The 57671-nt window shown below is 58.6% G+C and carries 44 protein-coding genes, 1 pseudogene and 1 riboswitch (1 of these 46 cut by a window edge); of the genes and pseudogenes, 17 read left to right on the top strand and 28 right to left on the bottom strand.

The annotated features are described in order from the left end of the window. From RBB75_RS19700 to RBB75_RS19655, 10 genes are all read right to left on the bottom strand, one after another. On the bottom strand, positions 1–973 hold the 5' portion of the coding sequence (locus RBB75_RS19700) for a glycosyltransferase (protein WP_353069052.1). Its footprint begins 203 nt before the window's first position; the window shows 973 of its 1176 coding nt (coding positions 1–973); it begins with the start codon at positions 971–973; the stop codon falls past the left edge of the window. Positions 974–1046: 73 nt separating this feature from the next. After that, the gene (locus RBB75_RS19695) at positions 1047–2297 is read right to left on the bottom strand and encodes a glycosyltransferase family 4 protein (RefSeq protein ID WP_353069051.1); all 1251 of its coding nucleotides are present in this window, start codon (positions 2295–2297) and stop codon (positions 1047–1049) included. A 14-nt stretch (positions 2298–2311) separates the two neighbouring features. Then, positions 2312–3532, bottom strand: a complete 1221-nt coding sequence (locus RBB75_RS19690) for a glycosyltransferase family 4 protein (protein ID WP_257030948.1) — start codon at positions 3530–3532, stop codon at positions 2312–2314. Between the two features lie 73 nt (positions 3533–3605). Then, a complete protein-coding gene (locus RBB75_RS19685; protein ID WP_179638307.1) occupies positions 3606–4664 on the bottom strand; it encodes a polysaccharide biosynthesis/export family protein in 1059 nt (352 codons plus the stop codon). Further along, positions 4661–6919: a GumC family protein gene (locus RBB75_RS19680; RefSeq protein WP_179638306.1), complete on the bottom strand. Its 2259-nt coding sequence runs from the start codon at positions 6917–6919 to the stop codon at positions 4661–4663. Before RBB75_RS19680 ends, RBB75_RS19685 begins: the two co-directional genes overlap by 4 nt. 341 nt (positions 6920–7260) lie before the next feature. Next, the gene (locus RBB75_RS19675) at positions 7261–8997 is read right to left on the bottom strand and encodes a capsule assembly Wzi family protein (protein ID WP_353069050.1); all 1737 of its coding nucleotides are present in this window, start codon (positions 8995–8997) and stop codon (positions 7261–7263) included. A gap of 454 nt (positions 8998–9451) precedes the next feature. Further along, positions 9452–10321, bottom strand: a complete 870-nt coding sequence (locus tag RBB75_RS19670) for a thiamine pyrophosphate-dependent enzyme (protein ID WP_353069049.1) — start codon at positions 10319–10321, stop codon at positions 9452–9454. Between the two features lie 83 nt (positions 10322–10404). Then, positions 10405–13080: a pyruvate dehydrogenase (acetyl-transferring), homodimeric type gene (gene aceE / locus RBB75_RS19665; RefSeq protein ID WP_353069048.1), complete on the bottom strand. Its 2676-nt coding sequence runs from the start codon at positions 13078–13080 to the stop codon at positions 10405–10407. Between the two features lie 247 nt (positions 13081–13327). Further along, entirely contained in the window at positions 13328–14566 is a 1239-nt protein-coding gene (gene argJ / locus RBB75_RS19660; protein WP_353069047.1) for a bifunctional glutamate N-acetyltransferase/amino-acid acetyltransferase ArgJ, read from the bottom strand. 163 nt (positions 14567–14729) lie between these two features. Continuing rightward, positions 14730–15800, bottom strand: coding sequence for a Gfo/Idh/MocA family oxidoreductase (locus RBB75_RS19655; RefSeq protein ID WP_353069046.1), 1071 nt, complete (start codon positions 15798–15800; stop codon positions 14730–14732). A gap of 313 nt (positions 15801–16113) precedes the next feature. Between RBB75_RS19655 and RBB75_RS19650 the strand changes: the two genes are divergently transcribed. The 5 genes and pseudogenes from RBB75_RS19650 (at position 16114) to RBB75_RS21120 (ending at position 20808) form a co-directional block, all read left to right on the top strand. Further along, on the top strand, positions 16114–17637 hold the full coding sequence (locus RBB75_RS19650) for a TolC family protein (RefSeq protein ID WP_353069045.1): 1524 nt from the start codon (positions 16114–16116) through the stop codon (positions 17635–17637). 2 nt (positions 17638–17639) lie between these two features. Further along, the gene (locus RBB75_RS19645) at positions 17640–18959 is read left to right on the top strand and encodes an HlyD family secretion protein (RefSeq protein WP_353069043.1); all 1320 of its coding nucleotides are present in this window, start codon (positions 17640–17642) and stop codon (positions 18957–18959) included. Positions 18960–19027: 68 nt separating this feature from the next. Continuing rightward, a complete protein-coding gene (locus RBB75_RS19640; protein WP_353069042.1) occupies positions 19028–19624 on the top strand; it encodes a Dps family protein in 597 nt (198 codons plus the stop codon). Positions 19625–19785: 161 nt separating this feature from the next. Further along, positions 19786–20238, top strand: a pseudogene (locus RBB75_RS21125) (DedA family protein); the annotation flags it as partial. 186 nt (positions 20239–20424) lie between these two features. Further along, entirely contained in the window at positions 20425–20808 is a 384-nt protein-coding gene (locus RBB75_RS21120) for a rhodanese-like domain-containing protein (protein ID WP_434557158.1), read from the top strand. A 113-nt stretch (positions 20809–20921) separates the two neighbouring features. Here RBB75_RS21120 and RBB75_RS19630 read toward each other — a convergent pair whose 3' ends face one another. Continuing rightward, positions 20922–21644: an energy transducer TonB gene (locus tag RBB75_RS19630; RefSeq protein WP_353069041.1), complete on the bottom strand. Its 723-nt coding sequence runs from the start codon at positions 21642–21644 to the stop codon at positions 20922–20924. Positions 21645–21994: 350 nt separating this feature from the next. On the opposite strand from RBB75_RS19630, the gene RBB75_RS19625 reads away from it, so the two are divergent. Then, the gene (locus RBB75_RS19625; RefSeq protein WP_353069040.1) at positions 21995–23584 is read left to right on the top strand and encodes a UbiD family decarboxylase; all 1590 of its coding nucleotides are present in this window, start codon (positions 21995–21997) and stop codon (positions 23582–23584) included. Positions 23585–23610: 26 nt separating this feature from the next. Here RBB75_RS19625 and RBB75_RS19620 read toward each other — a convergent pair whose 3' ends face one another. Together RBB75_RS19620 and RBB75_RS19615 are read right to left on the bottom strand one after the other, a co-directional pair. Beyond that, positions 23611–24879 (bottom strand): metallophosphoesterase family protein, encoded by a 1269-nt coding sequence (locus RBB75_RS19620; protein WP_353069039.1) that lies wholly within the window; start codon positions 24877–24879, stop codon positions 23611–23613. Positions 24880–25008: 129 nt separating this feature from the next. Continuing rightward, entirely contained in the window at positions 25009–25560 is a 552-nt protein-coding gene (locus RBB75_RS19615) for a hypothetical protein (protein ID WP_353069038.1), read from the bottom strand. A 39-nt stretch (positions 25561–25599) separates the two neighbouring features. On the opposite strand from RBB75_RS19615, the gene nuoI reads away from it, so the two are divergent. From nuoI to RBB75_RS19595, 4 genes are all read left to right on the top strand, one after another. Next, entirely contained in the window at positions 25600–26103 is a 504-nt protein-coding gene (nuoI, locus tag RBB75_RS19610) for an NADH-quinone oxidoreductase subunit NuoI (RefSeq protein WP_179638293.1), read from the top strand. A gap of 123 nt (positions 26104–26226) precedes the next feature. Then, positions 26227–27345, top strand: coding sequence for a homocysteine S-methyltransferase family protein (locus RBB75_RS19605; protein ID WP_353069036.1), 1119 nt, complete (start codon positions 26227–26229; stop codon positions 27343–27345). Beyond that, positions 27342–30065, top strand: coding sequence for a methionine synthase (gene metH / locus RBB75_RS19600; RefSeq protein WP_353069035.1), 2724 nt, complete (start codon positions 27342–27344; stop codon positions 30063–30065). Before RBB75_RS19605 ends, metH begins: the two co-directional genes overlap by 4 nt. 203 nt (positions 30066–30268) lie before the next feature. Further along, positions 30269–30661: a hypothetical protein gene (locus RBB75_RS19595; protein ID WP_179638290.1), complete on the top strand. Its 393-nt coding sequence runs from the start codon at positions 30269–30271 to the stop codon at positions 30659–30661. On the opposite strand, the gene RBB75_RS19590 is transcribed toward RBB75_RS19595, so the two are convergent. Further along, complete coding sequence (locus RBB75_RS19590) at positions 30658–30960, bottom strand: hypothetical protein (RefSeq protein ID WP_179638289.1); 303 nt, start codon at positions 30958–30960, stop codon at positions 30658–30660. The two genes, RBB75_RS19595 and RBB75_RS19590, sit on opposite strands and share 4 nt — an antisense overlap. A gap of 164 nt (positions 30961–31124) precedes the next feature. After that, a riboswitch (SAM riboswitch) is annotated at positions 31125–31245 on the top strand. Between the two features lie 123 nt (positions 31246–31368). On the opposite strand from RBB75_RS19590, the gene thrC reads away from it, so the two are divergent. The 3 genes from thrC to RBB75_RS19575 all read left to right on the top strand — a co-directional run bounded on the left by thrC (position 31369) and on the right by RBB75_RS19575 (position 33243). Further along, on the top strand, positions 31369–32649 hold the full coding sequence (gene thrC, locus RBB75_RS19585; protein WP_179638288.1) for a threonine synthase: 1281 nt from the start codon (positions 31369–31371) through the stop codon (positions 32647–32649). Beyond that, positions 32649–32930, top strand: coding sequence for a MoaD/ThiS family protein (locus tag RBB75_RS19580; protein WP_179638287.1), 282 nt, complete (start codon positions 32649–32651; stop codon positions 32928–32930). Before thrC ends, RBB75_RS19580 begins: the two co-directional genes overlap by 1 nt. A gap of 163 nt (positions 32931–33093) precedes the next feature. Beyond that, the gene (locus RBB75_RS19575; RefSeq protein WP_179638286.1) at positions 33094–33243 is read left to right on the top strand and encodes a lmo0937 family membrane protein; all 150 of its coding nucleotides are present in this window, start codon (positions 33094–33096) and stop codon (positions 33241–33243) included. Between the two features lie 76 nt (positions 33244–33319). Here RBB75_RS19575 and lon read toward each other — a convergent pair whose 3' ends face one another. From lon to RBB75_RS19550, 5 genes are all read right to left on the bottom strand, one after another. Then, positions 33320–35746, bottom strand: a complete 2427-nt coding sequence (gene lon, locus RBB75_RS19570) for an endopeptidase La (protein WP_179638285.1) — start codon at positions 35744–35746, stop codon at positions 33320–33322. 230 nt (positions 35747–35976) lie between these two features. Continuing rightward, complete coding sequence (clpX, locus tag RBB75_RS19565; protein WP_179638284.1) at positions 35977–37263, bottom strand: ATP-dependent Clp protease ATP-binding subunit ClpX; 1287 nt, start codon at positions 37261–37263, stop codon at positions 35977–35979. A 164-nt stretch (positions 37264–37427) separates the two neighbouring features. Further along, positions 37428–38018, bottom strand: coding sequence for an ATP-dependent Clp endopeptidase proteolytic subunit ClpP (clpP, locus tag RBB75_RS19560; RefSeq protein ID WP_158792738.1), 591 nt, complete (start codon positions 38016–38018; stop codon positions 37428–37430). A gap of 55 nt (positions 38019–38073) precedes the next feature. Next, positions 38074–39516, bottom strand: coding sequence for a trigger factor (gene tig, locus RBB75_RS19555; RefSeq protein WP_353069033.1), 1443 nt, complete (start codon positions 39514–39516; stop codon positions 38074–38076). A 191-nt stretch (positions 39517–39707) separates the two neighbouring features. Then, entirely contained in the window at positions 39708–41015 is a 1308-nt protein-coding gene (locus RBB75_RS19550; RefSeq protein ID WP_353070419.1) for an aldose 1-epimerase, read from the bottom strand. A 123-nt stretch (positions 41016–41138) separates the two neighbouring features. Between RBB75_RS19550 and RBB75_RS19545 the strand changes: the two genes are divergently transcribed. Both RBB75_RS19545 and RBB75_RS19540 read left to right on the top strand, forming a co-directional pair. Next, positions 41139–41855: a uracil-DNA glycosylase gene (locus tag RBB75_RS19545; RefSeq protein ID WP_353069032.1), complete on the top strand. Its 717-nt coding sequence runs from the start codon at positions 41139–41141 to the stop codon at positions 41853–41855. 292 nt (positions 41856–42147) lie between these two features. Further along, positions 42148–42444: a YtxH domain-containing protein gene (locus RBB75_RS19540; RefSeq protein WP_179638281.1), complete on the top strand. Its 297-nt coding sequence runs from the start codon at positions 42148–42150 to the stop codon at positions 42442–42444. 339 nt (positions 42445–42783) lie between these two features. Here RBB75_RS19540 and RBB75_RS19535 read toward each other — a convergent pair whose 3' ends face one another. The 6 genes from RBB75_RS19535 to RBB75_RS19510 all read right to left on the bottom strand — a co-directional run bounded on the left by RBB75_RS19535 (position 42784) and on the right by RBB75_RS19510 (position 51371). Further along, positions 42784–45252 (bottom strand): ATP-dependent Clp protease ATP-binding subunit, encoded by a 2469-nt coding sequence (locus RBB75_RS19535; RefSeq protein WP_353069031.1) that lies wholly within the window; start codon positions 45250–45252, stop codon positions 42784–42786. A gap of 443 nt (positions 45253–45695) precedes the next feature. Further along, complete coding sequence (locus tag RBB75_RS19530) at positions 45696–46493, bottom strand: ABC transporter ATP-binding protein (RefSeq protein ID WP_353069030.1); 798 nt, start codon at positions 46491–46493, stop codon at positions 45696–45698. Between the two features lie 157 nt (positions 46494–46650). Continuing rightward, positions 46651–47133: a carboxymuconolactone decarboxylase family protein gene (locus RBB75_RS19525; protein WP_179638279.1), complete on the bottom strand. Its 483-nt coding sequence runs from the start codon at positions 47131–47133 to the stop codon at positions 46651–46653. Continuing rightward, positions 47126–48394 carry an FtsX-like permease family protein gene (locus RBB75_RS19520; protein ID WP_179638278.1) on the bottom strand — a complete coding sequence of 423 codons (1269 nt, stop codon included), beginning with the start codon at positions 48392–48394 and terminating at the stop codon, positions 47126–47128. Before RBB75_RS19520 ends, RBB75_RS19525 begins: the two co-directional genes overlap by 8 nt. A gap of 131 nt (positions 48395–48525) precedes the next feature. Continuing rightward, positions 48526–49173: a trimeric intracellular cation channel family protein gene (locus tag RBB75_RS19515; protein WP_179638277.1), complete on the bottom strand. Its 648-nt coding sequence runs from the start codon at positions 49171–49173 to the stop codon at positions 48526–48528. Continuing rightward, positions 49173–51371, bottom strand: coding sequence for a hypothetical protein (locus tag RBB75_RS19510; protein WP_353069029.1), 2199 nt, complete (start codon positions 51369–51371; stop codon positions 49173–49175). The genes RBB75_RS19515 and RBB75_RS19510 overlap by 1 nt, the downstream gene beginning before the upstream one ends. 113 nt (positions 51372–51484) lie before the next feature. On the opposite strand from RBB75_RS19510, the gene RBB75_RS19505 reads away from it, so the two are divergent. Next, the gene (locus tag RBB75_RS19505) at positions 51485–52168 is read left to right on the top strand and encodes an MOSC domain-containing protein (RefSeq protein WP_179638276.1); all 684 of its coding nucleotides are present in this window, start codon (positions 51485–51487) and stop codon (positions 52166–52168) included. 24 nt (positions 52169–52192) lie between these two features. Here RBB75_RS19505 and RBB75_RS19500 read toward each other — a convergent pair whose 3' ends face one another. Both RBB75_RS19500 and RBB75_RS19495 read right to left on the bottom strand, forming a co-directional pair. After that, positions 52193–53200 (bottom strand): NAD(P)-dependent alcohol dehydrogenase, encoded by a 1008-nt coding sequence (locus RBB75_RS19500; RefSeq protein ID WP_353069028.1) that lies wholly within the window; start codon positions 53198–53200, stop codon positions 52193–52195. 180 nt (positions 53201–53380) lie between these two features. Next, positions 53381–55243, bottom strand: a complete 1863-nt coding sequence (locus tag RBB75_RS19495) for a SpoIVB peptidase S55 (protein ID WP_353069027.1) — start codon at positions 55241–55243, stop codon at positions 53381–53383. A gap of 189 nt (positions 55244–55432) precedes the next feature. Here RBB75_RS19495 and RBB75_RS19490 point away from each other — a divergent pair, with 189 nt between their 5' ends. Continuing rightward, on the top strand, positions 55433–56590 hold the full coding sequence (locus RBB75_RS19490; protein ID WP_353069026.1) for a VWA domain-containing protein: 1158 nt from the start codon (positions 55433–55435) through the stop codon (positions 56588–56590). 7 nt (positions 56591–56597) lie between these two features. On the opposite strand, the gene RBB75_RS19485 is transcribed toward RBB75_RS19490, so the two are convergent. Beyond that, a complete protein-coding gene (locus tag RBB75_RS19485) occupies positions 56598–57431 on the bottom strand; it encodes a carbonic anhydrase family protein (RefSeq protein ID WP_353069025.1) in 834 nt (277 codons plus the stop codon). Positions 57432–57671 lie beyond the last annotated feature (240 nt).

The following is a 57671-nucleotide window of genomic DNA, read 5'->3' as shown; positions in this document are numbered from 1 at the left end:
ATCCTGCGCCATCCTCCGCGATCTCCTCCGCGATGTTTACCTTGTCGGCCAACAGTACGGCCTTTCCGCAGGCCAGTGCCTCGGCAACAGCAATGCCGAAGTTCTCCTGATGCGAGGGCAGGATGAAGGCCTCCGATCCGTAAAACGCCCCCCACTTCGCGTCGCCCGTCACCATACCCGGCCAGAAGACGCGATCCTTGATACCCAGGTTCGCCGCTGTCGCCTTCAACTTAGCGCTCCACTGCTGCTGGTCCGGCCCTGCCATCACCAGGTACAGATCCGGATCGTCCGCTGCAACCTTCCCGAACGCGTCGATCAGCATATCGCAGCCCTTCTTGCGATGAATGCGCCCGAGAAAAACAAGATATCGCTTTCCCTTGGCCTCAGGACACTTCGCGAAGAAGGCGCGCTTCTGCACCTCGGGATCGCCCGTCGGTCCGCTGGCGCCGTAGGGCACAACATAAGCATTCCACCGATGCAGCCAGAAGCTCTGCTCCGCGAGTCGCTTCTCAGCCTTCGAGGTAAAGAGTACCCGATAGGCACCACGCAAGATCCAGTACTCAGCCGGAACCCAGTAGAGCCACTTCTTGATGTGCTTCAGCGGAAACGCGTGTTTGAAGTAAGGGTCCAGCATACCGTGGGTAAACACGACATAAGGCGTATTGCCTGCCAGAGTTCGCCACGCCGCATATCCGCAGTACTGCCAGAGGCCGTTGACCACCACGCCGTCGAAGCGATGACGATTATCCCTTAGCCATGGCAGCAGCTTGGAATTAAACCCATAGGTCGTATTGGTAGGACCTAGCGCATGGACTGGAAACCCCACATCATCAAGGTATGGCGCTGACGGATCGTCGAGCGTGACCACCTCGCCGGTATAGCCAATGGGGCCGTAGCTGAGCAGCACCCGCACCGACTCTGTAGGACCGCCCGCCTCAGGGTTCAGTGTTCCAATGATGTGCAGAATCCGCATAATTCTTCGACTATCAACTGTTAAGCATAGCAGCAGAGATAGCCCTCAAATGATGGGCGCACTAAAGTTGTAATCACGTCGACAACCTCCTTGTCACAGCCGCAATCGCTCGTCGAAGACCGATAAGATCCTCTTCATAACTCCACCCGGATATTCGCTTCAGGCCGCGCTGCCCCATGGTCTTCGCTGTCTCGGGGCTTTCAAGAACTCGTTGCAGCGCTTCCTTTAGTGCGTCTACATCGCCGACGGGAAACACAAATCCTTCGACACCATCGCTCACCAGATCAGGCTGACAACCCACGTCATCAGAGAGGATGACGGAGCACCCCGAGTTCATCGCCTCATTCACGATCAGTCCCCAAGGCTCATCCTGCGAGGGCAGCACAAAGACTGTAGTGAGACTAAAAAAAATCGGCAGCTCCGATTGATTGCGAAACCCGCAAAAGCGAACTCCAGCAGCGTCGCTTTCGGAGGCACGCCTCTCAAGCGCCGCCCGTTCCTCGCCATCCCCCACGATCAGGAGGTAGGGAACTGGCTCGCTTCCAACTTCAGAGCAAAGACTCAGATAAGCCTCGAGCAGATCTTCGCATCGTTTCCGTCTTTGCAGCTTTGAGGCAAACAGAATGATGGGGCGGGAGGCGTCAAGATTCAACTCCCGCAAGAGATCGCCTCGTCGCAGATCAGCCTCTCGGCTGCGACTTTGAAAGTAGTTGTTGTCCACCGCATACGGCATCGGGAACTGCGGGAGTTCCTCGCCCAGAGTGTGACGCCAGTAGGCAGCGTTCAAACTCCCAATCGGCAGCACGCCGTCGACGAGTTGCTTCAACCCGCCGAAAAAAAGGTGCTTCACTATCTGTTTCAGAGCATCGCTCTGCTTCCTTCCAAGTCGCGACTCCGCACGAAGCAGCACCGGGATTCCAAGTGCTTTGGATGCCAGCATTCCCTGCAGCGCGTTCAACGTCGAGTAGCCATGAACCCAGAGCAAATCGAATCCCCGCGCTGCATTGTTTCCTCGAAGCCGGCTAAAGATGTCGTAGTTCAACTGACTCGTCGGCCCGGTTCTCCTCTTATCCCATATCGCCGGGAGGAATTCGTAACGATAGCCGTCCAGCAGAGGCACGTCCCACTTCACGTCCACGCCGAATCCTTTATCGACATACTCCTGCACCGAGAAGTCCGATGCAAAGAAAACGGTCAGTTCAATATCCGGCTCCTGCGCGATGCGCCGCAACAACGGAGCCTGGTACTGGATGGGATGGCTCACCAGATAGGCGACCTTCACCTTCTTCTTATTGTTCTCTCGGCTTTGGTCAGGAGATCTCATGAGAATGGACTGCGCTAGGCGATGATCTTTCGCGTCAGTTGCGCGATGGCCTGGCGCAGCGCCTGAATGTCCTCTTCAAAGCTCCAGGCATTGATTCTGTCGAGGGCGCGCTGACCCATCTGCGTCGCGGTCTCCGGTGTCGCCAACACGCGTTGCAGCGCCTCGGCGAGCGCATTCACATTGCGCACGGGGAAGACATACCCTTCCACTCCATTCGTTACCAGATCGGGCTGACAGCCGATATCGTCGGACAGAATGACCGCACGTCCAGCGTTCATCACCTCATTCACCACCAATCCCCACGGCTCATGGCGGGCGGGCAGCACAAATACGGTTGCGAGATCGAAGAACCTCGGCAGCTCCGATTGATTGCGAAATCCACAGAATCGAACGTCAGCCAGCCCGCGCGATCTGGCCTGTTCTTCGAGCGCGGCTCGCTCCTCGCCGTCGCCGACGATCAGCAGGTACGGGCGTGGCTGGTCGCTCTCGCGGTTGATCAGCCTCACATAGGCGTCGACCAGATCGGAGCAGTGTTTGCGCTGCTGTAGTTTGGAGGCGAACAGGATGACTGGTCTGCCGGCATCCAGGCCAAGCTCTCTTCGGAAGGCCTCGCGGGTCGCAGCTGCTTCCTGGCATCGTCGCTGGAAGTAATTATTGTCCACGGCATATGGCATCAGAAAACGCGGCACGTCGTCGCCCAGATAGTGCTGCCAGTACTCGGTATTCAACGTGCCGGCAGGTAGAACTCCATCCACCATGTGTTTCAGAAACTGAAAGAAGAGGCTCTTGAAAAGAAGCTTCGGGCCGCTTCGTGGACGGTCTCGCAGCCACATGTCGGCGCGCACCAGCACGGGAATTCCCAACGCCTTCGCAGCCACCATTCCGTGCAGCGCATTCACCATGTTGTAGCCGTGGGTCCACAGCAGATCGTAGCCAGGTTCTCCATTGCGACCGCGAAGTTCGCTGTAGATACCGTAGTTCAGCGGGGTCGTCACCGTCTGCGTTCCATCGTCGCGGATCACGGGCAGAAATTTGTGGCGGTATCCGTCGAGCAGCGGCACGTCCCACTTCACGTCCACACCGAAGCCTTCGTCCTGATAGCTGCGGACAGAAAAATCCGAGCCGAAGAAGACAGTCAGGTCAATGTCTGGCTCCTGCGCGATGCGGCGCAACAGTGGAGCCTGGTACTGGATAGGATGGCTCACCAGATAGGCCAGCCTTACTCTCTTCTTCAAGTCTTTGCCAACGTTCGACGGTAAAACCATATCTTTTAGGTTCTCAGGCGAAGCCCGGTCGATGCGTCCGTGACTACTGTTGAATGGCAAAAATCAAAACCGAAACAATCGCTAACAGAGTAGAGATACCGCCGTTCTTGAGGACTGCCTTCATGGAATCGGTCGGCAGGAATACGATGTCTTCGGCCTGCAGAACAGGGTCTGGAATCTTACCGTTGATCACCTTGGCGATATTGACGCGAACCACCTGTCGGGTGGTGCCTGTCGTACGAATAATTCTGAGGTCGTTGAATTTGCCTTCGAAGCCTGGGCCGCCTGCAAGGGCTGCCACCTTCATCAGCGTCAGAGGAGAGTTTGGCGGTAGCGGGATCGCACCCTGGGTCTTGAAGGCGCCCAGCAGATAGACCACGCCAACCCGTGGAACGATAATCGTGTCGCGCGGAAAGACTGGGATGTTGATCAGCGCGCTCTTCGAGGGATCGGTGCCAAGGTCAATGACGATCGGCTCGGCTGCGCCGTAACGATTGATCGTGATGATGTGGCTTGCGGTCGGTGGCAGTCCTCCTCCGCTTCCTCCTCCGCCAGTTCCGCCACCACCTGCCAGTACATCAAACAGGCGGCGCTGGCCAACCACCGGCACGATTCCGTGTACTTCGCCCATGAGTGTAACGACCTGATTAGGAGACTCCGTAATCAGAATCGACACCTGTGGATCGCGAAACATGCCAGCCGCCATCAGCTTCTGCGCGATCAGATCCTGAGCCTGATGAATGGTAAGGTCGTTCAGCAACACATTTCCAATCAGGGGCAGCTGAACGGTGCCGTCAAGACCGATCCGTGCGGTCGGGGCATAGTCCTGGTTTTCGAATACACGAATGGAGAGCACGTCGCCAATCCCGAGATAGGGGTCACGGCCTGCTGGGAACAGAATTGCAGGATCGGTGGTGATCGTAATGGGGGGATTGATCTCGGTGGTGATCCCGAGCCCAGGTCCGCTGAACTGCGCCTCTGCGAAGCGGCCGCAGAGTGCCATCAGAAGAAAAACTGTTGAAGTAAGCCAGATCTTTCGACGGTCAATTCGATTTACGTGTTTCTCGGCTTCTGTCCGGAGACCTTCCCGCTTCTGTCTCATCGCTTCGTCTCCCCGGCGTTGGTGTGATCCCCTTCGGCAGCCGTCTGCGACTCCCAACTGTCGGAGTCCACACTGGAGTAGGAATAGCCCGAGTAGCCGTAGTAGCCGTAGTACTCCGGCGAGTTCAGGTCAACTGCATTCAGCACAATTCCGGTGATGGCCGCGCCCGAGCGGAGCAGCAGATCCCTGGCCCGGCGCACCACATGCTTGCTCGACTTCCCATGCCGCACGACCAGCACTACCGCATCCGCCTGCCGCGCCAGAATCACGCCGTCGGTCACCGACAGGATCGGAGGCGAATCGATCACGATGTAGTCGTATAGCTCTCCACAGCGTTTGAGGATGGTCTCCATCGCTCCCGAACTCAACATTTCGGTAGGAAATGGTGGAACCGGCCCACTCGGTAGAATGTCCAGATTTGGAACCTCAGGCACCCTCTGTACCGTCTCCTCCAGCTTGGTCGCTCCGGTTAGCACCGTAGTCAGACCGATCTTTCCGTTCAAGCCGAACCGATGATGAATATTGGGTCGTCGAAGGTCTCCATCGATCAGCAGAACCCGCGTATCCCGTTGCGCCAGAATCGCAGCGAGATTGCTCGCAGCAGTCGTCTTTCCTTCCGACGGCGTTGCGCTGGTCAGCACAATGAACTTCGGCGGCTGTCCGGTACTAGAAAGCAGCAGAGACGTACGCAAGGAGCGGAACGCCTCCGCAAACTGCGACTTCGGCTGGGTCAGGATTCCGACGTTGCGTTGCGCTGTGCTCAACGTCGCGGCCTGATCGACCGATGACCTGCGCGCTCGCGGAATGATCGCCAGCGACGGCAACTCCGTAATGCTTTCGATCTCCGCAATGCTGCGCAGTCCGGTATCCAGGCTCTCCATCAGGAAGGCCACCACAATTCCCGCCAGAAGGGCAAAGACCAGAGCCGTTATGATCACCGTCGATTGAGGTCGTAGCACGGGCTCCGCCGGAGGCAGCGCCTGGTCCACCACATCGACATCCAGAGACTCAAGCCCCGACTGAACGCTGGCCGTTCGCAACCGGGATTTCAGGCTGTCATACAGGGTTCGGTTGGCTTCATACTCCCGTTGCCGCAGGGTGTACTCCACCAGTTGATCCCGCAGCTTGTAAGCGTCGGTCTTCTCAGTCTCAAGCGCTGCGGTCGTTTGGTCTTCATTCGCCTTTGCGACCACATAAAACTGCTTCGCCTGAACGATTAGACGGTTTTGCTCTGCATCGATCTCTTTGGTGTACTCATCGATTGTAGCCTTTAGCGCTTTCGACTGGGGATGATTGGGGCCCAGCGAAGACTCCATCGTGGCGTAGTTCGCTTTCGTCGCCGCCAGCTGAGAGCGCAGTTGCGTAAGTTCTCCAGGCGCCGTTCCGGGAGTCAGCTCGATGGTACCTTCCATCGTATTCGGGTCCATTCCGCTTACGACGCGGTAGCGTGCTTCGGCGATGATGCGGGCCAGCTTCGCCCCGCCGGCCGCTTTGGCTAGGTCATCGATCGATGCGCTGATCTGATTGTGGTTTGGGTCAAATCCAAGGATGCCAAGGCGGCGCTGCATGTCCATCATCTGTTCCTGCGACGCCTCTACCTCCTGCTTCAGGCCTTCGAGCGTGCCTGAGAGCCAGACAGAGGCGCGCTGCGATGATTCGTATCGGACCTGATAGCTTCGCTGAACGTAGTCCGAGATGACCTTGTTGACGATGTCTGCTGACAGCTTCGCGTTCAGGCTGCTGTAGCTGATGCGGATAATGTCGGTCTTTGCGACGATCGTGATGTGAAGATTGCTCTGAAGGCGATGAACCGTATCCTGCCTGGTTTCGCCATCCTCCAGAGTCGCTCGCGGCTCCGGGCGGCTTTTCTGCTCCAGAAAGTCAGCGTTGTTGGCCAGGTCCATCTCGCGGCACACGCTCAGCATCAGCGAATCGCTCTTGATAATCTCAATCTCGCTCAAAAGCTTTGTGCCGGGATCGCCGCCGTAGGTCGTGGCCGCACTGACCCGGTATTCGTTCGACGAGCCCGAACGCACCTGAATCCGTCCGTAGGCCTCATAGAGCTTAGGCTGCGACTCAGCCTTGTAAATCCCGTATGCCAGGCCCAGCAGGACAGCAATAATCAGGACCAGCTTGCGTTTCCGCAGCACAATCAGAGCTTCTGAAAGCGTAGTATCTGTAACCGTCGTACTGAACCCTGCCTGGTTCGTCTCCGGAACACCTACATGCGGCGGCTGCGTATTTTTAGAACCCATTCCCTCTAGTCTACCCGAGCGGCCCCGATGGAAGCAGTATTAGATGAGCATCAGGCTCCTAATGGTCCAAAAGTGTTACCTGATCCTGTAATGGCCGGTTACAATCCGATCCCGCATATTCTCGACCAGGAGCTATGACCTAATCAAATGTTGAGCAATCGATAGAAACTGATACTGCAAATCTTTTACGAGCGGGTCTTCCATCCCATGGAAAGGCGTGACCGAACCGAAAGATTTTCGCCACAGGAGCCGCCGCTTTCCTGAGTCTCCTCCGTGGGAGGCTTTGCTCTCGAAAGCGTGAGTCGCTTCGCGAGAGCCGGGTCGTGATAGCAGGCAGCCGGCTAGTGAAAAGACCCATTCCGTAACTTCGGATACCAGGTCAGCTGTACCGCCGTCGAAGTATCCTTCTGCAGTCCCGACTTGTAAACCGGAGCCTTCCAGCCCTCGTACTGAACCCAGGCGTTTAGCTCGACGTCTTTTCCCAGTCGCTTCACAACGCTCGCCATGAACTGGTTTTGCGTTGTGCCGCCGGGGATGAAGTTCGCAGGCGTCTTCTTGTTCAGATACTCCAGCTGAATCCACTCGTTACCCGAAAGATGATAGGTCAGCCACGCCTGGCCGCCCTTGGCCTCGCGACCGATCCAGTCCCCCATAATGAATCCGTTATTCGTATAGCCCTGCTTCTGGACGGTCTCCCAATAAGCGAGCTGTCCTGAGTGAGCCACCGAGACGCCCGGGTCCGTAGATACCGCCTCCACTCGAAGATCGAGGCCTTTGACTCCTGGAATCTGTGACAGATATAGCCCAGTTCTATACGACGCACGGCGAGGCGCGCTGATTGGCGTTACATCGTCGTGCGAGATAGAGTCCACCACGAAGGTTACATATTTGCGAAGGAGGGGAAGCCGGTACGAGGCGCTGAAGTCGCTGTACCGCGCTCCGGGATCGTTACGGCCTGCTTTTTCAGACGCGGACGTATCATTCGGATCGAAGAAGCCGCGCAGAAAGGTGTGCAGTGTTACCGGCGAGTGACCTTTACCACCGAAGATGATTGTTCGCTCAAATCCAAACTCGAAGTTTTCTGTCGGCCGGAAAGAGAACATCTCTGCGTGCACCCAGGGGTCACGCGGAACGTTATGCCCCTTCAGGTCGCCGTAGAAGAAGTCATAACGAAGCGGCCCCAGTAGCTTTGACACGAACGGAATATACAGGGGTTCAACTCGGTTGATGCGAAACGAGTAGATATTCTCCGCATTGTTGGACCATGCCATCGAACTGCCTGCCGCTGGTCCCAGCCATGCATCGCTCTTGCCGCCGGAGATCTCATGGCCCAGCACGTGAACCGAGGCGTACGCCTCAACCAGCCGAAACGGGTTCTGCGCAGAAAGAGGTCCCAGGGGGATCGTGGCCTGAGGCCCCGGATAAGGAATGATCAGGTCGACCGTAGACAAAAGCTGAGCCAGATCGAGAGAGTACCCGTCAGCCGAAGGGGCGTGTTGATATTCACCGCGAATATAGAGCGAAAGCGGCCCCCACTCTCCGAGTCCCGAGGCACCCACGACGCTGTTGAAGCCGCTCTGGTAGGGGCGTCCGTAGTCGTTGTTGAATGTCTGGCCAAGATGGTAGCTGTCCCGCAGAATCGGTCCGCTGATTCCCAACAGGCGCGTATAGGAGGAGGCCAGCCCGTACACAACCCCGCGCTCAATCAGGCCGCCGTCTGGATCCTCCTCGCTGATCTCGTTCTCCAGCTTTGCGAGGATCGACTGTGCCTCTTCGTTTCCGCTGTTGACGATGTCGCCCTGCGAGTCCTGCAGCATATGCAGAATGCTGCGACGCGTGTAGGGGCGCATTCCGAGAAACATCGTGTTGACGAAGCCCATCGAGTAGAGCCGTGTGATCGCCGGATACACCCAGCTATCGTCCGGAATGTAAGTCGATCCAAGGCGATCCGGCGGTGGCTTCAGATCATCAGGAGCATAGCCGGGGTAACCGATAAACGGTCTCTCCCGGCTCGTCTGCTCCGGAGGCACGACCGGCTGGCCTGTCGGCGTCGGAGGGGCCAGCGAAGGGTTGGACACAGGAGGAGTTGCAGGGGGTGTGGGATTTGCAGGAGTTGTCGAGGACGCTGGCGGCTGTTGCTGCACTGCGTAAGGCGGAATTCCGTTCGTTGTTCCGTCTGGAGCAGGCGCCGGGGCTGAGTCAGAGGCTGGCGGTGGCGGAGCGGGAGGGAGCGCTGGCGTCTGCGCGATCGCTGTTGATGCGGCACATAAACTCAGTGCAGCAAAACAAAGAGAAACTCTGGTCCGCACTCACACCTCAATCTGGGGCTTTGAAACGCCGATACCAGTGTAACTGCCGACAGCGGTTCGTCCGAAGTTACCAACTGATGACGGGGGAAAGTCCTTGTTCAGTGCATGAAATACGGCAACAATATCTTTGGCTTACCCTATCTGGCTTTCCCTAATTCATTTGGAATTTACGATAACCCAGCCGTAGATCGTTGTTGCGAGTTCAGTTAGAGGGAGATGCCGTTCAGTGCATGAAATACGCTTGGCTGAGCCGCTCCCCGGCCCTCTTCAGCCACGCCCTCGTGCAGACCTTGCGACCCAGCAAAAACCCCTGCATTTGCACCAGCGGATCGTGGGCCGAGTCGTTCCGCGTGCCCTGAAGCCGATATCCTTTGCATTCAATCAGAACCGGACCCCCGCCGCCCCGGATTCGCCCCAGGGACTCCTGGGTCACGCGATACAGGGCCACCGCATCGTTCGCGTCCACCGGCATTCCGGGTATCCCCCATCCGCGAACCTTCGCACTCAGCTGATTCACTCCATCGTTTCCTTTGCCAGTGGGTGGTAAGACGACAAAGATCATCGGCAACTCAAGTTTTGCAGCGGTCTCGATAGTCTCCCGCCACTCCCTCTTGCTCAGCTCCGAGTAGCCAGCATAAGAGACCATCACGCTTCCACGCTTCAGCGCCTTGAACGAGAGCGCTGCACCCATCGCCATGCGCAGCCGGTCGCTAGCATTCTCCACCCAGGGCAGAACCCGCGCCAGCGCCCCCTCCCGGGCCAGCTTCGCTTCATCGATCTTGCCCTCATGAAACTCTGCAACTCGCCCCAGCAGGGAATCGATCTGCGTCTTCGACTGCGCGCCCGAGATCAGATCCATCACCACGCCCGGTTGTGAGTCGCTCACCAGATCGCCCGGCAGTAACTCGAGCGCAGTTCCCACTCGGCAGGCCTCCTCCCCGCGTGTAGAAGCCAGCCGCCGTCGCGCCTTCACGCTTTTCTGCAATCCGGCGATGTGCTCGTCGAGAGCTCTCGCGTCGGCCATCACGCTGTACATCTGCAGCAGCTTCTTATTCGGCACCAGTGGATTCTCGTACAGCCCCGCGTCGCTCAACCAACCCTCCGTAACACTTCAAGTTACAAAACGAGAGGGTTCCCACAAGGAACCCTCATCGCCATCAAACCCTGCAAAATCTGCTAGGCGCGCGCCGGATCAACCGCATCCACATCCAGCCCAAGCTCGGCCAACGCCTTCTGCGCAGCCTTCGGTTTGAACTTCCCATCGCGAGCCAGCTTGGAGAGCGTAGCACCAACGATCGCCTCGGCACTCACTTCAAAGTGCCTCCGCAGATGCTCGCGGTTGTCGCTCCGTCCGAAGCCATCTGTTCCCAACGTTACCAGGCGAGAAGGCAGCCATGGCGAAAGCAGATCCGGCACCGACTTCATATAGTCGCTGGTCGCAATGATCGGTCCAGTCGAGTTTCCAAGCGCCTGCAACACATATGGCACCCTCTCTTTCTCTGCCGGATGCAGCCTGTTCCACCGCTCCACCGCCAGTGCATCGCGCCGAAGCTCCGTGTAGCTGGTCACGCTCCAAACATCGGCATGCACGTTGTACTTCGAAGCCAGAATCTCCTGCGCTCGCAGAACCTCATTTAGAATCGGCCCGCTGCCGAACAACTGCACAGTGGCCTCGCCGCTTGCCGGCTTCAGCTTGTACATCCCGCGCAGAATCCCCTCTGCCGAACCCTCCGGCATTGCAGGCATCGCGTAGTCCTCGTTGTACATCGTGATGTAGTAGAAGCAATCTTCGCCCTTCTGATACATCCGTCGAATGCCATCCTGAATCACCACCGCCAGCTCGTACACGAACGCCGGATCATAGGTAATGCAGGTCGGAACAGTGCTGGACAGAACGATGCTGTGCCCATCCTGGTGCTGTAGCCCTTCGCCGAGCATCGTGGTGCGGCCAGCTGTGCCGCCCATCAGGAAGCCCTTGCCGCGAGAGTCAGCAAACGCCCACACCATATCCCCGATGCGCTGAAATCCAAACATCGAGTAGTACATGTAGAAGGGAATCGCCGGCACCTTGTAGTTCACGTAAGCCGTGCCAGCCGCGGTAAACGAGGCCATCGACCCCGCTTCGGTAATCCCCTCTTCGAGAATCTGCCCGTCTTTGTCTTCGCGGTAGTAGAGCAGCATATCCGCATCGTGCGGGCTGTACTTCTGGCCCTCAGGAGCATAGATTCCAACCTGCCGAATCGCCGACTCCAGGCCGAACGTTCTGCCCTCATCCGGCACAATCGGCACAATCAGCTTTCCAATTGCCGAGTCCTTCATCAAGTGCCGCAGGATGCTCACGAACCCCATCGTCGTCGACACCGCACGCTTGTTTGAACCGGCAGTCCACTCTCCGAAGTACTCCAGCCCGGGTGCCTTGAAGTCCGTCTTCGGCACCTCACGTGTCGGCAGATATCCACCGAGTTCCTTGCGCCGCTCCTGCATGTAGACAATCTCAGGAGAGTCCTGCGCCGGCCGATACGGGGTACCCGACTTCGCTGCCTCCTCTGGAATCGGAATCTCAAACCGCTTCACAAACGCCGCCAACCCATCATCGGCCAGCTTCTTCTCCGAATGGGTCGCGTTGCGCGACTGCGCAGAACCCAATCCATGGCCCTTGACGGTCTTCGCAAGAATGACCGTCGGACCGCCTTTGTGTTCGACCGCTCGTTTGTACGCGTTGTAGATCTTCGTCCGGTCGTGGCCGCCGCGATGCAGCAACCCAAGCTGCTCGTCGGTCATATCCTTCACCAGCTCCAGCAGCTCTGGATACTTCCCGAAGAAGTTCTCCCGTAGGAAAGCCCCGCCCTTCGCCTTGAAGGTCTGGTACTCGCCGTCGACGCACTCTTCCATCCGTCGCAGCAGCAGGCCGGTGTGGTCGCGCTCAAACAACGCATCCCAGTCTGAACCCCAGATCACCTTGATGACGTTCCATCCTGCTCCGCGGAAGACGCCCTCCAGTTCATCGATGATCCGCTTGTTCCCGCGCACCGGGCCGTCGAGCCTTTGTAAGTTGCAGTTGACGACGAAGATCAGATTATCCAGCTTCTCGCGCGCCGCCACTGAGATCGCGCCAAGGCTATCCACCTCGTCCGTCTCACCGTCGCCCACAAAAGCCCACACCTTGCGTTCAGTCGGCTCAATCAGCTTGCGATTCTCCAGGTACCGCATAAACCGCGCCTGATAGATCGCATTCAGCGGTCCGATGCCCATCGACACTGTAGGGAAGTTCCAGAAGTTCGGCATCAGCCACGGATGCGGATACGAGCTCAGCCCCGGCGTCTCTCTCAGTTCATGGCGAAAGTTCTTCAGCCTGTCGTCATCCAACCGCCCCTCAAGATAAGCCCGCGCATAGACCCCCGGCGAAGCATGTCCCTGAAAGTAGACAAAGTCCCCCGGTTGCTGGTGCCCATCCACCGTGTACTTCGCATGGAAGAAATGATTGAAGCCAACCTCCAGCAGCGTTGCCAGTGAGGAGTAGGTCGAGATATGGCCGCCGATCCCGGCGTCTTTCTTGTTCTGACCGTGAACCATTGCCATCGCATTCCAGCGAATCAGGCTTTCGACTCGGCGTTCCAGCGCTCTGTCGCCTGGATACGCAATCTCGTCATGTTTGGGAATCGTGTTGCGATAGGGAGTCGTCAGCTCGCTTGGCGTTGGGACTCCGGCTTCGTGGGCGCGCTTGCGCAACGCCTCAAGGAGTTCCGACCCCTGCTCCCAGTCTGCGGCAACGACGTCGTCAAACGCCTCGATCCACTCCGAGATCTCTGCGATAAAGTCCTGCTTGGCGGCTTCTTCCAGTTTCGTTGTCATAGGTCTTCTTATGCTCCCACGCTTATAACGATATAAGGCTTACGTGAAAACGTAAAACAAAGGTCCTGCCGGACGGGCCTCCTGCGCGGAGCGCGGGCGTTTGCACGCCTCTTTAAAGCTTCGCGCGGTCCTCCCGTTGGTCGGAATCATCTTCCCTCGAGACCAACGGGAGCGCCAACCGAAGGGGTATGCACGTCACGAAGTGACCGCCCCACGCGCAGTGGGCCCGTCCGGTAGGACCCCGCCTCTAAGACGAGTAATCCGCATTAATCCGCACATACTCTTCGGTAAGGTCACAAGTCAGAAACCGGCACTCCGCCTCACCCAGTCCCAAATCCATCGTGATCGTATAGTCCCGGGCCTCCATCTCCGCATGCGCCGCCGACTCCTGGAACGCAGCCGACCGCACCCCAAGCTCAAACACCGGCTGGCTCCCAATCGTGATATTCACCAGCGCTGGATCAAACACCACGCCACTGTATCCAGCCGCAGCCAACAGCCGTCCCCAGTTCGGATCGGCGCTCGACCACGCCGTCTTGCACAGCGGCGAGTGAGCAATCGCCTTGGCCACCTGCTTGGCCTCAGCCTCGGTCCGCGCGCCGGTGATATGCAGCGTGACAACATGACCCACGCCCTCGCCATCATCCACAATCTGGTATGCCAGCGACCCGCACACCAGCTTCAGCGCATTCGCAAACGGCTCCTGCGTACGCGCATCCAGCTTCACTCCGCTCACGCCGCTGGCCAGCAGCAACACCGTATCGTTGGTCGAAGTATCGCCATCAATCGAGATCGAATTAAAGCTTCGCTCCACGGCAGGCTCGAGCACACCGCGCAACTGTTCACTCTCCGCGGCAATATCGGTAAACAAGTAAACCAGCATCGTCGCATGCGCCGGACCTACCGGTGCACCAAGCTGTGGATGAATCATCCCCGCACCCTTCGCCACGCCGAAGATCCGCACCTCAACGCCATCGACATCGATCGACGCCCGCGCCACTTTCATCTTCGTATCGGTCGTCATAATGGCGCGTGCGAACGAGTCCGCATGCTCCGCCATCGCACCCATCTCCTGCTCCAAGGCAGGCAGGGCAGCTACTACCTTCTCTACAGGAAACGGCACGCCGATAATCCCGGTCGAAGAAGGGAAGACCTCGTCGAAGATGCAGCGAAACCTCTCCGCCGCAGCGACACACGTCTGCACACAGGCGTCGACTCCCGGCTGCCCGGTCGCACAGTTCGCATTCCCCGCATTTACCAGCACTACGTCCACGCGCCCGCCGGTCGAAGCTATGTGCCGCCGCCCTACCGTGACCGGCGCCGCCACCACCTGGTTCTTCGTAAACATCGCAGCAGCATTCGCGCCTTTAGCCGCGACTGCAATCGCAACATCAGTGTTGCCGCTTGCCTTGATTCCCGCCTTCACCGCGCCCCACACGAAACCCAGCGGCAACCCCGGCGACTTCACCATCTCGTCACTTTGCATACCCTTTACTCTACAATCCTCAGTTCCGCATGTTCATCGCTGCCAAACCTCGCCATATGCTTCACCACGATGCGAGCTCGAGATGCAGCCAATCACGGCCATTTGCGGGAAAGCTTTTGCAAGCGCAACAAAATAAGCGAGTTGAAACTAGGGAAGTTGCCTATCAAAACGCTATAGGCAGCGTCCGGCCTTCCAGCGAGCTCTGCCGCGCCATCTCCAGCAGCTTGATGGTGCGGTAGCCGTCCTCGGGCTTCACGGCCAGTTCAGCCGTGCCGTTGATTGCATCGCGAACGTTGGCGTAGTAGAAACGGTAGTCCCCCAGTTCGGTCTTCACCTTGGCTCGGGCCAAAGTGCCGGGTTCATTGGGATGGGGAGCGACGGTCAGACTGCCCCAATGCTCTTCGGCGTCAGCCAGCCACTCGCCCTCGCCCATGCGCGGTAGCTTCGCTCCACCCAGCAGGGCCGGCTCCTGCGGATCGAGGCCGAACTTCTTGAAGCTGCCCTTGGTTCCGTGCAGCAAGAACCTTGGCGCAGCATCACAGGCCAGCATGCTTGACCGGCAGTGCGCCCGCAGCTTCGGATACTCCAGCGTAATGTCGAACGCATCCTCAATATCGGTAGAGTCCCGATCCATCCGGACGCTCGCCGTGATCCCCTCGGGAACGCCAAACAGCGTCAGTACCTGGTCCACAAGGTGAGGCGCAAGGTCGAACAGCAGCCCATTGCACCCGCTCGCTCCCTCCTTCCACGTATTCTCACGAGGCACCGGCCGGAAGCGGTCGAAGTGCGACTCAAAGGTCACGAGCCGCCCCACCGACTCGTTCTGCAGGATCTTCTTTACCGTCAAGAAATCGCCATCCCAGCGCCGGTTATGAAACGGAGCCAGCACTCGCCCCTGCTTCAGCCCGAGCTCTTTCAGCTCCAGCGTCTCTTCGCTGGTTGCAGCGAACGGTTTGTCGACGACCACATGCTTTCCCGCCAGCAGAGCCTGCTTCGCCAGGTCGAAGTGAGTCTCATTCGGCGTTCCCACCACCACAAGCTGCACCGCAGGATCGCTCAACGCATCCTCGAACGACCGCAGAATCCGCGCCGACGGATAGGCCTTCCCGGCTTCGTCGCCCTTACGCTGGACGATCGCCTCCAGCTTCAACCCGGGAACAGCACTCACAAACGGGGCATGAAACACCTGCCCTGCCAGCCCAAACCCGACTACCGCTACCCCAATCTCAGCCATTCCCCGCTCCTCGCAGTCTCACTCGAACGCCGTATTGATCCGGCGAAACGGTTTATAAACCCATTCACAACAGCTCCGCTCTTTGTCACCAACTTCAACAAAAAAGCAACAAAAATTTCTTCGGGCAAGCTGAAATCCTGAAACAACCGTGATGTGAGTGTAACGATTGCATCTTTTGAAGATTTTTGACAATCGAGCGCATCAGTAACTCATACAAGTAGTTTGTGACAAAGCCAACAAGCTCCCGCTGTTCCACCGGTCTTGCCATAAACTAGTCCGTGAATCTAACAGGATGCAGGTTACGATTAACCGTATGAGCAAAAGCAAAACAGCGGGCGCTCCTCAGGCGTCAGTTCGTTATCTAGGGTTCTGCCTCGTTCTGGCGAGCGGTTTTTCTTATGCCCAGGGGCCCGGCGCCCAGACTGCGCAGACCCCAGCCAGTGGACCCAGCACAGCCACCAATAGCTCTGCCGTGGCGAACGCCCAGCAGAGTCTGTACACCGCCTCCGGCCAGAACGGCGCCCAGCCGACGCAGGACTCCTTCAAGGGCAGCGTGGTCACCGGCAAGGCGACCGAGGGGGTTCTCGACCTCTCGCTCGATGACGCGATCCAGCGCGGCCTGCGTCAGAACCTCGGCCTCATTCTGCAGACCTCGTCGGTGAAGAATGCCGCCGGTCAGCGTCTCGAGGAGCTTCAGCCGCTGCTTCCCACCGTCACCGCTTCGGCAAACATCGAGGTGGAGCAGGTCAACCTCGCGGCCTTCGGCATTAAGTTCCCTGGTGTCCAGCCCATCATCGGGCCATTCCAGGTGGTCGACTTCCGCGCCTACTTGACCCAGAATCTGGTCAACGTCTCAGCCCTCAAGAACTACCTCGCCGCGAAGCATAACTTCCAGGGCGCACGACTCACCGCAGAAGATGCACGGGACCTGGTAGCCCTCACTGTCGGCAACGCCTACCTGTTGTGCATCGCAGACAGTGCGCGTATTGAAGCTGTCACAGCGGAGTTAGCTACATCAAAAGTCTCGCTGGATCAGGCCGTAGCCGCACACGACGCCGGCACCAGCCCGAAGCTCGACGTGCTGCGCGCCCAAGTCGACTACCAGAACGAGGAGCAAACACTGATCTCGGCGAAGAACAGCCTCGAAAAGGACAAGCTGGCCCTGGCGCGAACCATCGGGCTGCCTCTTGAGCAGGTCTTCCGGCTGACCGACCTCGTCCCCTTTCAGGTGCTCGACAACGTCGATCCGCAAGTTGCATTTCAGCAAGCCCTCAAGGGCCGCAAGGACCTGAAGGCTTACGCCGAACAGGTGAAATCTACGAGCGATGAAAAGACCTCGGCCTGGGCCTATCAGCTTCCTGTCGCCAGCTTTTCAGGCGACTACGGCGACATCGGCACCACACCCGGCCACTCGCATGGCACCTTTACCGCAACCGGCCAGGTAAGCGCACCCATCCTCCAGATCGCCAAGACCAGGGGGCAGGAGCAGGTCGCCGACGCCCAGTACGAACAGGCCCGCGCGAAGCTCTCCGACCAGGTCCAGCAGGTCAACCAGGATGTGCGCGACAGTCTGCTCGATATTCAGTCGGCGGCGAAGCTGGTCGAGTCTACGCACTCCAATGTGGATCTTGCCAATGAGGCTCTCAGCGAAGCGCAGCAGCGCTTCCACGCCGGGGTTTCGGACAACCTGCCTGTCTCGCAGGCGCAGTCCCAGACCGAGCAGGCCAACGACCAATACATCAGCGCGCTCTACCAGCACAACGTCGCCAAGCTTGGTTTGGCGCGTGCCCTTGGCGTAGCGCAGTCCAACTACAAAGATTATCTCGGAGGAAAGTAAACTTGCCAGACCAATCAGATCAGCAGCAGGAAGGCCAGACCGCGCAGATCAGCGGCACAGTGCAAATCAAGCAGAACGGCGGCGGCAAACAGCCCCCGGACGATTCGCAGAAGGATTCCCACAAGCAGGAAGAGGACGACGCGCCTGAGAAGAAATCCGGCCGCAAGTTCATCATCATCGCTGTCATCATTCTCCTTGTCATTGGAGCAGGAATCTTTTACTGGCGCTCAACCTTCAGCGAGGACACCGACGATGCCCAGGTTGATGGCGATCTCTATCAGGTAAGCTCCCGCGTCACCGGCCAGGTCATCAAGGTCTACGTGGAAGACAATCAAGAGATCAAAATAGGCGATCCTATCGCCGAGATCGACCCGCGTGACTATCAGGTAGCCCTCGAGCAGGCTCAGGCTAACCTCGCCAGCTCGCAGGCCGCTGCGCTCCAGGCCACTGTCAATGTGCCGATCACCGGTGTCAATGTGAACACCAGCGTAAGCACCACGGGCTCCGACGTTACTGGCAGTTCTGCAGCGGTCGAGCAGGCCCGCAAGCAGGCTCAGGCGGCAGAGGCTCGCGTCGTCGCAGCCAAAGCTACCGCGGTCAAATCGCATCTCGACGTCGAGCGCTACACGCCGCTGGTCGAAAAAGACGTCATCTCGAAGCAGCAGTATGATGCTGCCGTGGCTACAGATGCTGCGAATCAGGCCTCTGTGCTGGAGGCCGAAGCAACGGTCATTGGCCAGCAGGCCGCCGTCACCCAGTCGATCCAGAAGCTTGCCCAGTCACGGTTTCAGGCGGCTCAGTCCATCAAAACCGGCCCCGATCAGGTCCGGGTCCAGCAGGCCAAGGCTAACTCTGCCCTCGCTGATGTCAAACAGGCGCAGGCTAAAGTCGATCAGGCGATGCTGAACCTCGGTTACACCCATATCACTGCTCCCACCACCGGCATCGTCAACAAGAAGAATGTTCAGGTGGGCGCGAACCTCAGCATCGGGCAGGACGTTCTGACGATCATTCCGCTGACCAATCTATGGGTTACGGCAAACTTCAAGGAGACGCAGCTTGCCAAGATGAAGCCCGGGCAGTCGGTTACGCTGAAGGTCGATGCTCTGGGTGGACGTAAATTCCACGGCAAGGTGACGCAAATCGGCGGCGCTACCGGATCGAGGCTCTCCCTCTTCCCCCCTGAAAACGCGACCGGAAACTATGTTAAGGTCGTCCAGCGAATTCCTGTTCGTGTCGATTTCACGAATCTGCAACAGGAAAACGGCGACTACGCGCTGCGCCCTGGCATGTCGGTTACGCCGGATGTAGAGGTCAAATAAGCGAGAGGGAAACCACCGCGGTCTCCGAGGCATCTGAGAGCTGGAAGGTAGTTCTCACGAGGTGGAAGATGGCAGTTGCAATCAAGAAGGTAAGTTCGAGCGCCGCGAACGTAGCGCCGCACTGGCACGCACAGGCGAAAGAGATTCAGAAGTATGGTTCCGTGGTCGAGGACATGCCTCACCCGCTGAGCGCAAAGGTTCGCGCCGAGATGGTCGCCCAGCTCAATCAACTTCTGGCCGACTCGATCGCACTGCGCGATATGTATAAGAAGCACCACTGGCAGGTCTCCGGACCGACCTTCTACCAGCTTCATCTCCTCTTCGACAAGCATTTCGACGAGCAGATCGAGATGGTAGATACCATTGCCGAGCGCATTCAGCTTCTGGGCGGAGTCACCATCGCCATGGGTGGCGACGTTGCGGAGATCACCCGCATCCAGCGGCCGCCACGCGGCAGGGAAGAGGTGCCGGTACAGATCTCTCGCCTCCTCGAAGCCCACAAGATCATTATTCAGAGCTGCCTCGACATCTCCGAGGCGGCAGATAAGGCCGGCGACCAGGGCACAAACGATCTGGTCGTCAGCGACATTCTGCGCCCCAATGAACTCCAGTCCTGGTTCATCGGTCAGCACCTGGTCGAGATGCCGTTGATCCTGGAAAAGTAGATCCTCGAACAACAGGCGAGGATTGGCCCGGATGTCTGTGAATCCTGGCTTTTAGCCTCATCAGACAGCCCGGTCGCGCGAAGCGTCCGGGCTGTGTATGTTAAAGAGCAGGAGTTCGCATCCAACTGCGGCCTCCAATCATCTTTAGTACGTACACTCCTATGCCGATCGCACTCGCATTCTTCGTCCACTACGCCTACCTGATCGTCTTCCTTTGGGTATTGGTGGAGCAGGTCGGCATCCCGATTCCAAGTATCCCGGTCCTGCTCACCGCGGGCACCCTCAGCGCAACCCACACGGTCAGCCACCTCTATATCGTGATTGCGGTTCTGTTCGCTTGTCTCATTGCGGACACCATTTGGTTCGCCCTCGGCCGTCGTTACGGCAACAGCGTGCTGAAGCTCCTCTGCCGCCTGTCATTTGAAGCCTCTACCTGCGTCAGCAAGACCGAAGGCTACTTTACCCGCCGCGGCCCGGTCACCTTGCTCTTCGCCAAGTTTGTCCCCGGCCTCAGCACTGTCGCTGCTCCCATCGCCGGTCAGACCGGGATGCCCTACTCGAAGTTCCTCATGTGGGATCTCGCCGGCTCGCTGATCTGGGGAGAGACCTTCATCCTCGCTGGCCGGTTCTTCGGCGACCTCGCGAAGAAGAGTGCTCCGTTCTTTCACTGGCTCGGCCACTTTGCCTTCGTAATCTTCGCTCTAATGGTTCTGGGCTTCCTGGCTCACCGTATCTGGAAGCAGCGCAAGTTCCTCCAGCAGGTTCGCGAGCTGCGCCTGGAGCCCACCGAGCTGAAGGCAATGCTTGACGCAGCCGAGGCCAGCGGCAATACGCCACCCTTCATCGTCGATCTGCGTCATCCTCTCGACTATCTCCCCGATCCGCGTGTGCTTCCCGGAGCGCTCCGCATCGGCCCCAACGAACTCAAGGCTCACAGCGAGATCATCCCCCGCGATCGCGATGTGATCCTCTACTGCACCTGCCCCAGCGAAGAGACCAGCGCCAAGCTCGCCTTGCAGCTGCACAAGATGGGTGTCTACCGCGTCCGTCCACTCCGCGGCGGTTTTGATGGCTGGAAGGAAGCAGGCTTTCCACTGGTTGACTATGTTACCGAGGCGCCAAGCACCGATGTCGTCGAGAAGATTCTTCCAGTCGACTCAAAAACCGCCGTCCCGTCAATGTAAGTCGGACCCGTCACGAAAGTGACCGCTGAATCGGTCCCAGCAAACCAGTCTTCGTTTATGAGTGACTGAGCACAGGAGGCCCGTTCGGCAGGGACTCGAGTCATTCTGTTGCTTCAGCCACCCATCCGAAAATTAACGGTAATCGTTGTCTGCACCTCCACAGCTTCCCCATTTAGCTGATAAGGCCGGTATCGCGCCGCTCGTATCGCATCCATCGCCGCGCTTTGCAGCATCATCGGCCCGCTGAGCACATGCAGACTCTCGATGGTTCCACCTCGCGAGATGACCGCCTCCACGACCACCGATCCTTCCACATGAGCAGCTCTGGCAATCGCCGGATACACCGGACGAATCGGCGCAATCAGCAATCCCTGCGAAACCCCTGTCGAGACATTAATCGTCTTATGCGGAGCTCCTCCCGTCCCAATGGACACACTAGGATGCGGCTCACATTCTTCGGTAACAATCCCAATCGGCAACCCGCGCATCCCCATGTTGTCCGGAGAGAGAAGCGCAGGCTCTTCGGCCGCAGAAACTTCTCTGCCCGGCAGCAGCGTTGAGATGATCGCCGGCTGAGACGGCGTAGCTGTCGCAAAACTCGAAGCGGCCTCTGTGACCTGCTGCACCCGCAACGGAGGCGCAGGAGGCTTCGGCAATAGCGGCAGGAGCATCTTAGGCGCTTCAATAGAAAACGGCAGCGCCTCCGGATGCAGCAGGGGCAAAGCGATCACAAGGCCGGCAATGGCAAATTGCAGGCCAATCGACGCCACGGTCGTCCAACGTTTGCTCGACGACACTTCAGCAACACGCGACTCAACCAGACTGTCCTCAAACATGGAGCACCTCCAACCTTCGGATCTCAGATGCGCATCCAGCGAGGAATACGGCTGTACGTTGTTAGACACCTACAAGGTGTGCGTATGTTCCCAGCGGGAGCTAACCTGCACACAGCTTGGAATGCGTTCGTGCCTCAACCCTCCAAAAAGAGGCGAGGACAATCCATCCTCTGAAACTCAAGGAGGGTACTTGACGCAACCACCCCCTGCTACCAGCTAAACTGAAAGAGAACAACAGGCTAGTCAGCTACAAGTACACCCATAAAGCGTTTCGTTCTAAGAGTTTGCACACTTCACGGGATAGGGGGACAACAATCCTCCCGCCGCACCAGCATCAGCAGGAGAGAGAATTGGCCTACAACGATCTACGCGAATGGATTAAGCAGCTTGAGAAGGCCGGAGAACTGAAGCGCATCACCATTGAGGTCTCGCCGGATCTCGAGATGGCAGAGATCGCCGACCGCACCGCCAAACTAGGTCGAGGCACGGCGAAGGCCGGCGGCCCCGCGCTTCTCTTCGAAAACGTCGAAGGCTATCCTGGTGCTCGCGTCCTGATGAATCAGTTCGGCAGCGAACGCCGCATGAGGCTTGCGCTCGAGACTGACTCGCTCGACGCTATCGCCGACCGCATCCGCACCCTTATCAAGCCGCAGATGCCAACCAACTTCATGGACAAGCTCAAGCTTCTGCCAATGCTGTCCGAGATAGGCAGCTTCTTTCCTAAAGTCGTCTCCGCCAAAGACGCCCCCTGCAAACAAGTCATCCATCGCGGCGAAGAGGTCAATCTTCTCGAACTCCCAATCCTTAAGACGTGGCCGCAGGATGGTGGGCCCTTCATCACACTGCCCTGCGTCATCACCCGCGACCCAAAGTCCGGCAAGCGCAATGTAGGTATGTACCGCATGCAGGTCTACGACGGCAAGACCACCGGCATGCACTGGCAGCGTCAGAAGGTCGCCGCGGAACACATGCGCGAGCGGCTCCGCGAATCCTCTCCCGACTCCGCGGCCCGCGTCGATCTGATGGCCATCACCGCCGGCGGTACCGCTGCCGCATCCTCTCTCGACACCCTCACCACCACCACCGTCACCAGGATCCGCGAAGACCGCATGGATGTGGCCGTAGCCATCGGCACCGACCCTGCCACCACCTTCAGCGCCATCGTGCCCGCCCCACCCGACGTCGAGGAGTACCTTATCGCCGGCTTCCTCCGCCAGAAGCCGCTCGAATTAGTCAAAGCCGAGACCGTAGACCTTGAAGTCCCAGCCAACGCCGAGTACATCCTCGAAGGATACGTTGAGCTAGGCGAGCTCCGCACCGAAGGCCCTTTTGGCGACCACACCGGCTTCTACACCATGCAGGACGAGTACCCCGTCTTCCATATCACCTGCATCACCCACCGCAAAGACCCCATCTACGCAGCCACCCTCGTAGGCAAGCCACCCATGGAAGACGCCTGGATGGGCAAGGCTGTCGAGCGCATCTTTCTTCCGCTTATGCAACTGACACTGCCGGAGATCGTCGACGTCAATCTTCCTGCCGAAGGTGTCTTCCACAACCTCATGATCGTCTCGATCAAAAAATCGTATGCGGGTCACGCACGCAAGATCATGAACGGCATCTGGGCTATGGGTCAGGCGATGTTCACCAAATGCATCATCGTTGTCGACGAAGACTGCGACGTCCAGGACCTTGCCGAAGTCACCCTTCGCACCGCCAACAACATCGACCCCGAGCGCGACATCCAGTTCACCCTCGGCCCCGTCGACTCGCTCGACCACGCCAGCCGCCTGCCCAACTTCGGCAGCAAGATGGGCATCGACGCCACGCGCAAGTGGGCCGCCGAAGGCTTCGATCGCCCCTGGCCGCCCATGCTAACCATGGATGCAGAAGTAAAGGCAAAAGTCGATGCCCTGTGGAGGAAGCTCGGCATCGAGTAAAACTAAACAACTCTCCCGCCGAAGATTCAGCTGACCGTGTGGGTGGCAAGCGTAATCGTCACGACATCGTTCGGAGTCTTGGTGGTGCTCCCGTCGCTCTCCGGATGATATTCGACCGTCATCGTCGTCGCATTCACGATCACGCGAAGATATCCGTAGTCGGTGGCATCGTAGCTCTCCAGCGTCAGCGTATTGTCGATCTTGTACGGCGTTCGAAAAGTGCCCCGCATCGCTGAAAGCGGATTATGCCCTCCGCAACCCGCGACGATAAACGGTATCTGGAGCTTGTTGACCGTGCGCGTGTACCGCTGGTAGTTATGCGCATGGCCGGAGAAGACCGCGTGTGGCCACACTCCCGCCGCGGTGCAGGCTCCGTCAATATCCGCAAGCATCAGCGGGCTGCCACCATGCTCGACGCCTCCAGTGAACGGAGGGTGATGCACCGCGATAATTACCGCGCCTGAAAATTTTTCACTCTTCACCCGCTTCAGCGCAGCCGTTAGAAATGCAATCTGGCGATTATCCAGCACGGTGTTCTGCCCGTTCTCGCCGGAGATGACGCCGGGATCTTCCAACACATTGCTGTAGAGGCCGAGGATGCGCACAAACGGAGCCTCCAGCGTGAAGTACACGCCGGGCTGAATCATCGTTGTGCGAAGAAGATTCCCTGAGTCCGGCGACTGGGCCGCTGTAGCCGAGCAGAAGTTACGCAGAAACGCATCCAACGTGGGCGCAGGATCGTTCGGGTAGACAACACCGTCATGATTGCCCGCGATCGCAAAGATGGGCGCAGGATAGTCGCGGTAAGGCTCGAAGAACTGGTCGTAGTAGTAAGTGCTTTCGCCAAAGTAATAGACCACGTCGCCCAAGTGGAAAAAGAACGAGGGAACATCGGCCGGGTTGGCTTCGCTGAAGTCGGAGACCATCTTGTCGGCAACCAGCGACTGAGTGTCTGGCCCGGTTACGCTGCCGGTGTCGCCAACCGAGTGAAACACAATCTGCTTCGCCTGTTGAATCGCTTTGACGACGCCAGCGCCCGCAAGTCCATACGCTTGTTCCAGGGTGACGATCGGTTCGACCGCACCACCGGCAGGTGGCGGCACGGGTTCAACCTTGGCGATTCCTTGATACTTCTGATCCGTAACTGGATCTTTGAAGCTAACGGGATCGGGAGAAGGTTTAGGCTGCGAAAAGATTGGCTGATCGTTCGCTGTGCCCGGCTGCTGGGGCATGCCATTGGCATCGAAGCTTTTGATAGCGTACTGCAGAGTCTGACGAGGTGTTTTCTTTCGCATCGGGACCTCCAGCGGTCAGAGAGTGCAACCCAGACTACGCGCCCTGGGGATGAAGAATTGTGAAACCTGAGATATTTGATGCCGCCGAAGGCGCCACGTACATCACGTACATTATGAGAGCACCCGGCACTACTCCGCGCTCTTCACTGTAATCGCACTTAGATTCCGTACCCAACGCTGCGGCTTCTTGTCTTCACTATCGACAAGCTTGAACTGCCCATCTTCCCCCAGCGGCTTGCCTCCCATACTGGTCGCAACGATCACAGTGCCGTTATGTTCTGACCCCTCAATCTCTGTAACCGAATAAAGCACCCAATACTTATCCGTCCCCTCCGCCACGAGGTAACTTCGCAACATCTTCTGGTGCGTCGTCTTATCCACGAGCAATCCAACCTTCGCCAGGAGTGTCCCCAGCAACACACCGGAGTAGGTCTCATCCGCCTTAGTGTGCTCGTTGTGAACGGTGATCGTCGTCTGCGGCATTGCCGATAGATCCGCAACCGACAGCGTCGTCGCCTTGCCATCCACGGTTAACATCAGGCTCGTCGAAGGCTGCGCAGGAGCGTGCTGGTGCTCCGCCATTACCCCCATCGGAACCGTCTGAGCGCGCGCCTCGACAGCGATCACTCCGGCAAAGCAAAGACTTACGAGCATCGAGAGGGTGAGGCAGGCGCTTTTCATGGCTTTCAGCCTACCGCGCCCCCGTCGTATACTCAAGGCATGTCTATCGTCCGCGACGCCGCAGCCATTGCCAAGGGAATGAGCATCACGATGAAGCAGGTCTTCCAGCCGACCGAAGTCGAGAACTATCCCGACGGCAAAGGTCCCATGCGCGGAGCCAAATTTGAGGAGCGCTTCCGCGGCAAGCACCAACTCCAGCGCGACGAGAACGGCCTCGAAAAGTGTGTTGCCTGCTTCCTTTGTGCTGCCGCCTGCCCCTCGAACTGCATCTACATCGAGGCCGCAGAGAACACCGAAGAGACCCGCATCTCCTCGGCCGAGCGTTACGCTAAGGTCTACAACATCGACTACAACCGCTGCATCTTCTGCGGCTACTGTGTCGAGGCCTGCCCCACCGACGCCATCACCCACGGTCACGGGTTCGAGCTTGCCAGCCTCAACGCCACGACCCTCGTCATGCGCAAGGAAGACCTGCTCATTCCCACACCAGCGCTTCCCGATGCCGTGCGGTCCCAGAAAGACCAGGCAGAGATCCTGGCCTAAGAGATTCGCGCCTAAAAGATCCACGTTGATGTTTACAGAACCTGACGGTGAGTCCCGGTGGCTCTCCGCACTACGACGGGCGCGACAACGCACCGCGCAACCAGTGAAGGACATCAAATAAAGATGAAAACAGCTAACCAACATCCCCTTGAAAAGATCTTCAAGAGCCGAATTGCCATTATCGACGGAGCGATGGGCACGACGATCCGCACCTACGGCATGAAGGAAGCTGACATCCGCGGCGAGCGATTCAAGGACTCGACCAAGGACCTGCTCAACAACGGCGATCTCTTCTCCCTGACCCAGCCGAAGATGATCTGCGACATTCATCGCAGGTTTCTCGAAGCCGGTGCGGACATCATCGAGACCAACACCTTTGGTGCGACCAGCATTACTCAGAGCGAGTTCTTCGTAGACGATCCCCGCGAACACGGCGGCCGCAAAGATCCGGAGTTCTACCAGAAGATCATCGACGATCCGATGCTCAACAATCTGGCGTGGGAGATCAACGAGCAGTCGTCGCGGCAGTGTCGCGAATGGGCCGACCGCGTCGCGAACGAAACCGGGCGCCAGCGCTTTGTGGCAGGAGCGATCGGTCCGCTGACCGTCTCTCTCTCGAACTCGCCCGACGCCGACGATGCGGGCTTTCGCGTCGTCACATTCGACCAGGTGAAAAACGCATACATGCAGCAGGTGCGTGCACTCATAGCAGGTGGCTCCGATCTGTTGCTGGTCGAGACAATCTTCGATTCTCTGAACGCCAAGGCGGCGCTCGTTGCCATTCGCGAGGTCTTCGACCAGGACGGCCTTACCGCGAACAACAAGGAGCTGCCTGTGATGATCTCCGCGGCCGTAGGACGCGGCGGCGAGACGCTGATCTCCGCGCAGACCACGGAGGCCTTCTGGAATGCAGTGCAACACGTGAAGCCTTTGTCCGTTGGGCTCAACTGCTCCCTCGGCCCCGATCTGATGTATCCGTTCCTGGACGAGCTCGCAACAAAAGCGGACGTGGCGATCTCGTGCTACCCGAATGCCGGCTTGCCGAATCCCCTCTCCGAGACCGGCTTCGATCTCGGACCGCAAGATATGGCGCGTTATCTCGGCGACTTCGCACGGGCAGGCTTGATCAACATCGCCGGTGGCTGCTGCGGCAACACGCCCGAGCACATCGCGGCGATCGCCAAGGCACTCGAAGGCCAACCGCCCCGACAGTTGGTCCGTCAGATCGAGCGTGCCGCGTGAGTGTAAGCGCAGCCGAGCCGACGCACCCCAAGCCGCTTCGCCTCTCAGGATCACAACCCTTCACTCAGCAAGCTGGCGTCTTCATCATGATCGGCGAACGGACCAACGTTGCCGGCTCGCCAAAGTTCGCGAAGCTGGTCAAAGAGGGCAAGTACGAAGAAGCGGTCAGCATAGCCCGGCAGCAGGTTGAGAACGGCGCCAACGTTCTCGACATCTGCATGGACGAGGGCATGATCGACGGCGTCGCAGCAATGTCGCGCTACCTGCAATTGCTGGCCAGCGAACCCGAAGTCGCCAAGGTTCCGTTCATGATTGACTCCTCAAAATGGGAGGTTATCGAAGCGGGACTGAAGTGCCTGCAGGGCAAGGGCATCGTGAACTCGATCTCGCTTAAAGAGGGCGAAGAAAAGTTTCGCAAGAACGCCGCGACCGTGCTGAAGTACGGGGCGGCGGTCGTTGTGATGGCCTTCGACGAGCAAGGCCAGGCCGCGACTTACGAGGAGAAGATTCGCATCTGTGAACGCGCCCACCGAATCCTCGTCGACGAGGTTGGCTTCCCACCCGAAGACATCATCTTCGACCCAAACATCCTCACCGTCGCCACCGGCATGGACGAGCATAACAACTACGCCGTCGACTTCATCAACGCCACGCGCTGGATCAAGGCCAACCTGCCGCATGCGAAGGTGAGTGGCGGAGTCTCGAACATCTCCTTCAGCTTTCGCGGCAACAACAAGGTGCGAGAGGCCATGCACTCGGCGTTTCTCTATCACGCCATCGCCGCCGGCATGGACATGGGAATCGTCAACGCCGGGATCCTCGAGGTCTACGAGGAGATCGAGCCGGAACTTAAAGTTTTAGTTGAAGATGTTTTACTCAATCGCCAGTCGGACGCGACTGAGCGACTGGTAGAGTACGGCGAAGCCCTGAAGGCCGCAGGCACAGGAAAGATCGCAAGTGAGAAGAAGGCAGAAGAGTGGCGCAACGGCACCGTCGAGGAGCGTCTCTCCCACGCCCTGGTCAAAGGCATCGACACCTACATCGAGCTTGATGCCGAAGAAGCTCGCGTCAAGCTTGGCCGTCCTCTGTTGGTCATCGAAGGTCCGCTGATGGACGGCATGGGAGTAGTAGGCGATCTCTTCGGAGCTGGAAAGATGTTCCTGCCCCAGGTCGTCAAATCCGCCCGCGTCATGAAGAAGGCAGTAGCGCATCTGACCCCGTTCATGGAGGCCGAAAAAGCCGAGATGGCCGCCTTGGGCCAGGTCGTCAAAGCCCAGGGAAAGATTCTGCTCGCAACCGTCAAGGGCGACGTTCACGACATCGGCAAGAACATCGTCGGCGTCGTTCTCGCGTGCAATAACTACGAGGTCATCGACATGGGCGTGATGGTCTCTTCCGAGAAGATCCTCGAACGCGCCAAGGCAGAGAAGGTCGACCTTATAGGACTCAGCGGCCTCATCACGCCGTCACTAGACGAGATGGTGCACGTAGCTCGCGAGATGGAACGGCAGGGCTTCAAACTGCCGTTGCTCATCGGCGGCGCAACCACCAGCCGCAGGCACACAGCCATCAAGATTGCGCCGCACTACAGCGAGCCGGTGGTCCACATCCTGGACGCCAGCCGCGCCGTGCCCGTCACGACCAGCCTTCTCAGCGACGAAGGTAAGCCCGCGTTCGTCGCGCAGCATCGCACCGAGTACGAGGCCCTCCGCTCCGCCCACTCCGCACCGCGCCAGACAGTAATCTCCCTTGAGGCCGCTCGCGCAAGACGGACTCCGATCCAGTGGCGCGCAGAAGACGTACCCAAACCCGCGTTCACCGGCGTACGTGTGCTCGACAACTTCCCGTTGGCCACCCTGCGCGACTACATCGACTGGTCACCCCTCTTCCATGCCTGGGGCCTGAAGGGCATCTACCCTCGCATCCTCGAGCACGAACAACAGGGCGAGCAAGCCCGCCAGATCTTCGCGGACGCGAACACGCTGCTCGATCGCATCATCGAGAAGAACCTCATCACCGCGCGGGGCGTCTACGGCTTTTTTCCCGCTAGTGCTGTGGGCGACGATGTGGCGCTCTACTCAGACGACACACGCAAGACAGAGCTCGACCGCTTTCACTTCCTCCGCCAACAGGCCAACAAAGAGGGCAGTGAGCCATGCCGATCACTCGCCGATTTCATCGCACCCACCGAGGCAAGGCTGTCCGATCACATCGGCGCCTTCGCGGTGACCACCGGCATCGGCCTGAAGGACCTCTGCGATCGCTTCCGGGCCGACAACGACGACTATAGCGCCATCATGGCCGAGGCTGTCGCGGATCGGCTCGCCGAAGCCTTCGCCGAGTGCCTGCACAAACGCGTCCGGGACGAGTGGGGTTACGGGCTCGAAGAAGGTCTCACTCCCGCCGATCTCATTCAGGAGAAGTATCGTGGCATCAGGCCTGCTGCGGGGTATCCGGCCTGCCCGGATCACACCGAGAAGGGCACCCTCTGGCGTCTGCTCGACGTGCAGGCCAACACCAGCATGTTGATTACGGAGTCGTTTGCTATGTGGCCTGGCTCGAGCGTAAGTGGGCTTTACTTCGCGCACCCGGAGTCACGCTATTTCAGTCTCGGCAAGATCGATCGCGATCAGGTCGCCGATTATCACAAGCGCAAGGGAATGAGCGTGGCAGAGGTAGAACGATGGTTGGGCCAGAATCTGAACTACGATCCCGAGTAACTACGCTTCCAATCAAGACCGCGGTCGGTAAGGTGAGCCCAGCCTCTCGATTTGCCTATGGAATCCAAACCTCCGGTAAAATAAGAGTGACTCTTTTCAAACGCGATTGGCCTGGGAGGGTCTCCTTATCCCAACCCAGGAGCGTTCTCTTTGAGGATTTGAAGATTGGGCGTAAGGTCTAGCTGAAAGTTGTTTAAGAACCAATGGAAACTCCCATCAACGGCACTCGGTCCATTTTGCATATCTGCACCCGCGAGACCATTCGGCCCCTCCGCGATCAGGTTCTCCGGCTTTCAGGATTTCACGTTGACTCCTCCCTCGAGCACGCCGAAGGTCTGTCCATGTTTCGGTCGCGCCACTACGATCTCGTCCTGATCGACGTGGAAGGGGAAGAAGGCATTCCTCGCGCCGAACAGATGTGCTCTGAGATCAAGACCGCCCAGCATCAGCAGCTCGTAGCCTTCGTCTGCAACTGGCGCGTCGCGATCCTCACCGACTGCCCCGACGAGATCGTTCGCACAGAGTTCGACCCCGCCGCCTTCGCCAAGGGAGTCAAGGACATTATCCCGCTTCCGTCGAATGCCGCTTCAAACTAAATCTGTGGAACCGGAATCGTCCGCTTATCCGCGCTGACCATGGTCTTTGGCTTCGTTGTCACAGTGGTCGAAGTCGTCGCTGCAGCCCCGTTCGCTTGCCCATTGGCAGCTGGAGCCGCCTGAGTATTCGCAGTCGGAACTGCACTCTGAGTCGTGGTGCTCGTAGCCGCGGCGGTCGTTGTCGTAGCCGCAGACTTCTTCGCCTTCGCCGTCGTAGCACTCTGCGCCACCGCGAACGAACCAGCCAGCAGCAGCACGCTCATCGCAAAACTCCCAACAAACTCGATCTCTCTCTTCATCGGCGATCTCTCCTCAACTAGATTCGTGCACTCACCACCTGCCCAGTACACCCATCCACCCGCATCCCGTCGATACAACTTCCGCGTCAAAATCTCCACAGAGTTGCGACGTCAGCCAGCCTGTGGTACAAACGATGTATTCCAGTCTGCTTCGGCAGATTTGAATTTCATGCAGAGTGGTTGAGGGACGAGCCCTTTGACGCCACGACAACCGGACAGAACAAACGCGTACCGGTGTCAACTCTCTCCTGGGGGCCTTTTAGGCTGCTACAGGGAACATGAGATTCGGAGCACGCAAGCCAGAGTTCCAGGCTTGTACCCCGCATTTCACCTTCCCAGCCTATCCGGCGACCCCCAAAAAAGAGAGTAAGCGCAAAAGTTCACCCCTTTCCCCTCGGAAAGAGCACGATGAACTACTCCTGTAGCCGGTACGAGCTGAAGTGCAACGAGTGCGGCAAGCGGTTCGGCAACCAACCCCTCTCCGCCTGTCCTGATTGCCTCGCCCCTCTGGAAATCGCCTATGACCTCGAGGCCGTCCGAGGCATCTTCACCAGGGAAAACATCGCAGCCGGGCCGGCCAACATCTGGCGTTACGCCGCTCTCCTCCCCATCCCCGAAGGCTTCGAGCCCGATCTCCCCGTAGGCTTCACCCCGCTCGTCCGTGCCAAAAACCTCGGCAAGCATATCGGCGCCAACAGTCTCTACATCAAGAACGACGCCGTCTGCTTCCCAACCCTCAGCTTCAAGGATCGTGTCGTCTCCGTCGCGCTCGCCAACGCGCAGAAGTTCGGTTTCAAGATCGTCGGCTGCTCCTCCACCGGCAACCTCGCCAACTCCGTCGCCGCTCAGGCAGCCCGTCTTGGCCTCAAAGCCACAATCCTCGTCCCCGCCGACCTCGAACCCGCCAAGATCCTCAACACCCTTGTCTATGGCGCACGCCTCATTCGCATCGACGGCAACTACGACCACGTCAACCGTCTCTGCACCCAGATCGCCGACGAGTACGCCTGGGGCCTAGTCAACGTAAACCTCCGCCCCTACTACGCTGAAGGCTCGAAGACCGTAGGCTACGAGATCGCCGAGCAGCTCGGCTGGCGTCTCCCCGATAACGTCATCGTCCCCATGGCCGGCGGCTCACTCATCCGCAAAATTCGCAAGGCCTTTCAAGAGTTGATCGATCTGGGATTGGTGGACGCCAAGCCCGTCCGCTTCTTCGGCGCTCAAGCCTCCGGCTGCTCTCCCATCTCCGTCGCCGTCAAAGAGGGAACTGACACCATCGAGCCGCAGCGACCCAACACCATCGCCCGCTCACTTGCCATCGGCAACCCAGCCGACGGACCCGCTGCGGCGAAGATGATCCGCAGCACAGGAGGTTGGGCGGAGGACGTCTCCGACGTGGAGATCGTCTCAGGCATTCAGGAGCTAGCCGAGACCGAAGGCATCTTCACCGAGACCGCCGGCGGGGTCACCACCGCCGTCACCGCGCGTCTTTACGCCGACGGCCGCATCAGCCCCAACGAGATCACCATCGCCTGCATCACCGGCAACGGACTCAAAACGACCGACGCACTCACCGGCCGTTATCAGCCTGAGCGCGCCGTCCGTCCGCGCCTCGCAGACTTCGACGCCTACCTCCGGGAACTCGACGGAATCACAGAGCCAGAACTGGCCACAGCAGGAGCCCTCTAATGTCGATCAAAGTTACCCTCCCCACTGCCTTCGTCCGCCACACCGATGGCCGCAAGCACTTCAGCTCCGCGGCCGCCAACCTCCCCGGCCTCATCGCCGACATTGACCAGACCTTCCCCGCGCTCTCCACCCAGATCAAGGACGAAGAGGGCAAGCTCCGCCGCTTTATCAACATCTACGTCAACGACGAGGACATCCGCTTCCTCGGTGGCGAAACCTACGCCTTCCAGGACGGCGACGAGATTATGCTCATCCCCTCCATCGCCGGCGGCTGCATCTAAACTGCCTGAAAACAGTTGATACGCTGAGCCGTAAGGACCGCCTCCACACCATACTTGACCAATATCTTGAGCCGGAGCAACGCGTAGGGTGCATTTCAACTCTTATGTGCTGTAGACATTCGCGCGTTGGTGCGCAACTCAGTTCTAGGAAAGAAGGTCAATCATGTTTCTCATTCTTGCAGTTGTACTAATCCTGCTTTGGATCGGTGGCTTTTTTGTTCTTCACGTCAGCAGCTTCCTCATCCATCTGCTTCTGATCTTTGCCTTGATCTCAATCATCATGAACTTCGTCAGCGGCCGACGCGCCGTCTGAACGCCATAAGTTTTGTAAAAGAAAAGGGCCGAACCTGTTTTAAAGGTTCGGCCTTTTCGCGTTACGAAAGCTGGATCTATTGGTGCGCTACAGGCTGAGGAATCTCGATCCCAACCGCCGGTATGACGTTTGCTAAAGCCTCAGGAGTCTCTTCCTGCAGCTCAGGCAGATTGCCCTCAAGCGCAAGCTTCAGCACCTGATCCATCTCTTCAACAAAGTGCAGCTTCATGCTCGTCTTCAGCAGTTCCGGCAGATCCGCCATATCCTTGCGATTCTCCTCCGGCAGAATCGCCTCGAAGATTCCCGCGCGATGTGCCGCCAGCAGCTTCTCCTTCAGACCGCCAATCGGAAGCACCTTGCCGCGCAGAGTAATCTCACCGGTCATCGCAATATCACGCCGCACCTTGATTTTGGTAAGCGCACTTGCCAGCCCGGTAGCCAGCGTGATGCCCGCCGATGGACCATCCTTCGGAATCGCTCCCTCCGGCACGTGCACATGGATGTCGACGTTCTTATAAAAGTCCTTCGCAAGCCCAAGATGATGCGAGCGCGAACGAATATAAGTCAGTGCAGCCTGCGCTGACTCCTGCATTACATCGCCAAGCTGCCCGGTCGCCGTCATCTTGCCCTTGCCGTCGAGCACCTGCACCTCGGTCTGCAGAATCGTCCCGCCCATCTCGGTCCACGCAAGGCCCGTCACCAGGCCAACTTCGCTCTTCTCGTGAACCTGTGAGTCGCGGAACTTCGCTACGCCGAGAATATCCCCGATATTCTCCCCGCTGATCGTCTCCCTATGCTCCGCGCCGTTCTTCACCACGCGCCGTGCAACCTTGCGGCACACATTCCCAATCTCACGCTCAAGGTTTCTGACACCAGCCTCGCGTGTATAACCGCGAATGATCTGCCGCAGCGCATCGTCCTCGAAGACGATCTGCTCTTCCGTCAACCCCGTGCCTTCCCGCTGCTTCTTCACCAGATACTGTTTGGCAATCTCCAGTTTTTCGATCTCGGTGTAACCATGCAGCCGCAGAATCTCCATGCGGTCCTGCAGTGGGCCGGGAATCGTGTGAAGCACATTCGCCGTAGCGACAAACAGCACCTGCGACAGATCGTACTCAACATCCAGGTAGTGATCCTGGAACGAAGTATTCTGCTCCGGATCCAGCACCTCAAGCAGCGCGCTCGCCGGATCGCCGCGGAAGTCCGAAGCCATCTTGTCGATCTCGTCCAGCATGAACACCGGGTTCTTCGTTCCAGCCTTCTTCATCGACTGAATAATCTGCCCTGGCAGAGCGCCAATGTAAGTGCGGCGATGCCCGCGAATCTCCGCCTCGTCCCGAACGCCGCCCAGCGACATCCTCACAAACTTGCGACCCGTAGCCTTCGCAATCGACATCCCCAGTGAGGTTTTACCAACCCCCGGAGGCCCGACAAAGCAGAGAATCGATCCCTTAGGATTCTTTACTAGCTGCCGAACCGCAAGGAACTCAAGGATCCGTTCCTTGATCTTCTCCAGCCCATAGTGGTCTTCGTTCAGAATCTGTTCCGCATGCTCGATCGAACGAATCTCCTTCGACCGCTTCTTCCATGGCACAGCTAGCAGCCAGTCCAGATAGTTCCGCGACACCGTCGACTCGGCCGACATGGGCGGCATCGCCTCAAGCTTCTTCAGCTCCTGCAGCGACTTCTCCAGTACATCCTTCGGCATCCCTGCTGCTTCAATCTTCTTCTTCAGTTCGTCGAACTCAGACTTCTCCCCGCGACCAAGCTCCTTCTGAATCGCCTTGATCTTCTCGTTGAGGTAATACTCCTTCTGAGCCTTCTCCATCTGCCGCTTTACGCGCGACTGAATCGTGCGATCCATGTTCAGCTTCTCAATCGCGACATCCAGCACATCCGCAACTTTGGTCAGCCTGCTCTCCGGGTCAAAGACCTCGAGCAGCTGCTGCTTCTCTTCAATCGAGAGCTGCAGGTTTGCCGCAATCGTATCGGCCAGTTTTGCCGGCTCATCCGCGCGCACGCTCGCCGCCATCGTCTCGTAGTTCAACGACTGCTGCAGCTTCACATACTGCTCAAACAGCGAGTGCACCCGCTGCATCAACTGCTCCACCTGCGGCGTCATCTCCAGCTGCGTTTGGCCGGTCCGTACCGTCGCGACAAAGAACCCATCAACGTCATTAATCTCGGTAGCGTGCGCCCGCTCCACGCCTTCAACCAGCACTTTAATATTTCCGTCCGGCATCTTCACGCTCTGGACGATATTGCCAATCGTGCCCGTCTCATAGATATCATCGGCGTTCGGCTCGTCCACGGAAGCATCGTGCTGGGTTGCGAGAAAGATCTTGCGGTCCCCCGACAGTGCCTCCTCCAGAGCCCGAACACTGGACTCGCGCCCAACAACGAACGGCGTCATCATATGAGGAAAGATGACCATGTCACGTATGGGCATCATCGGAAGCTTGCGAACATCGCCGCTTAGCGCTTTTTTTGGTTGATTTGTCATCTCTCTCCAATTACACGTTAAAACGCCAGAAATGATGCAGTGGCGTCGCGGCTTCAGGTGATTGTAATTCCTCGCGCGACATAAAGGTATTCCACAAATACAACTGGCAGGGAATTGAAAAATATACTCAGCTGTTAAAGCAGCAATCGCAACGACAATCGATATCGTTGCGACCCACTGACATCAAAGTAATTCCATCTCCTCAAACAATCTGTGCGACAAACTGATGCCTAACCTGCTTTTTCCAGCAGCATCGGCAGCGTAAGGCTGTGCTTCTTCACCATCTCCGCTGTGATCGAAAGTTCCTTGACCTTCTTGTTTCCTGGAACGTAGTACATCAGATCCAGCATCAGCTCTTCCAGAATCATCCGCAGACCGCGTGCTCCGACCTTCCGTTGCAGCGCCTCACGAGCGATCTCCCGCGCAGCCTCATCCGTGAAGGTCACCTTCACACCTTCAAAGTCGAAAAGCTTCGTGTACTGCTTCAAGATCGCATTGCGAGGCTTGGTCAGAATCTCAACCAGGGCCACCTCATCCAACTCATCGAGAATCCCCAACACCGGCAGTCGTCCAACAAACTCGGGAATCAATCCATACTTAAGCAGATCCTGAGGCTCCGCCTGACGCAGCAACTCCGCGTCCCGCTGTGCCCGAATCGGCGTCACATCGCCATCCTTCGCATCCGGATCGGCAATCGCCTTGAACCCAAGCGCCTTCTTGCCAATTCGCCGCCCGATCACCTTCTCCAGCCCGACAAAGGCGCCGCCGCAGATAAAGAGGATGTTCGTTGTATCAACAGCAGTAAACTCCTGGTGCGGATGCTTCCGCCCACCCTGTGGTGGCACATTCGCAACAGTACCTTCCAGCAGCTTCAACAACGCCTGTTGCACGCCCTCACCTGAAACATCACGCGTAATCGAGGGGTTCTCATCCTTGCGCCCAATCTTGTCAATCTCGTCGATGTAGATAATCCCGCTCTGCGCGCGCTGCACATCGCCATCTGCAGCCTGTAGAAGCTTCAGAATGATATTCTCAACATCCTCGCCCACGTACCCGGCCTCGGTCAGCGTCGTAGCATCCACAATCGCAAACGGCACGTCAAGCATCTTCGCCATCGTCTGCGCCAGCAGCGTCTTGCCTGAACCCGTCGGTCCCACCAGCAGAATATTCGACTTCGCCAGCTCCACATCGTTGCCGCGCGTCTTGTTCATCTGAATCCGCTTGTAGTGGTTATAAACCGCCACGGCGAGCTTCTTCTTCGTCTGGTCCTGCCCGATCACATACTCATCTAGAAAAGCCTTTACCTCTTGCGGCTTAGGCAGGTGAGCCGGTGCAGCGCCAGGCTGGGTCTCGGTGCGGTCGTCTTCCAGAATCGAGTTGCAAACCGCCACGCACTCATCGCAGATATACGCCCTTGGATAGTCCGAAGGCGATGAGATCAGCTTGGCAACTGCGTCCTGCGATTTATGGCAGAAAGAACAACGAAGAGATTCGTCTGAGCCCCGTGAAGTTTTCATAGATGCGACTACTCCTGAGTCGTGCGCACAACAAAGTCCTGCTGTAAGTTTACACCCGATTCAACTTACAAAGCATGGTTCGAAGGGCACCGGAGTACCCCGAAATGGTCATATGCGAAAGAGCCCGAACCAGTGCCCGGGCTCTTCCAATAGCACCGCGGTAACTAGGTGCGGGGCCGATCGATGATGTCGTCGATGATCCCATACTCCTTCGACTGCGCGGCCGTCATGATGAAGTCGCGCTCCACATCCCGCTCGATCCGCTCCAGCGTCTGGCCCGTGCTGGCGCTCATCAGCTTGTTCGTGATCTCGCGAATGCGCAGAATCTCCCGTGCATGGATGTCGATATCGGTAGCCTGTCCGCTCAGCCCGCCCATCGACGGCTGGTGGATCAGGATGCGCGAGTTCGGCAGAGCAAATCGCTTGCCCTTCTTGCCCGCCATCAACAGAAACGCGCCCATGCTGGCAGCCTGCCCAATGCAGAACGTCACCACATCGTTCTTGAGGTATTGCATCGTGTCGTAGATCGCCAGTCCGGCCGTGATCGATCCGCCCGGCGAGTTGATGTAAAGCTGAATATCCTTCTCCGGGTCTTCCTGGCTCAAAAACAGCATCTGCGCAATGATCACATTGGCGATGTTGTCATCGATCGGCGTGCCCAGAAAAATGATGTTGTCCCGCAGCAGACGGCTGTAAATGTCGTAGGCGCGTTCGCCCCGGCTCGTCTGCTCGATCACCATCGGTACTAGTCCCATAACGCTCTCTTTCTAAGAAATCTTTAAACAGAATCCTCTGTTTTGTTTTTTATATCTACGAAGCCAGCTTCTCGTAGAGCACGCTTCCAGTCTTCTCGCGCCGCATCTGCTCGCGAATCCGGTCCAGCCCGCCATCGTTCGACAGCCTGTCACGAAGCGTCTCCAGCGGCTCACGCGACTGAATCGAGAGCAACAACAACTCGCGCTCCAGATCCTCTTCACTCAACGTGACGCCCTCCACCTCGGCGATGCGATCGAGGATCATCGAAACCTTCACCTCGTTCACCGCCAGGTCGCGCTGCGAGGCACGCAGCTGCTGAAAGTCCAGCTTGCGCATGTCCTCAACCTTCATGCCCTGTTGCGCCAGCGCCCGCAGACCGCGATCCAGCCGCGCCTCGACCTGCTGCTGCACGAACGCCTCGGGAACAGGGAACTGGAACTTCTCGACAAACTCACCGAGCATCTTGTCCTTCGCGGCGTTCTCGAGCGCGTTCTTCTTACGATCCGAAGCATGCTCGCGCAGTTTGCTCTCGAACTCCTCCCAGCTCTCGTAGTTGCCCAGCTGCTTGGCGAACTCCGCATCCCGCTCCGGATAGCTCTTGTGCTTGATGCCCTTCACGGTCACGTCGTAGCTCACAGTCTGCCCGGCAAGCCGCCGCTCGCCGAAGTCCGCCGGATAGTCCACCTCGAACTTCAGTTCCTGGCCAGGTTTCGCTCCACGCAGCGATTCGTTGAAGGCAGCCAGCGTATTCTTTCCGCCAATCTCGATCAGCACATCCTCGCCCGTAATCGGCTCGCTGTTCGAGACGCTCTGCACGCCATCCTCGGTCACCGTCTGCGCCAGGTCCTTCACCTCGCCGCGAAACTGGATCTCCGCCCAGTCGCCATCGACCAGCGGACGATCCTCTTCCACCGGCTCGACGGTAGCGTGGCCATCCAGCACGCGGGCCAACTCGGCGTCGTACTCCTCATCGGTCAGCGAAGCCTCGGGCTTGGTCACCGAGACGCTGTCATAGCCGGCAACGTCGATCTCCGGCGCAACTTCAAACGCAGCCTTGAACTTCAACGGCTGGCCGTCGAACAACTGCAGATCCAGCAACTGCGGCTCCGATACCGGACGCAGCTTCTGCTCATCAATTGCCTTACGGAAGCGCTCTGACACCAGGCTCTCCAGAACCTCCTGCCGAACCTCCTTCGCAAACTTCGAGCGCACCAGCGTCTCAGGCACCTTTCCCGCGCGAAAGCCAGGAATCCTCGCCAGCTTCTGGTATCGCTTCACTACGGTCTTGAAGCTCTTCGATACTTCGTCAGCGCCAACCTCGACGTCAATCTCCCGGGTCAGCTCCGGGTTAAGCGCGGGCGCATGCTGATGGGTGTGCTCATGATCGTGATGGTCGTGAGCGTGGTCATGATGCTCATGATCTTGCGTTGTCGCTACTTCTGGCTGCAGCTCTGCAGTTTCATTGGTCTCTGTCATCTCGGTCGGGGTCAATTCCATGCCTTCCAAAGTGCGTCTGTGTATGCCGCGCCGCCGCCGCTATCCTGACGAGCGCGATCCACGCCTCTTTCTCTACTGTACGAGTCCCGGTACGAGGGGGTCAAACCAGCCACCGTCGCCTGCACCCACACCTGTCTTCACAGGCTCTCCGCAAACCCTGCTACACAACTTCAGAGCCTCAAAAAACTACCCTAAAAACGTTCCGGCTGGCCCGAGTCTAAGGAAAATATCTCCAGCCTGACTCTCCATTGCGTAGACTCGCCTGGCTGCAGCACGACCATCCCGGTATCCTCCCCCTTCGCCCACTCATGCCCGAAGGGATCGTCGTAGTTGAACTGCGGCTCAATCGAAAGATACGAGCCATCCAGCGGGGCATACACCCGCAAAGCCTTGATGGTAGGCGAGGTTGCCGTAATCCGCAGCCCGTATCCGCTCTCCGGATCGCGCAGCTCCGCCACAGGCCCATCTGCCATCATGCCGCGCTTCAGCTCCACAAAGCTGTCGTCAAGGTTCAGAGCACCCAGCTGGGCCCCCTCCCGCCCGGTAAAGTCATACTCGGTCCCGGTCACCGGCAGCAGTTTTCCACTCAACTCACCCGTGCGACGATCCTTCACCTCCGCGCGAAGGCCCTCCGGCAACCGCAGCGATATCTGCCCGCGATGCCCGCTCAGAATCGCAAACCGAGGATGCCAGCCAATACCGATCGGCTCCGCAGTATCGCCGATATTATGGGCGACGATCTTCATCTCAATCACCCTGCCGCTCAACACCACAGTCGTATCGATCTCGGTCTGCGAGAGCCAGTGGCCATCGAAATCCCTGGGACGAAACGTCGCAGTTGCCTCTCCTCCATCCGGCATGATGTTGGTGTGCACCGCAGTCGACGGCTCCTTCAGCAGCAAACCGCCCGCTGCAACCGCGCCGTCGAGCCCATAGCTATCCTTCACCCCCGTCGGCAGGTTCAAATGAACGCCGCGCCACATCGCCGTCAGTCCACCATCCGGGGTCCGCGTCCCATAGATCCGGCCAGCCCAGGGAGCCTCAATCGCCGCGCCCATCGCCAGGCTCTTTGTCCCCATGGCATCCGCCCCAGTGCCGCTCAGCTGCTCTGCTGCCGTCTCCAGCGGCGGCGAAGCCAGCAGATTTACCTCGCCTTTGTTCGGAAGATAGGCCGAGATCTGTAGCATATTCATCCCGCGCCCGGGCATCAACGTCGTCGACAGAAACTCAGGCCCGCCCCCGCCCACCATCTGCGTGCGCTGCAGCGTGATCACATCCTGACCACCCGGACGAAAGACGATATCCTGCTTTGGCTTGGCCCGAAGCTGCTTCTTCAGCAGCGCAAACTGTCCCAGCCTGTGGGTCCGCCAGCCAAACGCCAGACCCGCAATCAGCAGGGCCAGTAGCAGCACTGTCAGCAGGCCGGAGCGCATTACCGCGGCATGCCAGATACTTCTGCGCCGCCGCGCCGCCCACTGCTTTAGAAGCGCCCAGTACATCCTGCTCAATCTTGGATCTTCCAACTTACCGCCTATTCCCTCTGTGATATACGAACATCATTCTACTCAGTTGTTTGACGCGCCAATCTCCCCGCCGTCTCCCACCCACTATCATGGAGAGCAGTGACGCCGGCCAACCTACAAAGTACGTCCCCCCTCCTGCAGCAGATTCGCGAAACCATCATCACCTGCGAACGTTGCCCTCGGCTTCGCGACTACTGCCGCGGCATCGGCGAGACCAAACGCCGCGCCTATCTTGATCAGACCTACTGGTCCCGTCCAGTCCCCGGCTTCGGCGACCCCCGCGCCCGCATCCTAATCCTTGGCCTCGCCCCCGGCGCCCATGGAGCCAACCGTACCGGCCGCCCCTTCACCGGCGACGGCTCAGGCGACTTCATGTACCCCGTCCTTCACGAGCTCGGCCTCGCCAGCAAACCCCGCGCCGTCACCCGCGACGATGGCCTCAAGCTTCGTCATGCCTGGATTGCCTCCGTCGTCCGCTGCGCCCCGCCCGGCGACAAGCCGCTCCCTCAGGAGATTCGCAACTGCGGTACCCACCTCGCCCAGGAGATTCAAGCACTCCCTCGCGTACGCGTTGTGGTCTGCCTCGGAAAGATAGCCTTCGACGGATACATGGCCTTCCTCCTGCAAACCGGCGTCATCGCTCGCAAATCGGACTATCGCTTCTCCCACGGCGCAGAGTATCTCCTTCCCAATGACCTCAGTCTGCTCGCCACCTACCATCCGTCCCTGCGTAACACCAACACCGGCCGCCTCAACCGGGTCATGTTCACGCGCATCTTTTTGCGGGCAAGGGAACTGGCCGGACTCGCCGTCTAAAACTGCTTCTTCTCCCCGAACACATCTATAGCAAAAAAACCCGGCCCGACGATCATGGCAAGAAAAACAAGTGCGATCACAACGTCTTTCATCGGTATCCTCTTCCTCACTGTAGCCTGCGGTTGCTGACCGCTGCGCAGCATGGAAAAACGGGGGAACCGCCTCGCCATTACCTCAGAAGATTCCCTCTAACTGCTTCAAAACCTTCGCCATGCCAAAGAAAAAACCAACCAATTGTCGCTCCGCTGAATCTTATTTCAAAGAAGCGAAATTTCGCACGAGGTAACTTCGAATGAGTGCAAAAAACTACTGGTTTGCCTTCGGCATCGGCGTCAGCGCAGGAGCGGCAATTGCTCTCCTCTACGCTCCGCAAACAGGAGTCAAGACGCGCAAACAGCTTCGCAAAAGAGCCGAGGACGCAGGCGATTATCTTGAGGACGCAGGTAACTACCTCAAAACCCAGGCCGAGCGTCTCAGCGACGAAACCCAGAAGGCTATCAAGCGCAGCAAAGGCCAGGTGGACTACGCCATCGACAAGGCAGGCGACGTCGTAAACAGTGCTGTCAAGACTGCGCAATCGCTGGTTTAGCCTCCCTATTGTTGCTAGCCCTCGCCGTCTAACGCTGCGGGTCTGATCTTCTTCCTCCCTACAGGTCTGGATTTTCTGTACCAACACCAATCTGCCTTCTCTGAAACGCGAACATCCCGGCCTCCCTCGGGATGTTCGCGTTGCGCGTTGTCTGTTCTTTCATCCTCAAAAAAAACACCGTCATTTCGATCAAAGCTGTTCACGGCCTCATCGTGACAGCGCAGTAGAGAAACCCCTGTATCTCGCCTTTGCTGTTGTCCGTTCTTCCCCAGTACGTTCCAAAAAAATAAAACGCCCCGGCGAATAGCCGAGGCGTTTTGTATACATACTAACAGCGCACTAAACAGTAGTCAGTTCAAGCCCAGCCATCTTCTCTTCGCCATCAGCGGAGATCGGACGGTAGTACAGCTTGTTGTTCTCCATGTACACCTCGAGGAACGCAGGACGCTCGACGATCCCGCCGCCGATCAGCGCCTCCGACAGAGGATCCTCAACAAACCGCTGCAGCGCCCGACGCAGAGGCCGCGCCCCATAGCTGCGGTCCGAAGCCGTCTTCTCGATGATCCACTTCTTCGCATCGTCGGCCACAGAGATAGTGATCGCCTTATGCACCAGGTTCACATTCAACTGCTGCACCAGCAGCTCGAGAATCTGCATCAGGTCCGCATCCGAGAGCGACGTGAAGATGATGATCTCGTCCAGGCGATTCAGGAACTCCGGGTTGAAAGTCCGTTTGACCTCGCCCCGAACCAACTCTTCCATCTTGTCCATGACCATGTCTTCCTTCTCGCTTTGGAAGCCCAGCCCCTGCCGCTTTTGCAGATGTTTAGCCCCAATGTTCGAAGTCATGATGATGATGCAGTTCTTGTAATCGACTGTATTGCCCAGCCCATCCGTCAGCTGCCCGTCTTCAAATACCTGCAGAAGCAGATTGAACACATCGGGATGAGCCTTCTCGATCTCATCGAGCAGCACCACGCAGTACGGATTCCGCTTCACGCGCTCCGTCAACTGGCCTCCCTCTTCGTAGCCCACATATCCCGGAGGCGAACCAATCAACTTGCTCACCGAGTGCTTCTCCATGAACTCCGACATATCGAAGCGGATCAGCGCCTTCTCGCTCCCAAACAGGAACTGCGCGAGCGTCCGCGCCATCTCCGTCTTACCTACGCCGGTAGGTCCAAGGAACAGGAAGCTTCCGATTGGTCGAGCCGGATTCTTCAATCCAGCACGCGATCGTCGAATCGCCCGCGCCAGCGCCGAGATCGCCTTATCCTGCGAGATCACGCGCTTGTGCAGCTCTTCCTCAACTCGCAGCAACCGCTGCGTCTCCTCTTCCTTCAGTGAAGTAATCGGCACGCCCGTCCAGCGGCTAACCACATCCTCGATATCTCCACGCGTCACAATGCCCGCCGAAGAGTCATCCAGGTGATACTTGTCCCGCAGCGCCCGCAGATTCTCCCGCTCCTTGCGCTCCTCATCCGAGTAGAACCGAGCCTTCTCGAACTCATGATTCGCAATCGCGTTCTCCATCCTGTGCACGATGAACTTGATCCGCTTCTGTACTTCGGTCAACTCCTCAGGCATCGAGGTCTGCCGCAGCTTCACCCGCGCCCCCGCCTCATCGATCAAGTCGATCGCCTTGTCCGGAAGGAACCGGTCAGGAATATAACGGCTGGAGTGCGACACCGAGAACGTAATCGCGTCGTCGGTATAGCTCACTGCATGGAACTTCTCGTACTTTTCCTTGATCCCCATAATGATCTTGATCGCGTCTTCCTCGTTCGGCGGAGGCACCTTTACTGCCTGAAAACGCCGCTCCAAAGAACGATCCTTCTCAATCGACTTGCGGTACTCCGCAGGTGTGGTCGCGCCAATGCACTGAATCTCGCCGCGAGACAGAGCAGGCTTGAGGATATTGGCAGCATCGAGCGACCCCTCGGCCGACCCAGCGCCCACCAGTGTATGCAACTCGTCGATGAACACGATCGAGTTCTGATTCTCCATCAGCTCTTTCATGATCGTCTTTAGCCGCTCTTCAAACTGCCCGCGATACTTCGTTCCCGCAACGATTAGCGAAAGATCCAGCGCCAGCACGCGCTTGTCGGCCAGGAAACTTGGCACCTCGCCATCAGCGATCTTCTGCGCCAGTCCTTCGACAATTGCCGTCTTACCCACGCCAGGCTCGCCAATCAGCACCGGATTATTCTTTGTGCGCCGGCACAGAATCTGGATCACCCGATCCACCTCGCTGTCCCTGCCAACCAGCGGATCAAGCTGCTGATCCATCGCCGACTGCGTCAGGTCCCGCGAAAACTCCGCCAGCATACTCTGCTCGCCGCGCTGTCCTTTGCTGCCGCTCGTGGAAGGAGCCTTCTCCTGCGTCGTCCGCTGCAGCTCTTCGCGAATCGCCGGCAGCCGCAACCCTCGCTCCTGCAGAATCTCCGCCGCGAAGCACTTCTCTTCGCGCAGCAATCCCAGCAGCAGATGCTCAGTCCCGATATGTTTATGCGAAAGCCGCTCTGCTTCTTCAGCCGCGTACGCAAGCACCCGCTTGCACTCGTTCGAAAGCGGCAGATCAACCGAAGTCGATACCTTCTCCCGAATCGTCGTATGGCCTTCAATCTGTTTGCGTATCGACTCCACCGACGCGTGCGACCGCAAAAAGCGGTTCGTCAATGCCTTGTCCTCACGCAACAAACCGAGCAGCAGGTGCTCAGTCTCGATGTAAGGCGACCCAAACTGACTGGCCTCATAGCGGGCAAAAAAGATCACCCGCCGCGCCTTCTCCGTATAGCGTTCGAACATATATCCCCTTCAAGCCGACCACCATTTAGCCCGAAGGCCGCATAGCGCCGTTGGTCCCTACAACCATCTCCGTGCCGCTCACTCCCGGAGACAAATCAGGCTACTTCAACCTCTGAAGCATCCATCCCACTACTTCCTAGTGTAGTCGTCCCCGCAAAATATTCGAAATCCCTCGAAAGTTATGCATAACTTAGCACTCTTTTAGACGCGCCCTGTGCAAAACCAGCACCAAATTAGGTGCACCTCTCGGAACTGTGGTTCCTTCTCTTGATTGGATGATCTGCCAACAGGGAAGAAGCAGGATTGCAACTCGCTGAAGCGTCGTAAGATCACGAACCGACAGAGCGCTATCCCACCCGAACTCTGTTCCCCCAAAAAACTAGAAGCTAAATCACCTCTCGCAGATATAGCTGCAAATCAACCTTCGAGTCTGCGATCGCTCTTCAATCCCGCACACTCTCCGCCGCCCGTCCATCCACCAGCCGCCCCTCCCGCAACTTCAGCACCCGATCGCACCGCTCCGCAAACTCAAGATTATGCGTCACCAGCACACTCGTCAGCCCATGCGCCTCATGCAAGCGCTGAATCAAACTGAACACCGCCTCCGCCGTCTTCCCATCCAGATCGCCCGTCGGCTCATCGGCCAGCAGCAGCCTCGGCTCCGTCACCAGCGCCCGCGCCAGGCTCACCCTCTGCTGCTCCCCCCCGCTCAACTCCCCCGAGCGATGCTCCGCCCGATCCCCCAGCCCCACCTCCGCCAGCCAGAACTGCGCCCTGTCCAGCGCCTCCGCGTGCCTCATCCCACGAGCCAGTAGCGGCATCGCAGCATTCTCCAGCGCAGAAAACTCCGGAAGTAAATAATGAAACTGCCACACATATCCCACATCACGATTGCGAAACTCCGCCGCCTGCTTCGGAGTAAACGAGCTCAACCGAGCATCCCCGCACCAAACCTCTCCAGCCGTCGGCGTATCCAGAGCCGCCAGCAGATGCAGCAGGGAACTCTTCCCCGCGCCGCTCTCCCCCACAATCGCTATCATCTCGCCCGCGTGCACCTTCAGATCCAGCCCGCGAAACAACTCCAGCGCCGGCCGCGCTGCACCGGTCTTTATCGCGACAGCCGCATAGATCTTCGTCAGCCCAACCGCCCGCATCACCACCGTCCGCTCCCGCACCACCGGCAGTGGCTCCAGCGTTCCTTCATTCTCGAACCGGACATCCCCTTCATTCGGATCCATCAACCCTTCACCTCATCCATCCATCCCCCAACGAAGCATTCCCCAACCCAAACGAAACGTTTCCCAATATAGAAGCGATCTCCAATAGAAGCGTCATCTCGACCGGAGTTGCGCGGCCTCATCGCGCGACGCAGTGGAGAGACCCCCGCATTTTTGCCATTCAGCCATGTATCTCTCCGCCGACGACCTTCGCACCGTCATGCCCCGGATACTTTCCCAACGAGATCGCCATCCGGTTCCACGCATTGATGGTCGTAATCACCAGCGTCAGATTCACCGTTTCGACCTCGCTGAAGTGCGCCCTTACCTCGTCATACATTGCATCCGGAGCATGGCCATCCTGAATATTCGTTACCGCCTCCGCCCAGGCGAGTGCCGCCCGCTCCCGTTTCGTATAAGCCTCCGACCCGCGCCAATCGCCAACCCCCGCTACTCGCTCCGCCGTCTCATTCAGCTTCTTCAACTCCGCCGTATGCAGATGAATGCAATACTCACACCCATTCATCAACGAAACCTTGAGCCTTACCAACCCCAGCAACGAAGCCTCGAGCCCAGCCTCCGTATTCAAGTAATGTTCCAGCGCAGTCATCTTCGCCAAACCCTCCGGCGCCAACTGCCCATACTTCAATCTAGGATTACTCATATCGCAAAGCCTCCGCCGGCAGCACCTTCGCCGCGCTTCCACTTGGATAGATCGTAGCAATCAGACTCACCCCCAACGAGACAGCCGCCACAATCACCGCATCCACAACCCGCGGCGCGAACGGCAGATAATCAATCGAATAGACCGCCGCATCGAGCCGAATAAACCGGTAGTGCCCACCCAGCCAGCTCAGTCCATACCCAAGAACCAACCCCAGCACCGTCCCAATCACAGAGATCAACAATCCCTGCATCAAAAAAATTCGTCTTACCTGCGCCCCACTCACTCCGAAGCTCATCAGCACCGCGATATCCCGCGTCTTCTCCATGACCATCATCGTCAACGCAATCAGAATATTCAGCGCAGCCACGCAGACAATCAGAGCCAGCACAATAAACGTCACCACCTGCTCCAGCTTCAACGCGCGAAACAACTCACGATTCTGCTCCATCCAGTTCGTCGTCTGAAATCCCTTGCCCGCCGCATCTTCAATCGCCCTTCCCACGCGATCCGCATGATAAAGATCATCCACCTTGAAGCTGATCACCGAGATCAGGTCCGGCTCACTAAATAACCTCTGCGCATCCGCCAACCGCAGAAACGCGTAGCTCGAGTCATACTGATAAAACCCCGACTTGAAGATCCCCGCCACCTGAAACCGCTCATACTTCGGCACCAGCCCCAGCGGCGTCAACTCCCCTTGCGGACTCGTCACCAGCACCCCATCCCCTACCTTCGCCCCCAGAGACTCCGCCATATCCTGCCCAATCACAATCGGCGGAATCGCCCGAGCACTCGGCAAGCTGATCTGCTGACTCGCTGACTCGCTGCTCTCTGGCTCCAACGCCGCAGCCGAACCCTGCACTACACTCTGCAGCAGATCCCCCACCGTCTTCTCATCCTTCGGGATCACGCCCTTCACCAATCCGCCGCCGCTCCTCGCACCCTTCGAGATCAGCACCTGCCCATACAATCCCGGAGCCGCCGCCACCACATGCGGCACGCCGCGAAGCCGCGCCAGCAGCGGCCGCCAGTCCCGTATCCCATCCCCCGCCACTCGCATCAGGTCCACATGCGAGGTCGACCCCACCAGCCGCTCCTGCAGATCCCGACGCATACCATTCGTAATCGCCAGCGCGATAATCAGCGAAGCCACGCCCGCCGCTACGCCGATCACCGAGATAGCCGTGATCACCCCTACCACCGCCTGCCGCCGCTTCGCCCGCAGATAACGCGCCGCAATAAAAAATTCAAATCGCATCGAACTCCAGCTTACTATCCGCACAGCCGAGCAACGCGAGGCACCACGCCCTACACCCGCCCCAACAAGGTATACAAGTCACGAAGTGACCGCGCGCCGCGCAGGCGGTCCGTCCGGCAGGACAAGCAGCCTTAATGCGCGATCACCTTAGGTAGATTCCAATGCCGCGCCACCGCCACCATTCGCAGCACAAAGCAACAAACCCCACCCACTGTCATCGCAATCGTCCGCGGCACCTTCAAAGCCAGCCCAATCACCATCACCACCGCACCCGCCAGCGCAGCCGAAGCATAGATATCCGTATTCAAAATTCCCGGCACCCGCGTCATCAGCACATCGCGAATCGTCCCACCACCAACACCAGTCAACACACCCATCAGCACCGCAATCATCGGATTGATCCCAAACTCCAGCGCCTTCGCGGCACCCGCCATTGCAAACAGCGCCAACCCCGCCGCATCGAGGGTAATCAACAACTGTTGCGGCACATGCTGAAACGACTGATAAAAACAAAACACCGCACCACCACCCGCAAACGCCGTCGCTCCATATCGCCAGTCGCGAATGCTGTTCGGTGGCACCGCACCAATCAGCAGATCCCTCACCGTCCCGCCACCCAACGCCGTCACAAACGACACCACCAGCAGCCCCAGCAGATCCAGCTCGCCGCGAATCCCCGCCAGCGCCCCCTCCACGGCAAACACAAACGTCCCCACCAGGTCCACCGCCAGCAGCACCACATCCTGCCTGTACTTCGGGAACCAGTCCCGCAGCGCCATTACCGCACCACCGCCTTCACCGCGGCGACGTTCTCATACCGGTCATACACCCTCACCGCCAGCACATGCTCCTTCGCATCACTTACCGGAGCAGTCGCGGCAGGCACCGCCACCGTAAAGTCATACCGCTCCGTTAGAGAATCCGACACCTTCCCCACCGGCTCCAGATACTGCCAAGGCCCTGCGTCAATCGAATACTCCGCATGCGCAATCGGCGAAGTAGCATCTCGCACCTCCAACGTTGCATGAATGAATGTCGAGGCAGCTTTGTTCGGACCGCTTTGCTCGAACAAAATCTGTTTCGTCGCCGTCAAAACCCCAGGCACCGGCGGTGTCGTATCCACCACAAACACCTCGCTCGCGCGCTCCCCCGTCAACGCCTCCGCATCCGTATGCACCGGAGCATCGCTCGCCACCACCTTCATTTCGTAACTCCCATCAGGCAGCAGCGCAGAGTCGAAGCTGTAAACCCTCTCCGAGATCTTGTCCTTCAGTAACCGCCAGTTCGCCTCACCCACCCCGCGATACCACACCGCAAACATCAATTCATCGCCGTTGTCGTCATGCGCCATCCACCGCACCGTCACCGCCGTCTTATCCTTCTGCGCCATCAGCGGAGCAGCATTCGCATCCGTAGAAAAATTCACCGCAGGCGTAGCACCCGCAGCAGCAGGGAAGGCCACCTGCACCGTAGCGCTGCCCGCAACCGGAGCCACCGGCGTCACCCGCGCCCCTGGTTGCACCACCACCTCATCCACCACTGGAGCCAGATTCCGCTGCAGATAGTTCAACCCCACCGCATCCACCGATCCGCCCCTGTGCAGCACCGACTTCCATTGCACAAATCGTCCCGGCGGAACCGCAAATCTCCCATCCGCGCCAACCCGAACCCACTCGCTCCACCCCATCACCGGGCTCTCCACATTTCCACTCCGCACAAACAGATCGAACCCGGCAGCCCCGCCGGATCGAACCTCCGCGCGTCCCCACTGCGAAAAACTCTGCGCATCGAAGACATCACTCGTGTAAGTCGCCGCAGGCGCAACCGCATCCCCCAGCCGAAATACCTTCCCGCTATTACTCGTCGCCACCAGCAGCCCATCCTTCACCGCAGCAAACGCCATCGCCTGCGACGCCTCCAGATGCGCCACATCACTAAAGCGCCCACTACCGTTGGTATCGACGCGGTACACCCGCCCACGATTTCCTGTAGCAGCAAGCAAGTTCCCACCCCGAACCGCCAGCGCATACACCACATCATCTTTCAACGTCAGCAGCTTCTGCGGGGCACCATCCACCCCTATCTTGTAAATCTCCGACCCATCCGGCACCAGCGTATTCGCACCGGCCGCCGTCGACGACCCCGGCTGCACAAACGTAATCGTCACCCCCACACCTCCCGTCATCGGCAACGGCGGCAGCGTCGAGCGTCCCTTCGTACCAACTCCCGCCGCATAGACATCTCCCGCCGCATCTATCGCCAGCGCCGTAATCTCCCGCCGCCCCGCAGCGTAAGCAGCAAACGGCTTCGCCCCCGCCGTCCCCGTCGCAAACCGGTACACTACGCCCGCACCATCCGACCCAGCCCACAACGTCCCATCCGCCGCCAGCAACAGACACCGAATATGCTGATCCGCCGTCCTGAACAAAACCTCCGCCTTCCCGCCACCCGCGGCCACCCGGTACACCACCGCCGGAGCACCAGCAGCCACATACACCTCGCCGCCTTTACCCACCGCCAGATCCCAGAGATACTTCGGTTTATCCTCCGTATTCGAAGGATCAAATATCACCGCAGCCGCCCCCCCACCCGCAGGAATCCGATACACCTTCCCATCCGGCGAAGTCGCCGCCAGCACACTTCCATCGGCCGCCACGCGAACCGCCTGCACCGCCAGCTCTTTCCCCGCAAAGATCTCCGCAGCCTTACCCTCCGGCGTCACCTTCATCACCACAGCCGACCCCGCCGCCGTCCCACCCAGCCCCACATAGCCGTTCCCCGCCCCATCGTTCGCCAGCGCCCACGCATAGCTCTTTCCCGTCTCATACATCAACGAAGTCGCCGGCCCCGCCTCCAGCCGTCCATCGCTGCGGATCGCCATCCCCTCCGCATTGCCCTTTTCCATCTCGTCGTAGCGTTCCACGCTCCACAGCTTCGTGCCCTGCGCGCTCGCCCACCCAGACAGCAGGGAAGACACTACTAATCCCGTAACTAACACTCGTCGCATCATCACCCTGAGTCTAAAGTATCTCCGCCATTCCCGAACGACGTGGGTCGACGCATTCACAGCGTCAGCCTAAAATCGATCACGTGACGAAACCCGCCACCATCCAGGCAGTCTTCACCGGCCAGCCCAGATCCATCACCGATGAACGCGGAACTTGGACTTCCTCCATCTTTCGCAATCGCGTGGATGGCCCGGTACCGGTCTCCCTTCAGGGACTCGCCGAAGACAAGGTCGCCCAGCCCTATCACGGAGGTCCGGGCGCAGCGATCTGCGTCCATTTGGCGGATCACTACGCCTTCTGGAACACCCAATACCACATGAACCTCGAAGCCGGGAATGTCGGCGAAAATCTCACCCTCGACGGCATCACCGAAGATCAGGTCTGCGTAGGCGACCAGGTGCGTCTGGGCACTGCGCTCGTTCAAGTCAGCGGTCCGCGCGTCCCCTGCGCCAATCTCGCGCGACGAATCGGACGCCCCGACTGGGTGAAGCTGACGATTCGAGAAAATCGCACAGGCTTTTATCTGCGCGTCCTCGAACCCGGCACACTTCACTCAGGCGACTTATGGCTGATCGAAGAACGGCTAAACCCTGAAGGCTCGATCCCCGCAATCAACCGCTGCATGTACCTGAAGTTCGATCTAGACTACGCCCACCGAATGCTCGAGATGTCCGGCCTCGAATCATTTTGGAAAGACCAGGCACGAGAAAAGATCGAAGACCGAACCAGCCACTGGACTTCGACCATGAAGAACGGAGGCGACTAGAAGCTATCGACTACCTGATAACTGCTAGTTCGTCAGCACCGCTCGATACCGAACCTGATTCTTCTTCACTTTGGTCACCGCATCGTTCGCCTTGGCCATCGCAAACCGCTCCGTAATCGCCTTCACCCCGTGACGAGCCGCCACGTCCAGCATCTCGCTTATCTCCTGTGGACTCCCGGTATTGCTCCCCGCAACAGCTTTCTGATGAGTAATCAGCGATCCACCCAGAATCGGCATCGGAGATGGCGGCGCCCCAACAACGCAAAGAGTCCCCTTCGGTCGCAGCGCATTCACATAAGCCTGCCACTCCTGGTCCGCGCTCACCGTCGAAAGCAGCAGATCAAACGATCCGGCAACCTTCTTCAACGCTCCCGTATCGCGCGTATTCACAAAATGATGCGCACCTAACTGCTTCGCCTCGGCCTCTTTATCCTTCGAGGTCGAAAACGCCGTCACCTCCGCGCCAAAGGCCCTCGCAAACTGCACCCCAAGATGCCCCAGGCCACCAATCCCAATCACACCCACACGCGACGACGGACGCACCTCATAGTTCCTCAACGGAGCGTACACCGTAATTCCAGCGCAAAGCAGCGGTGCCGCATTCTCGCTCTCCAGCGTCGCAGGCAACGGAACCGCAAACCGCGAGTTCACCCGAACCTTGTCCGCAAACCCGCCATTGCGTCCCACGCACGTTGGTTGCGCCTTCGCACACAGCTGTTCCTGGCCCTGCCGGCACCACTCGCAGATCCCGCAGCTATCCGCCTGCCATCCAATTCCCACACGCTCGCCCATTACGCGGTCCTTTACCGCCGAGCCCACCCCCACCACTGATCCCACAATCTCATGGCCCGGAATAAACGGATACTTACTGATCCCCCAATCGTTATCGATCAGGTGCACATCGCTGTGACATACGCCACAATGCGAGACCTTTACCTCAACCTCATTCGCCTGCAGCTCGCCCGGATCAAATTTGTAGGCTAGTAAATGTGCGCCGGCCGCATGCACAGCGAGACCATGTATTTCACTCATTCGAAATCATTCCCTTTTGGCGCAGAACATATCCGCCGCGCCTGACCCTTTGATGCTACCTACCCATTGATGCTACAACACCACCCAGAGCAAAAAATCATCCACCCGCTAATCGCACCAGCTCGCAACAATCTTGTAACAACACTTGCTTCAACACTTATTAGGGTGGCCCCGCAGGCCCTACCGCACCACCAGGTTCAGCACCTGGTATCCGCTGACAGCATATCCGGCCTCCACCGATCCCCCCGTAACAACACTCTCTCCGGTCAGTTGCATCTTCTGCGCCTCCTTCAACGGCTCAAACACATTAGCCATCGACAACGGGACTTCCGTCAGAGCCTCGCCTTCCAGCACTGCCTGTGCTGAGTGATTCAACAGCGTCACGTAAACCCGATCATTCTCATGAATCCTGTTCAACGCCGACACCGTATCGGCCAGCCCCACCGACCGCTCCGCCCCTGCCTTCGTCGTCAGCCGATCCACCGTAGCGCCGTCGCTGACCACCACCCGCATCGGACCCGCGCTCACATCCTTCGGCACCCTCACCTTCACCCGCACCATCCGCGCCTCACCCTGATAAGGATGCACCATCGCCTCCACCTCAATCTCATCCCCCGCCCGAGCCTCCATCCTGCTCAAACGCGCCGACTCCAGCACGGCCGACATCCTCGCCGGAATCGCCTCCACCCTCAACTTCACTCCCGTCACCACCGGCTGATCCAGCGCATTCCCATACACCTTGCTAAACCTGTCATTCACGAGTAGAGCGGCGTTGATCGTAGCCGGATTCAGCTCGTTCTGTGCCATCAACCCCTGCATCGCAACCGGCGGCTGTCCCTTCAAATCAATCTCGCCCGACAGCCGATAGCTCAACTCTTCCGCCGCCGTATTATTCGTCTGCATACATTGATAAACCGAAACCAGCATCGCAGAAGGCGTCAGCTGCCGATTATCCAACACCTCAAAGCGCAGCGTTCTCGTCTTAACGGACACAGCCTTCGCCGGCACTCCTTTCTCCACCGGAGGAGGAACCACCTCCACCTCAACCGGAATCATCCGCGCCTCCACCCCGAACCGGCCCATAATCGCCGAAGCGCGATCCTCGGTAAACGCCCCCACCGTCTCCGTCGTATTAATAATCTTGAACGCGTTCAGCGGAGAAGCAAGCGAAGCCAGCACCGTAGCCTTGGTCATCGGCATATCCACCGGTCCATACTGTGTAATCGGATGCCCACAAGCCAGCAGCCTCTTCGGGTCCACATACGTCACCGTGCAGGTCCCCGCCATCGACAGATCCCCCCGCACCAGCACCGCGCTCACCGCACTCCCCGGCACCAGCGGCTCCGGCTGCACCGCGGCAGAGTCCGCCCCACCCAGCCCCACCACCGGCGTCAATCCCATCGCCCGGAAACGATCCCCAAACCGCTCCACCGTCTCCTGGCTGAACCCGCCCATCACCAGCGGAGTCTCCATCGCTCGCATCTCAGGCTGTCCCTCAAACTCTCTGCTTACCTCAGGCAGCTTCACTCCGGCCAGCTTCATCCCCGCCGCTGCGCCATCCTCATCCCGCACCTGCAGCATCGACTCGATCGGTGTAATCCCCGCAATCGGCTCCTTGCTGAACTGCCCAATCCGATAACTCAGCGCCCCCACCAGCCGCCCATCGATATACACCGGGCTCCCGCTCATCCCCGCCACCACGCCCGTGTACTCCGGCTTATCCCCGTGCAACCGAGCCAGAATCATGTCCTGCCCCGGCCCCAGCGCATCCTTCAACAGCCCAAGAATCTCCACCTGCATCGGCTCCGGGTTCACCCCTTCAAACACCGTATAAGCCACCCCGCGCATCCCCCGCCTTACCTCAGCCAGAGGGAAAAACTGAGTCACCGCCGGAGCTACCGAAGGCGCAGCCACCGCGGTCCAGCCGCCCGTCCCACTCACAGCCTGTCCTGCCGCCCAGGGCCCACCCAACAACGCAGAACTTCCCAACACCCAGCCCGCCATCAGGCCAGCCATGCACAACCGAGTCTTTACCCCATCCATCACGTCTACAGACTACTAGGGAAACCCGAGCCGTTGCACAAACTATCCTGCGACCAACGGGAGCACCAAGCGAAGCGGTACACAAGTCACGAAGTGACCGCCCTCCGCGCAGGAGGCCCGTCCGGCAGGACACACACTCCACTCACAATTGAACTTAGAACCCGTCCAACATTCGGAGTAAAGTTTCAGATGATGACTATCCTTCTCAGGGCTCGCATCTTCCTTCTTCTCTTCTGCTACCTCGTCCTAACCCTTCCGCCCGCCCGGGCGCAGGAAGCGCCCGCGCAAAACCCGCCCCAGCAGACCAAGCCCACCCCCGACGACGCCGGCCCCGACACCGACAACGGTACGATCATCCTCAAGAAAAAGAAGGAAGCCGACGAGCCCCCGCCGCCCCCAGCGCCCGTCGCCCCCAAAGTCAAAAATCCCGACAACGAGACCTTCTCCCTCCGCGTCGACGTCCCCATCGTCAACATCGATGCCAGTGTCATCCTCGACAAGACTCATCAATTCGTCCCCGGCCTCAAGGCTAACAACTTCCTCATCCTCGAGGACGGCGTTCCCCAGACCATCACCAGCGTCCGCACCACCCAGACACCCATCACCGCCGTCATGCTGCTGGAGTTCGCTGCCAACAGCTACTACCTCATCAACGACATGCGGAACGCCTCCTACTACTTCTTCCGCTCCCTGCGCCCCGACGACTACATCGCCGTCATCACCTACGACCTCCGCACCCACATCCTCACCGACTTCACCAACAACAAAGACCTCATCGCCCAGTCCCTCCAGTCCCTCATGATCCCCGGCTTCTCCGACACCGACATGTTCGACGCCCTCTACGAGACCCTCGACCGCACCAGCCGCATCGAAGGCCGCAAGTACATCATCCTCATCGGCTCCGGCCGCGACACCTTCTCCAAGCTCACCCTCGACAAGATCCTCGCCAAGGTCAAAGCCAGCCAGAACGTCACCATATTCACCATCAGCACCGGCGCCATGTTGAACGAGCTCCGCGGCGGCGGTGGTCCCCGCGAACTCGACTACCTCCAGGCCCAGAACCAACTACAGACCTTTGCGAGAATGACCGGCGGCCTCAGCTTCGCCCCCATCTTTCAGGGCGAGCTCCCCGACATCTTCGGCCAGATCAACCAGTCCATCCGCAACGAGTACATCCTCACCTACCGCCCCTCCAACAACAAGAACGACGGCAGCTACCGCAAGGTCAAGGTCCTCCTCGTCGACAACGAAGGCCACCCCCTCCGCATGCAGGATGAAAAAGGCAAGCCGCAAAAGTACTCCGTTATCGCCCGCGATGGCTACAACGCCAAACTCCCCGTCGAGTAGTGTGGTCCTAAGGAGTGGTTGATGGCTGGACCGCGTCAAAAGGCCATCGCCTCACCGTCGCATGCACCACCCGACTATTCGGGTTTTGTAGTGGGCGGAAATCATTGCCAAGAATCTTGCGGAACGCCTCAAACTGTTCCGGCGACAGCTCCGCCCATTGCTTCAAGACCAGCCACGTCACTACGGGGCTGCACGGCGGCGTCGTAAGTGAGCCGGGGTAAGTGAAATATTGTGATGCGTCAGTCAAAGCCTTCTCCAGATCTGGCATCACCGCAACGTCGGGAGACGTCGTCTTTTCAGGCAAACCGGCCTCAATCAAAGTCTTCAGGAAAGCGTTCGGCCTCCCAACCCTGTACAGCACTCCAATTACAGCAAAGTCGGCGTCCGAGTGCTTGAAGACAAGGTGCAACTCCATCACACCGTGCCTGCCCGCCACCGTATGTTCTGAAAGAGTATGAAAGTGAAATTGGAGGAGCGAGTAACTGCGCCCATCTAACGTCAACGAACTTCCAAACGCAGGAGTGGCCTGAATCGTATACCCCAGGTTCTTCATAACAAACGGTGCTTGAACAAATCTGACCTCCAGAGGCCCAAGCCCCGGGTCTTCCACCACCGTGTTGATGTCTATTGGAGACTGCCGCGCAGAGGGCGACGGAGCACACGCCAAAAAATCCTTCCCATGTTTGTCATGCAGTTCAGCCCAGAATCCAGGCCCCTTATCTCCGGTGTAAGCAAAGTCATCAGCGTCAACTCCAGCGGCAGCGGCGACAATCTGCGCATGGGCAGGGAACTCGCCCCATGTACACACCAAGAAAAGAACAAGAGCAAATCTCTTCTTCATTGAAAAATCTCCTTTTGGGGGCCCGGGACGCTAACTTTACCATGCACCACAAAGCATCAGCCAAAGAAAAGTTGCTCGCAGCCCCACCGTGAGCAATCCGATTACAAGCCGTAACCAAATAGCTGTGGTTTCGGTCTGTGAAGCTGGCCAGTGTCCATTATGTCTTCCCCCAACCGGATCTCTGGTTCACGGCGTAACTGCGGGTAACCCATCACTTGAAGTGCCCATCACTCTCTGCAA

It is taken from the genome of Tunturibacter empetritectus, assembly GCF_040358985.1.
GTDB classification, from domain to species: domain Bacteria; phylum Acidobacteriota; class Terriglobia; order Terriglobales; family Acidobacteriaceae; genus Edaphobacter; species Edaphobacter empetritectus.
Note: the sequence above shows the minus strand (reverse complement) of the source record. Positions and strands in the feature narration are given on the sequence as shown.

Bases quoted from the DNA above. Each gene is read 5' to 3' on its own strand.
- RBB75_RS19490 (WP_353069026.1), top strand. From the start codon at position 55,433: ATGATGACTATCCTTCTCAGGGCTCGCATCTTCCTTCTTCTCTTCTGC.
- thrC (WP_179638288.1), top strand. From the start codon at position 31,369: ATGAACTACTCCTGTAGCCGGTACGAGCTGAAGTGCAACGAGTGCGGC.
- RBB75_RS19640 (WP_353069042.1), top strand. From the start codon at position 19,028: ATGGCAGTTGCAATCAAGAAGGTAAGTTCGAGCGCCGCGAACGTAGCG.
- RBB75_RS19540 (WP_179638281.1), top strand. From the start codon at position 42,148: ATGAGTGCAAAAAACTACTGGTTTGCCTTCGGCATCGGCGTCAGCGCA.
- tig (WP_353069033.1), bottom strand. From the start codon at position 39,516: ATGGAATTGACCCCGACCGAGATGACAGAGACCAATGAAACTGCAGAG.
- RBB75_RS19650 (WP_353069045.1), top strand. From the start codon at position 16,114: ATGAGCAAAAGCAAAACAGCGGGCGCTCCTCAGGCGTCAGTTCGTTAT.
- RBB75_RS19685 (WP_179638307.1), bottom strand. From the start codon at position 4,664: ATGAGACAGAAGCGGGAAGGTCTCCGGACAGAAGCCGAGAAACACGTA.
- clpX (WP_179638284.1), bottom strand. From the start codon at position 37,263: ATGAAAACTTCACGGGGCTCAGACGAATCTCTTCGTTGTTCTTTCTGC.
- aceE (WP_353069048.1), bottom strand. From the start codon at position 13,080: ATGACAACGAAACTGGAAGAAGCCGCCAAGCAGGACTTTATCGCAGAG.
- RBB75_RS19630 (WP_353069041.1), bottom strand. From the start codon at position 21,644: ATGTTTGAGGACAGTCTGGTTGAGTCGCGTGTTGCTGAAGTGTCGTCG.
- argJ (WP_353069047.1), bottom strand. From the start codon at position 14,566: ATGCAAAGTGACGAGATGGTGAAGTCGCCGGGGTTGCCGCTGGGTTTC.
- nuoI (WP_179638293.1), top strand. From the start codon at position 25,600: ATGTCTATCGTCCGCGACGCCGCAGCCATTGCCAAGGGAATGAGCATC.
- clpP (WP_158792738.1), bottom strand. From the start codon at position 38,018: ATGGGACTAGTACCGATGGTGATCGAGCAGACGAGCCGGGGCGAACGC.
- RBB75_RS19575 (WP_179638286.1), top strand. From the start codon at position 33,094: ATGTTTCTCATTCTTGCAGTTGTACTAATCCTGCTTTGGATCGGTGGC.
- RBB75_RS19495 (WP_353069027.1), bottom strand. From the start codon at position 55,243: ATGGATGGGGTAAAGACTCGGTTGTGCATGGCTGGCCTGATGGCGGGC.
- RBB75_RS19550 (WP_353070419.1), bottom strand. From the start codon at position 41,015: ATGTACTGGGCGCTTCTAAAGCAGTGGGCGGCGCGGCGGCGCAGAAGT.
- RBB75_RS19580 (WP_179638287.1), top strand. From the start codon at position 32,649: ATGTCGATCAAAGTTACCCTCCCCACTGCCTTCGTCCGCCACACCGAT.
- RBB75_RS19615 (WP_353069038.1), bottom strand. From the start codon at position 25,560: ATGAAAAGCGCCTGCCTCACCCTCTCGATGCTCGTAAGTCTTTGCTTT.
- RBB75_RS19515 (WP_179638277.1), bottom strand. From the start codon at position 49,173: ATGGCGCTGCGGGACTGGTTCCCGAAGTACAGGCAGGATGTGGTGCTG.
- RBB75_RS19655 (WP_353069046.1), bottom strand. From the start codon at position 15,800: ATGGCTGAGATTGGGGTAGCGGTAGTCGGGTTTGGGCTGGCAGGGCAG.
- RBB75_RS21120 (WP_434557158.1), top strand. From the start codon at position 20,425: ATGCTTGACGCAGCCGAGGCCAGCGGCAATACGCCACCCTTCATCGTC.
- RBB75_RS19520 (WP_179638278.1), bottom strand. From the start codon at position 48,394: ATGCGATTTGAATTTTTTATTGCGGCGCGTTATCTGCGGGCGAAGCGG.
- RBB75_RS19620 (WP_353069039.1), bottom strand. From the start codon at position 24,879: ATGCGAAAGAAAACACCTCGTCAGACTCTGCAGTACGCTATCAAAAGC.
- RBB75_RS19605 (WP_353069036.1), top strand. From the start codon at position 26,227: ATGAAAACAGCTAACCAACATCCCCTTGAAAAGATCTTCAAGAGCCGA.
- RBB75_RS19695 (WP_353069051.1), bottom strand. From the start codon at position 2,297: ATGAGATCTCCTGACCAAAGCCGAGAGAACAATAAGAAGAAGGTGAAG.
- RBB75_RS19500 (WP_353069028.1), bottom strand. From the start codon at position 53,200: ATGAGTGAAATACATGGTCTCGCTGTGCATGCGGCCGGCGCACATTTA.
- RBB75_RS19535 (WP_353069031.1), bottom strand. From the start codon at position 45,252: ATGTTCGAACGCTATACGGAGAAGGCGCGGCGGGTGATCTTTTTTGCC.
- RBB75_RS19680 (WP_179638306.1), bottom strand. From the start codon at position 6,919: ATGGGTTCTAAAAATACGCAGCCGCCGCATGTAGGTGTTCCGGAGACG.
- RBB75_RS19525 (WP_179638279.1), bottom strand. From the start codon at position 47,133: ATGAGTAATCCTAGATTGAAGTATGGGCAGTTGGCGCCGGAGGGTTTG.
- lon (WP_179638285.1), bottom strand. From the start codon at position 35,746: ATGACAAATCAACCAAAAAAAGCGCTAAGCGGCGATGTTCGCAAGCTT.
- RBB75_RS19595 (WP_179638290.1), top strand. From the start codon at position 30,269: ATGGAAACTCCCATCAACGGCACTCGGTCCATTTTGCATATCTGCACC.
- RBB75_RS19590 (WP_179638289.1), bottom strand. From the start codon at position 30,960: ATGAAGAGAGAGATCGAGTTTGTTGGGAGTTTTGCGATGAGCGTGCTG.
- RBB75_RS19485 (WP_353069025.1), bottom strand. From the start codon at position 57,431: ATGAAGAAGAGATTTGCTCTTGTTCTTTTCTTGGTGTGTACATGGGGC.